Raw genomic sequence first — 57,671 nt, 5'->3', positions numbered from 1 at the left:
TAGATCCTCAGCACTGTCGCCTGCAAGAAGAAGACAGGCAGCTTATTCTAACCTGTAGCCGATTGACCTGGGCTGGTGGACAGGAGTGTGCGGCCGGTGAGGTCCGTGCCTGTATTCATCGCGAAGAAATCGCTACTGATGCAGGGACAAACAGGGTTCAGTATCGCGTTTCTCTAACTGCTTCTCATCATAAGTTGCTCAGAAGTATCAAATTAATCGTTAAAGGTCTGGCAAGAGGAACTTTGCTGACTATGCGTGAGCGGGATGAGACGAGTATTCCTGAAGATGGGATTGTATTGCATTATCCAGAGGGGTGGCGTAACATTAGTACTCCACTGGCAATCTTGAAGAGTTCCACCCATACTGAAGATACCTATCACTATTTCCGTTCACTGGATCAGCGCGTACGGCCGAAAAAATTTGTTTTCTTGCCCTCTGGTGAGCAGGTGGATGTCGAGCTTATTTATGAGAATCTAGCCTCTGAACCTGCTTATACTTTAACTGTTCCTACCTGGGAGATTGGTTCGGGTGTTATGTTGCCTGAACTTTTTCAGGAGCAGGCAGCCTATGTTGAGCAAGCCTATCACCTGGTTCCCTGGGAGCAGCGTTCAGATGTGCCAGCCTGGGCCAGGGATATCGCGCTGGTAGCCACTGTTCATTGTCAGCATTGGTCTGGCTATGTGTTTAATAACTATGCTCAGGTACTGCAGCGTTTACAATGGATGGCGCAATATATCGATCCCCGCCACATTTTGTTATATTTACCAGGTTGGGAAGGTCGTTACTACTGGCAATATGGGGATTATCATGCTGATGAACGTATGGGGGGAGAAGAAGGTTTACGCAAACTGATCGCTGGAGCACATGCGCTGGGAGCGCGTATCATGCTCATGTTTGGTATTAATTTTGCTAATGTGGCCACCGAAAACTTTGAACAATGGGGCGCACCCGCAGCCATGCTTACCGCGGGTGGCTATCCTGCCAGTGGTTCTGTGGACTGGGATGGCAGCCGCCACTATGACCATGGCTGGGGCCGCATTTTGAATCCAGGTGCACCTACCTGGCAAAATAGACTGAGCTCACAGATCAATACTTTGATCGATAACTATGCTTTTGATGGTGTGTTTCTGGATATCTCGGCTATGTGGGCGAATGATCCTCGCTATAGTTCCTATGATGGTATTCGTGAATTGGTGCGCAAAATTCAGCAGGGCCATCCTGATATACTGGTTGCTGGTGAAGGTTGGTATGATGCTATGGGAGCCATTACGCCGTTCATGCAGGCCGGGCATACTGATGGAGTGCACCACTGGCACGACCAGCCAGATGCGGCTTTCTTTAATCGTTATAATCGCCAATTCGCCCATCTTTGTCTGGGTGATCCCGGTCGAGGTAGTACCGGTGTACATGAGCTTGGCTACAATCCCATCCAGCGCACACCAGTGCGTGAAGGGCTGATTCCAACTATTAGTGTCGTTGAAGATACCTTTGCGGTCGCGCCCGAGCAGGTACGTGCTATCCTTGAAGATGCCAATGAATATGCTCGACGTTACCTGCCAACTTTACCGCACTCACTTGAAGCAAGTCCTGCCAATAAATATTAACTATACTATTAATTATTCATGGCTATAGTTTTTTAGAGTACAAAGAGACGAGCAGGCTCGCTTGCAAATACTAGCGAGCCTGCTCGTCTCTTTACTTTTGCTGCTACCAGCCGCCGTGGTGGTGATGGTGACCATGGTGGTGGTGGTGATGTTCACGACCATAGAAATCCCCGCCATAAAAGTCTCGGCGCATATAGGGGCGGCGGAAGAAAAAGGGCCTGCGATATGGGCGATAGTAGCCGTAGCCCATCCAACGTCTGGGTCTGAACAGGCTGCCCAGGGCGGCGAAAAGTATAATCACGAATAGGATCACCAGTAGAAACATTGTAGCCTCCTTGTGTGTGCTGGCTTTTATACCTTAATGCAAGTGCATATCATTCATACTCTTAGTTATATATACGGATATACGTAGAAATGTTGTAAAAATAAAATAGCCATCAGGCAATACCCAATTGGTGGGCCAGTACCACCAGTTGGGCTCGATCGCGGGCACCCAGTTTGGCAAAAATATGGTTGATATGGGTTTTGATGGTGGAGTCGCTGACCGAGAGGGCGGAAGCAATCTCGGTATTGTTATGCCCTTTGACGATCAATTTGACTACATCCAGCTCGCGTGCGGTCAGGCCACTGCTCTCCAATTGTGCTGCGGGAGTGGGAGGCGGTGGAGCAACGGGAGCTGCCAGGCCGGCCAGCAGCTGGGCGGCACTGGCCGCTTGCAGTAATATCTGTCCCCGGGCGACGGTGCGGATGGCGCCACTGACCTCTTCGGCGCTACAATCTTTGAGTAGATAGCCTGCGGCCCCGGCCCGCATACCTTCAATGACCATTTCAGGGGTATCAAAGGTGGTTAACAACAATATGCGTGGCCTGGATGAGCTGGCTTGCTTGCGAATGCGCTCGGTGGCTTCTATACCATCACAGACTGGCATACGTATGTCCATGATTACATCTGGCTCTTTTTCCTGGGCCAGTTGTATGGCCAGCATGCCGTTTTCTGCCTCACCAATGACTTCAATATCGTCTGCATCTTCCAGGATGATGCGCAATCCTTCGCGCATCAGTCGCTGATCATCCACTATGAGCACTCGGATCTGTTGTATGTTCATACTGTTCCTCTTGCTTTTTGTAGGCCGGTAACTATGAATGGGATACGCAGGGTAACTGAGAAGCCTCCCTTATCCAGTGGTCCCGCTTCGACCTCGCCGCCAAGCGCGACCGCGCGTTCGCGCATGCCCCGCAAGCCATGATGACCATACGCATGTAAGTTGTCTGTCTTATGTGCGGGCTCATCGCTGGCTTGGGCTTGTTTCCCCTGACCATCATCGCGTACCTGCAGGGTCAGGGCCGACTCGCGCCAACGTAGTGTGATCCAGATTGTTTGAGCGTGTCCATGGCGGTTGGCATTCGTGAGCATCTCGCGTAAGGCATATTGCAGCGTTTCTTGCTGGACTGTGCTTAGCGCTTCATGGGCGGGTGGCGTACCTTCTTCTGCGAATAAGCAGTGAATCCCGGTGCGCTCACCAAAGGTTGTGGCGGCACTATTCAATTTCAGCGTCAGGCTATCTTGATCAATAGTAGTCGGTACTTCTCTTAATAAGCCCACCACGCGTCGACTTTCCGCGATACTCTCGCGGATCAAGACCGCCATATCTTCCAGCTTGGCTGAGAGGCGATTGGGGTCGCGGGTGGCTAGCTGGCGGGCGGCCTGTACTTGTATGGAGAGAATTGACAGGGTATGCGAGAGGACATCATGGATGTCACGGGCGATGCGCGTGCGCTCGCGCTCGGCGGCCAGTGCTTCTGAGCGGGCCATCTCTGCTCGCAATTGCTGCTGGGTCGCTTGCAGTTTATTGATCAGGAGAAATTCTATGCGCCGTGTCCAGCTTACCCAACTGACACCAATAGCTATGGGGAGTAATATTGCGTTGGGTATCAAATCCTTTACTTGATGTGAGAGTAAGAAGTGGCTTGATCCATTGGTTAATATTAATGCAAGCATACAGCCTGACAGTAGGGGTAAGGACCATTTCAAGGGAAAGCGGTAAAAAGCTATGCTACAGGTCATATATATTCCAAAATATCCCCAGTTACCAGCAAAGGATAGGCTAAGCAGCAGGCTAAGTAGCAGGCACATCCAATAGATAGCAACGATCAGCAGAAACTGTTTGAGCGCACGTGAAATTACCAGTAGCAGGATTATGGTTAGAAAAAGGAATTCTATCGCTATCGTCTGGCTTAGCGAAGAATGTAGCCTGGTCAGAATAATTTGCACAGCCATAAATGCAGCGACGCAGTCAGCGACAATCATTAGACCTCTCATAAAGAATCTCGTCTTGATCACGGTGCGCATATTCCTCCACCCATCTATCCCATCTGCTGGCTCAAACAAGCTGAGGTTTGTTAATATCTTCACATCAAATACACTCTCCTCTTGATATATTCTTTTGCCTCTCTTCTGCTCTAATTATAGTCTGTCTGGCAGGAAAGTTCATCCACTTCAGGGTGGAGAAAATGGGCCCGCAAAGATCAAACCAATATCAACCCTGGCTCCGATGTATTAGCCCCACTATATAGCTATACTTACCCATGTAAGCACGAACTGCTGAAGAAACAAAAATCGAACTAATGAAAGCTGTTGCTAGCGATCTTCATTAATACAGTTGCTAATTGCAATAAGGAGAGCCACAATGTCAACCAATACTTTACCTCTTACTCAAGTTATTGAGAAACAGCAGAATGTTCCATCACAAAAATCTATGTTATTAAAGATGTTGCCAGGTATGTTGATTAATACTGGAGCTCCCTTTCTGATTTATAGTCTGGCTTCATCACATATGTCTACTGTAAATGCTCTGCTATTGGCCAGCGCTGTACCGCTGGTAATGACCACTGTTGAACTGATCAGAAAACGTCGCGTTGACATGATGGGAGTGTTAATTGTACTGGGTTTTGTGTTGACCGCCGCTACCGCCTACATCTTCAATAGTCCAAAGCTTTTGCTCTTGCAATCAACCGTTGTCTCTGGTCTGTTCGGTCTCATCTTTCTGATCTCATTGCTGTTCCAGAAGCCCTTGCTCTTCTATGTGATGCGTTCACTACGCTGCCATAATGATGCCCGGCTGATCGCAAACTTCAATGCCGATTGGGAGTATCCCCAGGCCCGCACTTTCTATCGCGTTCTGACCAGCTTCTGGGGATTTTTGATGGTTGCCCATGTTGCTCTGCAGGTCCTGTTCGTAATGACTCTATCAGTGGCTACTGTGGTGGCGCTCGGATCGATCTTGAATGTGGCTATTATCGGCGGTGGCGCAGCCTTCTCACTGTACTACGCTTACAAAAACCGCTCCGCGCTACAGAAAATCAAACAACAGCGTGGCCAATAATTGCACAATTAGTAACCAGGTTCGTGCGATAGAAGATCCACATTTGATGCTTAAAGGTGTAGCATCAAGTGTGGGTCTTTTCTTTTTGTGTTGTTTTTTAGATGGACGAATTGTGTTGTTTTTTAGATGGACAAAGTCTTTTAAGCTGTTGCAGCGATTTGTTTATAGCTGAAATAGAAATAGAGTATTTTATCTACGCTCTTTTCTTCCTACTACTGATACCATATATTCATCTTTGTTCGTCTAGAGGTTATAATAGAAGAAACGGAATATTAAGAAATTAAGGGTGTATATAGTGTCAGATACGATTTTGCCAGAGCAATCCAGGGTACGCCTGCTGGCGCGCCATGGATCGATAATTGTCTATCATGGGTACTTGCGTGCCTCCGGGCGTGAGATTGTACTTAAAATATGGTTGACCCAATTTATGACACCCTTGCAACTGCAGCAGGTTTATACACTCCTGCGCCAGGAAGTCAGTCTCCTGCAAACGTTAAAACATCCTCATATCCTGACCCTTTGCTGGTGCGCAAAATCTGGCAAGGTTTTGTTTTTGCGAGCAATTATGCACCCGCCGGTTCTTTACAGCAGTTTCTGGCTAAACCCTTACCACAGGCCAGGGCACTGGCTATTATTCGCCAGGTTGGCGAGGCACTTCAGGCTGCCCATAAGCAGGGTATTGTGCATGGAAATCTGATGCCCAACAATATTCTATTTCTGCAGCGCGAAGCGGAAATAGAGGCGCAAGATACTGCTATAATGGATGAGCAACCTGTCACTCCAGCGGCGACTGATCAGGTGGTGATCACCGACTTTTATCTTTCGTCGCTGGCCGCCACACAGACTTTCAATACGGTCAATGAACATCCTCAACTGCGGTTTTATATGGCCCCGGAACAATTCCAGGGTGTGCGCAATGCTTTGACCGATCAATATGCGCTGGCCGCGATCGCCTATGAACTATTCACGGGCGCGACACCCTTCGCTGGCTCTGCGCGTACTACGCTCCAGCATAAGCACGAGGACGCGTTGCCTGCTGCACCTGATAAGCTTAATCCCGCGCTCTCGCCAGCCATCGCGCAGGCTATCGTTAAAGCGCTGGCCAAGAATCCTACCGAGCGTTTTCCTTCTGTACAAGATTTCTTAGCGGCTATGGAGTCCGATCATACGGCTGCCCTGAATGCTGATCCTGATGTAGCCGTTGCTTCAACGAAAAAGATAAAAGCTGCTTTATCGCGAGCACCATTTATCAATGTCAGGCAGTCAGGAAGAGCGGCCAGACAACCGGTGAGGCGTAAACGGTTATTACTCGCCTTGTTGTTATTATTGTTGCTACTGGGTGCGAGTGTTTTCTATGTGTCAGGATTATATCTTCCTTTGCTGAATGGTGTGCTGGCCGCGAGAAGTACACCCACGCCAACGATAGCTTCCAGGTCAACCACAAGCACACAGCAGTCGCGGGCAGGGATCACGGCTACGGCCACGCAGAATAATGTCCGACAGCCAACACCTACAAATGGAGTAACTCCTGCTATTACCGCTACGTCTGCGCCACTACCAACGGCGACGGCAACAACCATCAATGTAAACTTGCAAGTCCAGCCTACGCCGACGCCCACCCCGACACCGCAGGCAGTCGCTACCCCAACGCCTACTCCCAATATTATCTCCCCTCCAGCACCTCCCGGGCAGGGTACCGTGAAGCCCGTACTTGAATGTGTGCAGCTGCAAGGGTCGAGCGGTTACCTGGCTAAGTTTGGCTATCTCAATACCAGCAATAGCAGCATAACTATCCCTCTTGGTACTGATAATATGGTTGTGCCTATGCAGTATAGTAGCTTATTGCCTACGAATTTCGCGCCGGGACGGCAATATGCCACTATACAGATTAACGTCTCCAATAACAATCCGCTGGTCTGGATGCTTGATGGCTCGACTGCGACCGCCAGCCCTTTTTCGCAGCGGTGCTAGCCTGCTATTGTTGGCTGGACGAGTTGGCCGTTTGCTAGCTGCCAGACCTTGCCGCCAATACGCTGCATAAACCAGCGATCGTGGGTAATGGTAATCACTGGTCCAGGAAAATGGATAATGGCATATTCAAACGCTTCAAGTATATCCAGGCTGATGTAGTTGGTTGGCTCATCCAGTAGTAGCACATTGGGATTCTGAGCCATTAGCCGCGCAATCTCAAGCTTGCGCTTTTGGCCCAGGCTAAGTTGCTTTACCTTTTTCTGCATATCCTCAAGCTTGAATAATCCATAGCCAATGAGCCGTGCTGTAAACTCATCTTCATAGCCTATCTGGTCATAGCGATAGGTTTCAATGACCGTCTTCTCTGGATCAAGCAATGGTTCCTGCGGCAGGTAGCCGATACGTGCGCTGGGTGCGAGTTGGACCTCACCAACATCCAGCGCTTCCTGACCCATGATCAACTTGAAAAGCGTGGTTTTGCCAGTCCCGTTGGCTCCGGTCAAGAGAATGCGGGCTTCAGCGCTGATTTCAGCGTTAACTTGTTTTAAAAGTACACGTTCTCCAAAGCGTTTGCCGATATTTGTAAGCCTGAGTACAACTTCAGATTGTATCGTCTGCTCAGGATTAAATTGTGAGTTGACGCGTAAGATTTTGGGTGGTTTAGGAATAGCATCGGCTTCAACTAATTTGAGCTGCATCTCTGCGCTACGGAGCCGACTGGCTGATGAATTTTGCTTGCTCTGCACGTGGCCGTTATAGGCAGTTTTATCGTTGTCGCGAGGTGGACCAAAGCTGGTGCGACTCGCATTCTGCCTGAGTTCCCGAATGCGTTTACGTAGCTGCTGCAGTTCCTCCTGTTGTTGTTGGTAGGTCTCTTCCCATTTGATCCGTTCAATTTTTTTAGCCTGTACATAGGCATCATAATTACCTGTATACATTTTGAGTTGATGCTGATGCTCATCAATTTCAAAGATATGATTGACGGCCCGGTTTAAGAATTGGCGATCATGGGAGACAACCAGTAAAGCGCCATGATAGTCTGCCAGATAATTTTCCAGCCATTCCACGCTGGCGAAATCCAGGTGATTCGTTGGTTCATCCAATAGCAGCACATCGGGGGAGCGCAAGAGCAGTGCGGCCAGTCCCACTCGTGCTTTCTCTCCACCAGAGAGGGTTTGCACTGACTGTGTACGGGGTAGATAATCTATGTGTAAACCGGCCAGCACGCGATCAATGCGATAGTCCAGTTCATAGCCACCTCGCTCTACAAACTGGGTCGAGACCGTATTATATTTTTCAAGCAAGTGATCCAGCTCTTCCTGCTGGCTGGCTTGCGCCATTTGCTGTTCCAACTGGTGCATGTGCACTTCCAACTGGCGCAGGTTGCCAACAGATTCCAGCAGCAGATCGTCAATAGTCTGTCCATAAAAGTCGGGTGTGCTCTGGGCCAGGAAACCATATTCAATGCCATCCGCATAGATAATGTGGCCCTGGTCGGCTTGTTCTTGTCGAGTAAGGATATGTAAAAGGGTAGATTTCCCTACCCCATTGGGGCCGACCAGGCCGATGCGCTCCAGGCGATTGATGACAAAAGAGATATCATTGAGTACGCTAATAGCGCCATATGTTTTTGTAATATTTTTGACTGTTAACAACATAAAACCGCGTCCCTCCACATGCTTTTCGTGCATGTATGCTATTAAAGGCAGAAAATGTGTAGACATAGCTACTCTTATATTCAACTAGCGATCTTGAAGGGTGAGTGTGTGGAGGCACATCGTCACGCGGTAAGCAGTGTGCAAGGTTATGCACGTTGACGCAGGGCTCTGGCTGTGTTGTTTAGGGGGTCAATGACTCATAAGGTATGCAAAAAGATGCCGAGGTAGCAAGCGGAAAAGGAGAAAGCAGTGGAAGGTGAGGTGCTACCTTGCTCATGAGCACAATAACGCAGGCAACAAACAGAACGCGAGCTTCGTCAAAACTGCAAAAAGTAAGAAGTGACGATGCATTATTGCCCGATAATTGTGATCACCAAGGGTCCATTCTCCTATTTGAAGTGTAACACGTATTTTCAATTGCCAGTATAGCGGGTCGAGCTACGCTTGTCAACAGCAAAAATAGCTTTTGATCGCACGTGGCTCCGACGTCCCTGGAACTGCTGACAAACCTGGTTCGATGGCATATACTTAAGTACCCTCACTTATAGGGGTTTGCGTCTTTCTTGATAATAATGAGACATACTCTATGTTTCTGCCAGTTTTTGTCAGTAAAGGATAATTATACGTGGATGAGAAAGATACCAACCGTTTAGAGGCATTTAGTGATGGCGTGTTTGCAGTTGCCATCACCTTGCTGGTTCTGGATATAAAATTCAATCCATTTGATGCTAAAGGTGTGCTGTGGAATGATAGTGCACTTTGGGGTGAAATCTTTAGTCAATGGCCAACGTTGCTGGCCTTTGTAACCAGTTTTTTTACGATCGGTGTTATGTGGCTGAATCACCACCGTGTCTTTAAACATATTAAACACTCAGATACCATGTTGCTCTTCCTCAATATTCTCTTGCTGATGATTATTGTTTTTATCCCGGTCCCTACCTCATTATTGGCCGAGTATGTTATCCATCCTGATTATCATGCCGCTGCTATTTTGTATAGTGCTACATTCTTAGCAATGGCGACGTGTTTTAACATAATCTGGCGTTACGCATCTTACAAGGGGCGTTTGTTGGGTACTAATGTGGATGTAGCGGGTGTCAATAAAATTAGTCGCCAATATGTCTTTGGTCCACTTGTCTATGTGGTTGCTCTAGGTATCGCCTGGTTTAATACTCCTCTGACCATCGTTTTTAGTTTGCTGCTGGCCATATTTTTCGCCTTGCCGGACATCTCATTTCGTCGGCGTGGCGGGGATCAGGATTCTATAAAAGATGAGGAGCCAGCTGAAGAGATGGTGTAATGTAAGTATCCTGCTAGCAATGAAGTGACACGCTTTGTCTTGTGCCTTTCTTATCATATATGATAGAATGAATGAAGTTCATTCAATAACGGAGTTGAGCAAGGACATGGAATCGGATAAACTATCTGATGAATCTCGTTCGAAGCGGGATGCTATTCTGGTGGCTGCACGCACGCTGTTCGCGAAAAAAGGTTATGAAGAGACTACCATTGCGGATATAGCCAGGGAAGCTAATATTGCGGTTGGCACGGTCTATCTCTATTTTCGTAACAAGCGGGATGTGTATATCGGCGTTGCCATCGATATTGAAGAGATGATCGCTGCCACTTTCCGGGACCCTGAATTGCTCAAGTTGCCTTTTGTGCAGATTCCACGGGCTATCGTGGATGGCATTTTTCGTGTGAGCCGCGAGCATATGAATTTGATCTCTTTTTTACAGGTTGATATGCAAACTTCAGAAGAGATGTCGCAGCATAAGCACACAAATGAGCACATCACTTGCTCTCTGGCTAAAATTTTTCAGGGTGCTATCGAGCGCGGAGAATTAGCCCCTTTTAATACCGAAATGTACTCGCAGATACTTAGTTTGCTGGGCGATAATATTATGTATCAGTGTTTCGCGGTCGAAAAAGGTGAGCGCGAAGAACTTTATCATACATATTTTTTAGAGGTCGTTGAGCGCCTATTTTTTGGTCCCTCTTTACGTGACGGCCAGGCTAACTACTCAAAAGATGGTTAAATTCCTCCCCTAAATTTACAACCTTTTCTGGTTCTTTGCGTATTTTTTAGTGAATGAACTTCATTCATTATCAGGACTTCATTCACCATCAAAGGAGTAGAAACATGAGTCAGGTAGATCAGCAGGAGCAGGCCCTTCCTTACGATGCTATTCCCTATGTATCCATGCCCGATGATTATCAATTGCACCTTGGACAATTGCTGGCCGATGCTTATACCAAACACGGACCAATCTTCCGCTCTTCCTTTTTTGATATGCAGGATATCGTCTACATGGTTGGACCGGAGGCGAATCGTTTTGTGCTGGTGAATAGCCGCCAGAAGTTCTCCAATTATGTGGGTTGGGGCACAATCTTTTCTGTGGTCGATATGTTCGGGCGTGGCTTACTGAGCATGGATGGAGCCGAGCACGATCAACAGCGCAAGATCATGAATCCCGCCTTTACGGTTAGCTATATGGATCGTTATCTTCCCTTGATGAACCGGGTGATTCGTGAGCAGGTTGCCACCTGGGCTGAGCGACCCGAGGTTAATATCTATGATGAGGCTCGCAAACTGACCTTTGAGGTCGCGGCTGAGGCCTTAACGAGTTTGAAACCCGGGGCGGAAGTAGACCGTTTCCGCGAGCTCTATATGTCTTTGTTGGAGGCACCTGCCACGATCACTACCCAGGAACAGTTTATACAGCATCTACAGCACACCAATGCCGAGATTGCCCAACTGCTGCATCCCAAAATTGAGGAGCGACGGCGTAATCCTGGTGATGATGTTTTTAGCTTACTGGTCAATGCCCGTGATGCCGCTGGCAATGCCATGAGTGAAGAGCAGATCATCGCGCACGTCAACATCCTCTTGATCGCTGGCCATGAAACCTCGACCAGTCTCAGTGCCTGGCTGCTTTACCTCTTGACGCAGCATCCTGAATACACTCAGCGCATCCTGCAAGAGCAAGAGCAAGTACTGGGACAGAAGGCTGATCCAGGCCTGGAAGATATCAAGCGTATGAAGGTGCTGGATAATGCGCTGGATGAGGCTGAGCGCATGTATGCTCCGGTGCCCAATGGACCTCGTGGTGTCACCGAAGATTTTGTCTTCAATGGCTATCACGTGCCTGCAGGCTCATTCCTATTCTATGGTATTATTGGCTCGCATATGTTACCGCAAATTTTCAAAGATCCCGAGAAATTTGATCCAGATCGTTTTGCGGCGCCGCGCGAAGAGCACAAAAAGAATCCTTATGCCCTGGTTGGCTTCGGTGGTGGGCCGCGAATCTGCATTGGTATCAACTTTGCCCAGGTTGAGATTAAAGCCATGGTTTCTCATATCCTGCGCAACTATAAGCTTGAGCTCATTCCCGATCAGCAAATTATCCAGGCCTATGGTGTTACCGGTCAGCCACTGCATGGCATCTATATGCGCGTGACCAAACAATAAAAAAAGTTATCGTAAGAAAAGAGAACAAGGCGATGTCGATCCCATCGACACCGCCTTGTTCTCTTTTCAGCCCAGGGCTTTTTCATGTGTGGAGTGTGTTTGCTGGGCGGCCGCGGCCGCCCAGCAAACACACTCCACACATGAAAGCATGTCCACCTTCTCGCTTACTCGTGATCTCTGGATGAACATGAAAAAGCCCTGCCAATAGTCGGTAAATAAAAAAATTATAATGTGACATCTGGCCGCAAAATTACATATAGTAACATGTACTATCCATCGCAGAACATGAATGCTGTGAATTTAGTCCTATGTATTTCTTTTTAACTTTCATAGAAAGGCTCTATCTAAAATGCATTCACCATTATTTTCAAATAGTGCCAGCATTCCACCACCACTTACGCTTGAGCAAAAGCGAAATTTTATTCAAGTCGCACGTGGAAAACAGCCAGCCGATCTTGTATTTACGCATTGCCAGCTTGTCAATGTTTTTACAAATGAAATATATGCTGCCGATGTAGCTGTGCGCTACGGACGCATTGCGGGTATTGGCCCTGTGGGTAGCTTTCAGGGCAAGCAAACTATCGATGTACAGGGACAGTATCTGGTCCCTGGTTTAGTAGAGGCACACACCCATATAGAAGATGCTCTGTTGGTGCCAGGGGAGTTTGCCCGTGCGCTGGCCCCGCATGGAACCACCACCTGCGTTAGCGATCCCCATGAGATTGCCAATGTCGCGGGTGTGCCAGGACTGCGCTGGATGCTGGCGGCGGCTGAAAATATTCCGTTGCGCATGCTGTTTACCCTTCCATCCTGTGTACCTGCCAGCCCTTATGAGAGCGCCGGGGCTGAACTGGTGGCGGAAGATCTTTTAGAACTGGCTCATGATCCGCGCATTGCATCAGTGGGCGAGGTTATGAATTATCCAGGTGTGTTGGATGGGGATGAGGTGCTTTTGGATATGATTGACCTTGGACGTCCGGGGCGGGCGACACCGCTGGGGCTGGCTGTCGATGGACATGCACCTGAACTGGTTGGGCTGGATCTGTGCGGCTATGTGGCTGCTGGCGTACAGTCGGATCACGAATCGGTGAGCGCGGAAGAGGCTTTGCAGAAGGCACGTTTGGGAATGTGGTTATGGATACGGGAGGGCTCGACACGTAATCTGGATGCTTTGCTGCCTGTGGTGTTGCAGCAGCAGCCGGAGCGGGCGGGCTTTGTCGCTGACGATCGTACTCCCGGTGATCTATTGTATGAGGGTGACCTGGATTATATTATCCGCCAGGCTGTACAGCGTGGCCTGGACCCGGTGCAGGCGATTAAAATGTCGAGCTTGCATCCAGCTTCCTACTTTGGTTTTAAAGATCGTGGCGCGATTGCTCCTGGCTACCTGGCTGACCTGCTGGTGGTCCCAGATTTATATGATTTTCGGCCGCGCCAGGTTTATGTGGGGGAGCCCTGGTGGCCGAAAATGGCCAACCTTTGTTTGATGCTCCTGCGTTGCCCGAGGATTGGCGCGAAGCGGTCGAACAGACAATTAATTTGCGCGCTTTCTCTGTGGAGCGTTTGCGTCTGCCTGGTCAGCATGGTCCCGCTCGCGTGATTGGCCTTATTCCAGATCAGATTGTGACTGACGAATACCTGCTAGATGTACGCGAAGAGGCTGGAGCGCTTTGTGCGGATGTGGAGCGCGATATCCTCAAAATTGCGGTGGTGGAGCGCTATGGACGTGGTCGGGTCGGGGTTGGCTTGCTCAATGGCTTCGGCCTGCGCAGCGGTGCGATTGCCTCCTCTGTAGCGCATGATGCGCATAATATTGTTGTCGTGGGCACCAACGATGGAGATATGGCCCTGGCGGTCCAGGAGATCGAGCGTTTACAGGGTGGTCTGGTTGTGGTTGAGCAGGGTAAAGTGCTAGATGCTCTCCCCTTGCCAATTGCTGGTATCGTTTCACCGCTTCCCGCGGCCAAAGTGGCCGCCATCATGGAACGCCTGGAGTCTTTGGTTGCCGGCCTCGGCGTAACAATTGCTCATCCATTTGGTTTCCTCTCATTTCTAGCGCTCAGTGTTGTCCCTCGACTCAAGATCACTGATCTCGGCCTCCTCGATGTGGATGCATGGAAAATTATTCCTATTCAGGATGAGGAAGCCGAAGTGTAACCCTGTCCCCTCTCGACATAAGCATACACTCACGTCCGGCCAGCAAGATGGTTTAATATCTTCTGACTGGACGTTTTTTTGTTGACATAATAGATGCTTTTATTACTGCTTACTCCAAAATAAAAATTTATTGTCAACTTTAACTGGTATTATAGTACTGTCTGAACCCGGATGATATAGAAATTTTTTTGTGTATAGATATACAATTATAACCGCCTGAGGACAGCACCGAGCCTGTTATTGAGAATTGTCTTTCGCTCAAATTTTTATATTGGCAACTGTGTATACTACGTGTGGATGTTTCTTAGAGCGCTTCAGACTCCCATACGTACATGCGCTAATACGCCCGAAGCATGTTAAATGCGTGATGCAGAACTTATGCTATGCACAAATCCAACATCACGCAAGAAATGTATTATCATCTTTCATCCATTCAGTACTTAAAAATGCAGGTATAGTAGTGAAAAATTCAATTATGTTAATATCTAACACAGCATAAAAAGTTTCCAGCCATTTTCATGTGTTGGTGCAAGAAATCATCAAACACATTTTCTGTGTTGGTGTAAAAAGTGCGCATTGCGCACTTTTTACACCAACACAGAAAAAATGAAGCGGGCGCGTCAGCGCACGTCCGCAAGGGAGCCACATGCTTAGACTCCCATAAAAATGGGAGTCTAAGCACAAAAACCAGCATCGCTTTAAATTCATATGTGGTAAATGGTAGGTTTGGTAAAGGGGTATAGTTGCTATGGAGACACGCGTACCTACAGCATATCGGATGTATCTACAATTCTCAAATGGCCCTCTCGCTCAACAAAGATATGAAATTCCTCTTTCTCTCTCTATTTCGATTGGCAGCTCGTTGAGTGATACGATCAGGATACCTACTCTTCAGCCGGGGCATGCACACATCTGGCAAGATCATGAACATTTGATGATCGGCGTGTCTAATGTGGCTAATTATCTAGCCATCAATCAAAAGCGGACACACAGAGCTGAATTGCATGATGGCGATACGATTACATTGGGCGATTTTGGGGTTATGTGCCAGCTACAGGTCGTGTATCAACCAGTTCGCAAGCCAGTGCGAGAAAATGATCCCCCTGTGGACACTGTGATTGGCAAAGGACAATTATCACGTGTAATGCTGAAGCATGCCACACATACATCACAGCCTGTTGTGGTCCCCGCCCTTGAAGAGCAGCCTCAGACATGCAATGAAGCCACCCGTTACCTATGTATGGCTGTTTATAGCGATGAAAATTTTTGCAATTATGTTAACAACAATATCCTTAATGAGGATATACGGACTTTTGGAGATACATCTGGCCTGGATGTACATGCGATTGCTCGCTGGACGCTGGCGGCCCGGCGGCGTTTTGTATTACGGGACATTGCGCTGGTTACCGCTTTTGTCTTGGGTCTATGGCTGATTGGACCTGGCCTTGCTATTTTTGGCTTGCTATCATATTTATTGCCCTTTATACTTTGCTGGTTGATCCTGATTGTTGAGCGTTGCTGGTGCTATTATGGGCCCGAGGTCGGGAAACTACGCCGTAGTAACTTTACGCCAGGTGTAGGAGGCGTGGCATTGCCAACCTCGGTGGAGTGGAACTTGAATATGGGGTTGCCACAGAAACCAGGGAATGTGGTGGTCTATAGTGGCTTCTCTCCATTTGTAGGTGCTGGCGTGAATGTAAAGAACTGGTCGTTTGTGATAGATATCACGAAAGGCAAGGATTTGTTGGGGAAGAAGGCCCATCCCAAATCTTTTACTTTGAGCGAACTTTACAATACGCTGGCTAGCGATATGAAGAAACTAAATTTGACTGGTCTGACCGTAGAGGATAAATTATATGTCGATGGCAAAGAGATTGGTGAGAGGCGAGAATTTTTGCCTAATCCGTTTGCTCATCCTGTAACATGGTTAGATGATACAATTCTGCTTAAGTATAAGGATCGGACTACCCCAGATCAAGCGGGTGCCAGTGAGCGCGCGGACGATGAGCATATTCGTTATTACCAATGCTACAAAGTAGATTTCTGGCAAGGGGATCTGGTACTTTCGTTTTTCTTAAGGTTTCATCGCATTGGCAATAATCTTCTGGTTGAAGGTAACGATTATTTGTTGCCCCCAATTGATGAACGCTATCGGGAGATTGATGAGATGCGCACACGCTTTGATCTACGCTGGCTCTTTAAGCTGCTTTTGCGCACGGCGGTTCCTTCGTCCCTGACAATGATTTTGCTGACACCCTATCGCCTGGTGGGCCATCTACTAAAAGACTGGCTGTTGGCCCGGCGACGGCGCACGCAGACAGAGATCGAGCATAAGCCTACCTTCGATTATGGTGCGACCACCAGTCTGCGTGAAATAGCCAGTTCAGCCACTTATCAGCGTCATTTCCAGCGCCTGGACCAGGAATACTACCTCAAGCTGATTGAATACCAATTATTGGTTTCCCTGACAGCGTTTATGGATGCCCATACTATCGATAGCACCCAGCTCAGGGAACGCCAGCAGGCGATTTTCAATGCCGGCATTATCTTCTCCTGAGCAATATATTACTAAATTTGGGGCCTATGTCCTTTAGGGGGAAAGCGGGGTGCAGGGGCGGCAGCCCCTGACGGAGCGCGAGGTGTCCTCGCCACCCACCTCTCCGTCCTTCCCCGGAAGGACGGAGAACCTAAATTTGTTCATTAAAATTGTGATATCGATCTTAGATATAACTAAGATCGCTTTTTTAATATCTTGTTGTCAATCTTTTGCAAAGTGTGTAAAATGAAACTATACTGTATTTTGCAGCTATATTGTTTTTAACTGGTGTCTGTTTATCCCGTATGGCGACTATTGGATGCGGTAGAGTTGGTGGGAGGAGTATATGTATGTCGCTTATGCGTGCACGAAAGCGGCTGGCACGGCAAAATCAATCTCAAATCCCCTTTCAGCCGATAGGTCGTAGTGTCAAAGCACGAATGGATAAAGTGCTGATAGATGATCGGCTTGTACCTGAATGTGTGGTGTTTCCTGCCCCTTTACAGGAAGAACTTGCGGCTCTCTGTACAGATATGAGCGAGGTCGTGGGTGGTAGTACGGTTGCCAGTGCCGGCTATCTGGGGTCAACGCTGGTGCGTTACATAACCAACATTTTTATGGCCCGTATGGTTTCGCCGGGCGTCTATGGTATGTTTGGTGAAATTTATAGCCTGACCTATATTCTGGGTTGGATGGCAAAATTAGGTTTTGATGTTGTCTTTGTGCGCCTTCTTCCCTCTTATCGCTTACAGAAAGCACCTGAGCTGATGGTGGGGTTGGCGCGTTTTATCCTATGGATCACCATTATTCTGGGCCTGCTTATCAGTTTACTCTTCTTTGTATGGACGCCGCGAATCGCCTTGCTTTTCTATCACGATACCTCCTGCCTTTTGCTTTTGCAGGAGACAAGTTTGCTTATTCCTCTCATTGCCCTCCAAACGGTCATTACCGCGGGCCTGCAGGCCTTCAAAGAAGTACTCTGGAAAATGTGTGTTGAGCGTTTAGTGCAGCCTATTCTGACGTTGCTGGTGCTGGTAGTAGTCTTTCTACTTGGGTGGAAAATGGAGGGGCTTAGCTTTTCTACCATCGCTGGCTACGCCTTTTCCGTGCTGATTGGGCAGTTTGTACTCACAAAGATTATTAAGCAGCATACTAGCCGGGTGCGTGCCCGCTATCAGGCGAGGTTATGGATGGCTTTAACGCTGCCGATGTTTTTTAATGGTCTGGTTTATGCGCTGGCCGATACCGTTAACGCGATCTTGCTTGGATTCCTGGCTATGCCCAGCCAGGCCGCCGGTTATCTGATTGCCGAGCGGGCCGCCATGTTTGTAACTATGCCAATGGCGGCCCTCTCCGTTCGCTATACCCCCTTGATTGCTGAATATTATTACCATGGTCTCCTGACGCGCATCCAGCAAATGTACATCGCCGTCACGCGCTGGTCTGTCTCATTGAGCCTGCCAATATTTCTCTGGTTTCTGGTCTTTCGACAATCAGTGTTGGAGGGATTTGGTGCAGAGTATGTTGGATATGAGAATGTGTTGATTATTGTTTGCATCGGCTTTCTGGTTTATGCTGTCCTGGGCCCGGCTTCATATATTTTTGCTATGGTCGGGCCACCACGCTTGATTATGATCAATAGCACGCTCTCTATTGGAGCCAATATCGCGCTTTCGTTTATACTGATACTCCATTATGGAGCCCTGGGAGCCGCGCTGGGAGTCTTTTTTTCGGCTATCATCACTTATGGAATGAGCTTTTGTTGGGTGAGCTGGCGCTTGAAAATGCAGCCGTTTCGCTGGGAACTATACAAGCCATTAGTTGCTGGAGGGATCGCCTCTTTGATTGGAAGCCTCTTGCTGCAATGTATCCAGTATGAAACTGCTGGCTTTCGCTGGCTTGAAATCCTCGTAGCTATGGTCCTTTTTTTTTGCATCTACTGTTACACGCTCGTCCTCTTACGCTTCTGTCCCGAAGATCTATTCGTCTTTGCGCGCCTCTTCGGCAAGTTCGGACTACGCCCGCTTACCTGATGTGCATGCATTATACACTCCACACCTCCAACCCGGCGCCGTAGGCGCCAAAGAGGAACTTAAAAAAAACCTGGAAAAGCTAAGAATAATAGAGGGTATTATCGGTAATGTGTTATGATTGCAGTAACCAATGAAAATGTAGCGTTTCCCCTGTTGCTTTTTTGCATTGTAGTGCTGCAATGTTAGCGTCCACAGCTGGAGGTTTTCATATGGCTTTTCACCCATATCGGGATACCTATCATTTATTTCCCTCTGTTCCTTTGCCGCCACTTCAATTATTGCGGCAGCGTTTCCCTCGTGAGCGCCTTGAGAACGTAGTTGAGGCGGTGGTAGAGGCTTTAGCGGGCCAGCATCTGGCTGAGCAGATCAAGCCGGGGGCTCGTATAGCGATCACGGTAGGCAGTCGAGGGATCGCGAATCGCGGACCTGGCTTTGATTGTGTGCGGGCCGTGGCCAGTACCCTGAAAGGCTACGGCGCTGAACCGTTTATTGTGCCTGCCATGGGCAGCCATGGTGGTGCCACTCCTGAAGGTCAACGTGCGATCGTAGAGAGCCTGGGGGTAACTGAGGAATACTGTGGCATCCCCATTATCTCATCTCTCGAAGTGGATCTGTTGGGTACCCTCCCTGATGGGTTGCCTGTGTATATAGATCAGGTTGCTAATGCTGCGGATGGTATTGTGGTGCTCAATCGTATCAAGCCCCATACTGATTTTACCGCTCCCATTGAAAGCGGCTTATCAAAGATGCTGGCCATTGGATTGGGCAAGCACCAGGGCGCATTGACCCTTCATTCCTGGGGCCTGGATGGCTTGCGGGTGCAGATTTCTGAGGTGGCAAAGTTTTCAGTTGCGCATGCTCCCATTTTGTGTGGGCTGGCAGTTATTGAGAATGCCTATGACGAGGTGGCTGAAGTAGTATGCCTGCCACCGGAAGGTATTGGTACTGAGCCAGAACGTTCTCCTCTTGGATCGGGCTCGTTCTTTGATGCCGCGTTTGCCGTGGAATGACCTGGATGTGCTGATAGTTGATGAAATGGGAAAAAATATCAGTGGGGCTGGTATGGACCCTAATATCATTGGACGCATGCGTTGGGGCCCACAAAAGCAGACTGCGGTCGAGGCTACCACTATTGCGGTATTGCGTCTGACCGAGGCATCACATGGTAATGCGATTGGCCTGGGGCAAGCAGATTTCACCACGGCCAGTGTGTACGAGCAACTGGATAGCCAGTCCTTTTATATTAATAGCCTTACTGCCGGTGTGATCGCGCTGAATTCTTCCAAAACTGCCGCTGATACTGGAGACCGAGCGTGAGGCGGTCGCGGCGGCTATTCGCAGTTGTGGTCGACCAGATCTTAATCAGGTGCGCCTGGCACGCATCAAAAATACTCTGAGCCTGGAATATATCCTGGCCAGCCCGGCCAGCCTGGAATTTTTACGCTCTGATTGTGATATTGAACAAATTGGGATCCAGTCAGCCTTTTTATCTGGCTGATGAGCATAATTTGTACCTTTTGAGCATATTTTGCGCGCTCACGCATAGTTCGGGCAGGCTTGCAAGGCCGACTTATTGCTCTGACTTTTGCTTGATATAAACGCGAAGCATATATAGAAAGTGAATGATGCCTTATGGATACCTCGGAATTATCTCCTACATCTGGATCATTACATACAATTCAGCCCGGCATTGTGGCGCGTGGAGAGCCATTGAGCTCAATGAGGTCGCTATTTTTGCTCCACCCTAAAGATGATGTGGCGATTGCCCGCGTTCCGCTTAGCCGCGGCGTTGTTTTGCGCCTGCCGGGTGAACCAGCCGTCTCTATAGAGGTCGCTCAGCGTGTGCTCTCGGGCCATAAAGTGGCGCTGCATGCGGTGGCTGAAGGCCAACCTGTACGTCGCTATGGATCAGTAATCGGTTTTGCCTCGCGACCAATTGCGGCCGGTGAGCATGTCCACACCCACAATCTCTCGGTTGGAGAATTGCAGCAGCAATACGAATATGGAGTAGATGTGCATCCGGTGCTTATGTGCCTGAGGGGCAGCGCCGCACTTTTATGGGATACCGCCGTCCTGATGGTAAGGTGGGGACCCGCAATTATGTGGCGATTATCAGCTCAGTTAATTGTTCCGCCTCAACGGTACGTGCGATCCAACAACGTTTTGGACCCGAAGTGATGCGTGCCTATCCCAATGTCGATGGCGTGATTGGTCTGACGCATAAGAGTGGTTGTGGGATGCGTACAGGGAGCGCCGCGGTTGAGCAACTGCAACGCGTATTGTCGGGATGGCGCTGCATCCTAATATTGGGTGCCTATCTGCTGGTTGGATTAGGTTGTGAGAGCAACCAGTTACAGGATATGATTCAGGCCATGCAGCTTGATGGGGCGCAGCAATGGAAGCAGCCATACTTTTTAACGCTGCAGGAAAATCATGGCGTGGCTCATACTGTCGCTGAAGGCGCCCGCATTGTCGGCGAGCTCTTACCACAGGTGAATGACGTGCAGCGTGAAGAAGTGCCAATTTCAGAGTTGAAGCTTGCACTCCAATGTGGTGGTAGCGATGGTTGGAGTGGTATTACCTCTAATCCCGGTCTGGGATTCTGCGTGGATGAGCTGGTGCGCCAGGGCGGGACTGCGGTGTTTGAGCGAGACCCCTGAAATTTATGGGCGGAACATATTCTCTTGCGTCGTGCCCGCAGCCGTGAGGTTGGTGAGGCCTTTGTGGAGCGCCTGCGCTGGTGGGAGCACTATACAGCTATCAATGATATGGAGATGAACAATAATCCTTCTCCAGGAAATAAGCTGGGAGGTCTGACCACCATTTATGAGAAGTCCCTGGGAGCAACCGCCAAGGGGGGCACCACACCACTCAATGCCGTTTATACCTATGCACAACCCATTACCGAACGTGGCCTGGTCGTGATGGATACACCCGGTTATGATCCTGTTTCGGTAACGGGTCAGGTTGCCGGCGGCTGCAATATCATTGTTTTTACGACCGGCCGTGGCTCGATGTTTGGCTTTAAACCTGCACCATCGATTAAAGTCTCCTCCAATACACCCCTGTATGAAAATATGCCAGATGACATGGATATTGATGCTGGCGTAGTCCTCGATGGTGTCAGTACTGAGGAAGTAGGGCGGCGTATTCTGGATGAGGTAATTGCGGTGGCCAGTGGTAAGCAAAGTAAAAGTGAGGCACAGGGACTGGGTGAAGAGGAGTTCGCGCCCTGGATACTGGGAGCCACGATGTAGCGCTTGCTCGTAGGTGCGGCCCGCCGCACCTACGTTTTGGGTGTGAAGAGCAATAAGCGCCCGCGAGGGGCGCATCTACTGCGCTTGAACTTATGCCAGTGTTGTAATTGATTGCTCGACGGAGCGCTCATTATTCCATTGGCGTGGCAGCAGGGAGCCTCGATGACTGTCGGGCCCGCATGCTTTGTCGCGTTCTGGATGGCCTGGCTTAGTTCTTCTGGCGTTGTTACTCGCACGCTCTCCGCGTGAAAAGCTCGTGCCAGGGCTATATAGTCGGGAGCTAATAGATCGGTGGCGATATAGCGGCTTTCATAGTTGCGCTGCTGATCTGTTTTTACCCTGTAAAGGTCGCGTCATTAAAAATAACTATAATGACTGGAAGCTTCTCCTGGGCTGCGGTTGCCAGCTCACTGCTATTCAAAAGGAAACCACCATCTCCGCACAACGCGATCACCGGACGTCCAGGATGTGCGACCTGCGCACCAATAGCAATTGGTAAGCCACTACCAATTGTGCAGAGCTCGGCAGGATGAATGAATGTACGTGGCTGGCGCATCGTCAGGTGCTGGGCTGCAGCATAACCCAGCATGGTCATATCCGCCACCACCACTGTATCAGCTGGCAATTGCGCCAGCGCATCTTGTACGCCTTCCAGCATATTAAAATTTATACCCTGAAAGTCTACTGTATGTAGATAGAGAGCTTCGCGTAAATCATCCAGTGCACTATATGGTGCGGTGCGCTCCTGTGGAAATTCCTTTAAAAATTTATAGAGGGCCTCTAATGCCACCCTGGCGTCGGAGATAATACCAATCTGGGTGCGATAATTGTGCCCAATCTCCGTTGGATCGATATCGATATGGATCAGGCGTTTGGGGAAAGGTAAGCGGCGGTCGGCGGTTCTTTCAGCCCCAAGCTTGCTTCCTACGACCAGTACTGCATCACGGGTCGCGATAAAGGCATCCAGCTCTAATGGGAGATTATCGTTGGTGGAAAGTACCAATGGATGTTTGGTGGGCAATACATCGTGGCTCTTACTGCCGAGGAGGACCGGGGCCTGAAGCAGTTCGGCCAGTTGGAGTAATTGTTGATTGGCATTTGCTGCCGTGACTCCGGCGCCTGCCACAATTAAAGGACGCTCAGACTCGCGTAAGATCTCTACCGCTTCTGTGAGCGCTTCGATATTGGGCAGCGGGCGCTCAAAGGGACCAGGGATTGTAATATCTACATCGGCGGCCTGGCTGAGCAGGTCGCAAGGAATCTGCACATAAGCGCCGCGTGGCCTTCCTTGCAGCATGACGCGGAAGGCATCATGAATGGCCTCGGAAATCTCTTCTACGTAGTTGACTGTGCGTGTCCAGCCTACCAGGGATTGCATGACACCCAGCTGATCTTTGATTTCATGTAATTCTCCACGGCCATGTCCCTGTGCTGCACGAGATTGCGAACTACTGATAATCAATAACGGTACAGAGTCGGCATAAGCGCTGGCCGCCGGAGTGCACACATTGGTTAAACCAGGTCCTGTGATCGTACAAACAACCCCTGGTCGTCCAGTTGCGCGTGCATAGCCTTCGGCCATAAAGCCAGCACCTTGCTCGTGGCGGGCTAGAATGTGCCGTATCCCGGATTCATTATAGATAGCATCATAGATTGGTAATGTATGAACACCGGGAATGCCGAAAATTGTATCAACATTATTTGCGCGTAATGCGGCGATGACTGCTTGTGCGCCAGTGAGATGCTGCCTGTTGGTCACGCGTGAGACTCCTCAATTATTTTTATATCAACATTTATTTAAACACAGTGATAGGACGCCTGGCCGGACGTCCCATGAATATATTAATACTCTTTTTTATTCACATGCTTTCAAGAGCCTGGTGTAAAAAGTCAATTTTTTACGAGCCAGTTACAGCTTACCACATCTTCAGTTATCAAGCACCTGCAATGGGACTGGTATCTTATTGTATAAGTTATGCGGTTCATCTTATATCCCTATGGATAAGAATTATTCCTTATTTTAGCTATCGTAGCTCGCTTGTTTTTCGATTTTAATGATTAGCGTGCGCATAGCTGCTTGCTTCAAAAAATTGCCAGTGGCGGCGGTGTGAGCAAAAATCAATTTTAATCGCTCTTTCTATGTTTCCGAGTACCCAAAAGCACCATTTTTTTAAGTTTTTGCTGTATGTTTTGCCGGAACATGGTATATACAAAGAAGAGCTATATGTGAATATGTTAAAGTGCTAATGCAGGCCCTGATTTGGGCGTATTAAAACTGAGTAGAAAGCGCTGATTGTTTATCGCGTGTCTCTTTTTGGTTTCTTTAGCCGATTGTTTTTTATAATGTGACATTAGCATGGTAACTTTTTCTAATTAAAGAGCGGCGAAGAAAGGTTTTTATTTCATTCCTATGAATTTCTCTATTAACTTAAAGCGTTTTCGTATCGGAAAGCACGAACGATACTTACTTGGTCTACTCGTGTTTGCGACATTAGTGCGCCTGCTTCTCATTTATTTTAATTGGCCCACCACTAATAGTGACGAAACAAATATGGGTTTGGTTGCTCGTCATATTGCTTATAATGGAGATTGGCCTATCTTCTTCTATGGTCAGCCATATATGGGGCCGGTAGAAGCTTATCTGGCCGCGCCATTATTTCATCTCCTGGGACCCTCGCTTTTTGCTCTACGCCTGGAACTCTTGCTCTTCTTCGTCTTATTTTTACTGGGAATGTATATTTTGACATCTTTGCTGCACACACAAAAACTGGGCCTTTTTGTGTGTCTGCTCTTTAGTTTTGGCTCCCCGGATGTAATAGCTCGTCAGTTGAAGGCTGTGGGTGAATATCCGGAGACCGAGTTTTTCGCGGTCGCTATCTGTGTAATCACTATCTGGTTAGCCCTATCAGTTTATGCAATCAGGGAAAACAAGCGCACCAGTGCGGGACGGATCTTTATCTATGGTGTTCTGGGGCTTATTATCGGCCTCTCTCTCTGGGTAGACATGTTAATCCTACCTTTTGTTTGTATGGGAATAGTTTTTTTATTGCTCTTCTGTCGACGCGAATGTTTTTCCTGGGCAGGCCTCAGCCTGGTTATTGGCACTTTAATAGGTCTGATCCCTTTGATTATCTATAACCTCAGCGTGCCATTTGACCAGAATTCGATCAATATTCTGTTACATATACATAACACGGGCACCAATGCTCATCCATCTCTCGGTCAGCAGTTTGTTGGTGCCTTTGGCGTCGGCATGCCAGGTGGACTGGGTTTAGATCCTGTTTGCTCACTGGATCAATTCCCCTATTTTGGACATGCGGCGAAATCTTGTATGTTAACCCATTTCAGTTGGAGTGCTGGCTATATTATCTTATGGTGTATTGCTACTTTTATGTCCCTCGCTACCATCCTGCAACTCTGGCAGGCGCGCCAGGGAAGCTCATTATGGCGGCCGGTATGGACATTTGAGCAGAAACGCCAGCTTATTATTGAATGTGGCCGTCTGATGGTCTTGATTTGTGCCATCGGGACCTTGTTTCTGTTTGTTACGAGTCCGGTTGCGGGCTCAACACCTGGGCCAACTTCTCGCTATTTAACATGCATGCTGATTTCAATGCCCATGATTTTGTGGCCTTTGTGGAAAGGCTTGATTGCGTCACTGATGAAATTTAAGTCGAAAGAGATACTTTTTCCTCTTATTCGGCTCACAGTGATTGGATTGATATTATTTGTCTTCGTCGCCGGTACATTTAGGGTTTTTATTGATGAGGTGCCGACTGCTCAGGCGGATTATCAGCGTCAGCAACAAGTGGTGCAGAATTTAAATAAGCTGAATCTCAAGTATATCTATTCAGAATACTGGACCTGCAACAACATTATATTTTTCAGCCAGGAAAAAATTATTTGTGGGGTTGTTACTCCGCAATTGAATGCTGGCTATAATCGTTATCCCGCTTTTTGGAAGGCTGTGCGCCAGGCATCTCGGGTAGGATATATCTTTCCCGTAGGTTCGGTTGAGGATCTGAACTTCATCAAGAGGTTGAAGATGAATGCTTTTCCCATTTTATATCAAAGCGTGCATATACCTGGATATCATGTCTACCTCCCCAAATAGCATTCACTATCAACAGAATTAGTAGATCTGTATTGCATTGAGTATGCGGGCGCATGCCCGCAAAAGAATTAGCAGACCTGTAAAGAGGGCATTCTTATCATCACTAAAGATAAGAATGCCCTCTTTATTATATTGATCGCGAAATTAGTAATTGATTTTTGTCGTTGCAAATAGATATATTTTGATGATGTAGGTCGATTGTTCATAATGAAGATAACTATAAAGTTTCCTCTGGTGCAATGTAAATTGAGAGGGCGATGTTCGTATGGAGAGGTTTCAATGCTGGTGGAGCTGGACGCACAAGAAGCAGCCAGGTTTCCGTGGTTGGGGCGTTGTCTTTTGCCTGCCCGGTAGTATGTTGATTTTATTATTGCTCTGCTGCTGTACCACTCTGGCGTTAGCACGGCCAACCCAGATTATGTATGCCGAATATAGTAGTTCGAATCCAGCGGCCAATGCTCTTTTGGCTGCTGCTCCTACCTCTGTTGCTGTGCATTTTTCGGCCCGGCTGGATATGCAGCGCAGCATGTTAGTTGTACTCGATGTCAATGGTAAGCAGGTCAGTAGCGGTTCTATGCATATAGATAGCACTGATCCCAGTACATTGATGGTGGATATGCAAGCCAATCAGTCAGAGATTTATATCGTAAACTGGCACACCGTTACTGAGGAGGGAAACTATCACGATGGTGGTAGTTTTCGTTTTTTTGTGCATATCAGCCCCCTACTCAAAAATGTTCTTGCGCAAGCTACTGCCGGAGCGTTTGCACAGCCTTCATCTCCGGCAAAGCAAGTTACAGGAGCCCATGCGGGAGCGGCTGCTGCGCCGCAGCCTGACAAGATCAGTGTCCCGCTATGGATCGCTGGTGTGATCGGGCTCTGCGGCTTAGCAGTCGGTGCTGGTGTCATGTGGTCGTTTTCACAGCAGGCGGAGCAACGGCGAGCGATTGCGTTGATTGTGCCAATTGATGATGAATGATGCACTATTTGTTAAGGTATCTAAAGTCCTCGCCGCATCAAGATTCGACTATCCTCTTGCGTGCCTGATGGATCAGTATGTCCGATCTCTTCAAAGCCGAGCTGCTGCCAGAAATGTTGTGCCTGTTGGTTGCGTTCCAGAATCGCTAACCGAATAGCCTGCGCACCCTGGTTGGAGGCCCATTCAGAAAAGATATGATAGATTCTTTCTCCTAATCTATGATTGCGTTCTTGTGGATCGAGTAGTAAAAGGTTGATATACCATTCGTATTCGGTAGGGTAGTTGCGAATGGCGTCTAAGATACCAACCAATTGTTCTGTTGGCGTAAAAATACCAATCAGTAGCTTATCATTATATGTTTTTCCCTCTGGAAGTTCGGTAAAGATATGTTGAGCTGTATCTGGTCCTGGTTTGCTGCCTGTCACGAACTCCACATAATCGGCGCAACGCTCATAGAGGTCCTGTACCCTGGCATTCTCTGCCAGTGTTAAATAGCGGATCACATAATCGGTGATCAGGGGAAGTGTTTCTTTTCTCATTTTGACAGTTACCTCTGCTCTTTTATATCTCATGCTGCCTACTGTTACGTTCCCTTCCTGTCATCCACATATAGTATTTCCTACTCCGACAGTATAGGCGGCTTAAGAGGTATAATATGCCTGAATGGTTACGTTATTTTTGTTTACTACTTCTACGTATACATATTATAAAGTGCATTCTTACCAGATCCCAGATGATCAATTAGTGTAGTGCGTGTTTGTGCCTTTGCGGGCGTGCGCAGACGCGCCCGATCTGGTTTTTATATGATGTTGTAGAAAAGGCGCAGAGCGCCTTTTCTACAACATCATATAAAAACGATTTTTAGGGTGTCGCAAACATAGCATATATGTAGGATGAGCCTGCGATCTGGGCTTATTAAAGCACTCCCAAGATGTATGTGTAAGATGAGGCTGTGGTCTGGGCTTATTGAAGCACTCCCAATATATCTTGTGCGTAGGGTGAGGCTGCGGTCTGGGCTTGTTAAAGCACTCCCAAGATGTTATGTGTAAAATGAGGCTGCGGTCTGGGCTTATTGAAGCACTCCCAATATATTGTTGTGTAGGATGAGGCTGCGGCCGCAGCCGCAGCCTCATCCTACACAACGAAACCCGGGCGAGCGCCGCAGGCGCGAGACAACCAGGCACACAATGCCCAATAATCAGTATGAAACAGAAAAAATTGATATTTTCCTGTTTCATACGTCTTTTTTAATATAGCCTTAATATAGCCTCATCTCATTACGCTCTTCTTTGGAGAGAGGAAAAAAAGGAGTATCCACATGACAAATATGCCTGCTAAAAATCCTCAACCAGAGCCAAACGTTTCAAGAGCGATTCAATGTACGAATTGTCAGAAGACCTTTGTAATCGGTCTTGCCGATGGTGGCAAGGATATTCATTTCTTAAATATGATTAGCTGGGATTGCCCTTCATGTAAGAAGCACAATCTTACACCTTTCCTCACGACCATAGCCTCTTAATGCAAAAAGTTTGTTAGTTGTTATACCTATGCTGAGAGCATGGCTTTATTGAATTCCTATGCTCTCAGCATTTTTTTTGGCTTCCCTATATAGCTGATGGGCTGTTATGATACAGCCAGATAGTAAAGAAAGGGAAGCCAAGCATATGAAGATACTTATTTTGGGTGGTACCGTCTTTTTGGGACGTGCCCTGGTGGATAGTGCTCTGGGAGCTGGTCATGAGGTAACACTGTTCAATCGCGGGACTCATAGCGAAGTCCAGTATCCTGGGGTAGAGCAATTACATGGTGATCGGACCCAGGATCTCACACCTTTACATGGGCGAGAGTGGGATGCGGTGATTGACACCAGTGGCTATCATCCCGATGTTGTGCGTGCATCTGCACGCTTGCTGGCTAAAGCTGTGAAGCATTATACGTTTATCTCCAGTAAATCAGCATATGCTGATTTTTCGCAGCCAGGTGTGAACGAATCGTCTCCTGTGGCCACGCTGACCGCTGAACAACTGGCCTCCACTGAGCAGATGCAGCCACCATATGGCGAGTTTTATGGACCTTTGAAGGCGCTTTGTGAGCAGGCGGTCGAGGAGGAGATGCCTGGCCGTGTCCTCAATTTGCGACCAGGCCTGATCGTAGGTCCATATGATGGTAGCGATCGCTTTACTTATTGGCCTGTACGTGTGGCTCGGGGAGGGGAAGTATTGGCACCCGGACGCCCTGATAAAATAGTGCAGTTTATTGATGTGCGCGATTTCGCTGCCTGGATTGTGAGTATGGTAGAAGCTGGCCAGACAGGCGTCTATAACGTTAATCGACCCGGTCAGCTGACTATGCAGCAGGTCCTGGAGGAGTGCAAGTCTGTCAGTGGCAGTAATGCAACCTTTACCTGGGTCAATGATGCTTTTCTGAATGCGCATGAGGTTGGTGCATGGATGGAGCTACCACTCTGGATTCCAGATAGTGATGCCGAGATGGCGGGCTTTTTGAGGGCCAGCGTTGCGCGGGCTCTGGAGGCTGGCTTAACCTTTCGGCCACTCGCTACCACGATTGAGGATACATTGGCCTGGGATCGAACGCGCGGGGCTGGTCCGCGCCGGGCTGGCATGGCCCCTGATCGTGAGACACAGTTGCTGGCGCTCTGGCATCAGCAGCCCTCGGCCTGAGTATGAACAATTTTGTGTATGCTGGAGTGGCAGCTTGCTTTACAGCAGCCATTCCAGCCCACATCACCAGGCTTTGGTTTAACTTAAATGTGAATGAAGGCTACCACCACAAAGGCAATAGCGGTAATCACATGCCAGAGACGAATATTTTTTTGTAGCGCCTTCTTGCGTAAAGCTGATTGATAGCGTAATCCAAACAGTACCAGGAAGGCCAGGATAATCCAGGCTACTATACCAGTTTTCATACGCATGCTGAGTTCTGTGAAGGGAAGAAAGTAGTATGCGGCATGGATAGTAGCCGCTGTTAAGACTATCCAGCCCCACAAAACATGTGATTTACGGAAAAAGAGGAAGCATTGGCGCAGTAAGCCTTGAAATGGCCTGATATTTTTCTTCTTTATCAGAATATAAAGTTGTCTGGATACCCATAGAGCCAACGAGGCCATTAATATGATTACTGCAATTTTTCCCGTGAGATTACTAATTTTTCCCAACCATCTACCGGAACCTTCATCTTTTGCTAATAATAAAGAAGCTATAGCAGCGCTATATATAAGCATAATTATGTATACCTCTCAGCATTTATTCCTTGATATTTTATCACCTCCCATATACTACATCCCTTGCATGAAAAAAAAATGAGAATAAAATCCTGTTCCTGTAAGAATATGACTTACTCTCATGATCTCCGCGATCTTCACACCTGCGTTTGAGCGCCCTTGGTGCTCAAGAAGTTTTCTTGTATGGTGCAAAAAGTGCGCCTGGCGCACTTTTTGCACCATACAAGAAAACAAATTCGGGCGCGTCAGCGCACGTCCACGCAAGAGTGGCACACTTCCCATGATGAGAGTAAGACACATTCTGTGTGTGTCTTACTCTCATGATTTCCGAGATCTTCACGCTTGAGTTTGAGCGCCAAAGGCGCTTAAGAAGTCTTCTTATGTGGTGTAAAAAAGTGCGCCCCAGCGCACTTTTTTACACCACATAAGGAAAAAGCTCGGGCGCGCCAGCGCACGTCCGCACAGGAGCGCGATGCTTCCCATGAGGATGGGGAGTAAGACACGTTCTTAAAATTGGTACCAGGGAACCTGAAAAGTGCTTGATGCACAGCTTCTTCTTTTTTTGATGATATTGTCTGCTTATTTAGTGCCTGATGTTATAATCTGAACTATTTTAGTATGTCCTGTTATCGTCTTTCATTGACATATTCTATTCTATGTGCTACATTTTTTCGTGTCGATTAATAGTCATAAGATGAGTTAAAGCTTGAAAAATCTATAGTACTTTTTAGTGTCTATATCTGATTACACATTTCAAGCAAGTCACAACTTCCTCGCCGTTAACCTCCACAAGTGCGTCATTGTAGGGCTGTGATTGCAATAGAGCGTTTTGCCTCTATGCATAAAGAGTATCTTCAGTCGAAAACCCGGCCATACACCAGGAATGGAAATACTTTGTCCAAAGAAGGAGAAAATGACATGGCAGGCAACAAATGTGTTGTATACGTGGAGCCAGGAAAAGTTGAGATCAAGAATATAGAGTATCCGAAACTAGAACTGGAGGCACAACATCGCAAATGCAATCATGGCGCCATCTTGCGTGTTATCGCTACTAATATTTGCGGTAGCGATCAGCACATGGTACGCGGACGTACTACTGCGCCAAAAGGTCAGACGCTGGGCCATGAAATCACTGGTGAGGTGATCGAGATTGGACGGGATGTCGAGTTCATTAAAACTGGTGATCTCGTCTCAGTTCCCTTCAATATTGCCTGTGGGCGTTGCCGAATGTGTAAGGCGGGTAACACTGGTGTCTGTTTGAATGTCAATCCTGCTCGCCCGGGGGCTGCTTATGGTTATGTAGATATGGGCGGCTGGGTTGGTGGCCAGGCTGAATATGTGATGGTTCCCTATGCTGACTGGAACCTGTTGAAGTTCCCTGATAAAGATCAGGCGATGGCGAAGATAAAAGATCTGACCATGCTTTCAGATATCTTTCCCACTGGCTATCATGGAGCATTTACCGCTGGAGTCACCACTGGTTCAACGGTATATGTGGCTGGTGCTGGCCCGGTTGGACTGGCCTGCGCGGCTTCCTGTCAGCTCTTAGGTGCCGCGGTCGTTATTGTTGGCGATATGAATCCCGATCGGCTGGCTCAGGCAAAGAGCTTTGGTTGTGAGACTGTGGATCTGCGTAAAAAAGCTGAGCTTCCAGATATGATTGCGCAGATTGTCGGTGAGCCTGTGGTCGATGCGGCAGTGGATTGCGTCGGTTTTGAAGCACGTGGACATGGACAAGGTGCCTCAGAGGCTCCTGCGACTGTGCTGAATGATGTGATGAGCATTACCCGTGCGGCCGGTCGCGTCGGCATTCCAGGTTTGTATGTGACGGGTGATCCTGGTGGTGTCGATGAAAGTGCCAGGAAGGGGCGTTTAGGCGTAGATATGGGTCTGGGATGGGCCAAATCTCTTTCATTCACGACAGGTCAGACCCCGGTGATGCGTTATCATCGGCAATTGATGATGGCCATTTTGAATGATAAGGTCCAGATTGCTAAAGCTGTGAATGCAACGGTTATTCCATTGAAGGATGCCCCCAAAGGGTATAAGGACTTTGATAAAGGGGCTGCTAAGAAGTTCATCTTAGATCCTCATGGATTGATCAAATAGCCAGCGTAGCTTGCGTGCGGGTGCTGAGGCACCCGCACTTTTTTTATTGTGATTTGTATACATTTATATATCTATAATGTGATTCACCTTTTTCATTTTTATATATTGTTGCAGTAAGGGTACGTCCGCGTCCTTACTACAACAATATATAAAAATTTTTGAGCGCTGCACGCGCGCTCCGTGCTGATATTTTATTTTTAATCAATATGGGGGGATGTATCCGAAAGAAAACGCGGCTGGACGGGTGTACTCCTATTCTAGCTTGCTGTAGGATTTGTATACTTTATAAATAGTCGCATTATTCTAATAGTTACGACTTTGCTTCTACGTGATTCGTGTTAGAAGGAAGGAGGGTACTGTCATGAAGAAGCAAATAGTTGAAATAAGTATGGTGGGAATGGTTGCGTTTCTGCTTGCCGTACTATTGATGGCAAATCCATTCACTACCACCCCCGCCCGTGCGGCCATTAATCCAACTGTGACAGCGGGTAAAGTCATTGATATTGATCTAACACAGCAGAAGATGACTGCCCTTGAAGGCGGTGAGGCAGTTTATTCTTCGCTCGTAATGACGGGGCGAGCAGGATTAGCGACCCCAACTGGCACCTATCATGTCTTCGCGAAAGAGAGTCCAACCACCTTCACTTCTCCATGGCCAGAAGGTTCGCCCAATTACTATGATCCAACCTATATCAATTATGCTCTGGAATGGAAAGCAGGAGGCTTCTATCTACACGATGCCTGGTGGCATACAGTGTATGGTCCCGGAACAAACGGATGGCATAATGATCCAACATATGGCTGGCAGGATGGGTCCCATGGTTGTATCTCCATGCCTTATGCGGCTGCCAAATGGCTCTATAATTGGGCTCCAATCGGAACCACGGTCCAGATCCATTATTAATTGCCGCGCTGCTTGTACGGCAAAAAGGCTCTCTGTGAGGGTTTGAACCGCACAGGCAGCGCGCGCCTGGGGGCGCGTCAGCGCTCCCAGGCCAGGTGTTGTCTTCTAGTGTGTGTGTAGCGTTACCAGGCCAGCGGGAGGGACCGTCAGGGCATGCAAGCCTGCGCTTAAGGTGAGTTCTCTTTGCTCGACACTATTGCCCCGGCAATCATAGATGTGTAGCTGGCGTGGTCCACTATCTTCCGTGACATCCAGCACGAGGCGCTGACCCAGGGTGCCATTGATAATGATCAGTTCTGGTGGCAGCGAAGCTGGAATGGGTAACACGTTATCCAGATAGGATACGATCAGGTGCTTTTGTTTGGTGGCAGCGCTGACGGTTGGATAGAGCACTTCTGGATGTGAAGGCATCAATGTGCCGTCCAGTAAGACGTCGCGTTGCTGGCGCCAGAATGTCAGCCAATAGCGCACAACTTCTAAATGAGCCGCTGGTATTTTATCGAGCAGCACCGAGATCTGTGGGACCGAGAAGAGGACGTTGATCAGTTGTAAGGCGACGACCTCGGCTGGCTCATCTGGATGCCACATCAACATGTCCGCATGGGCTGCGGTCTCACCGCACAGCAGGCGTATGTCCAGCGTACGAACACGATTAGTGATAAACTCATAAGGGCAATCGCCTGCACGGAACATGTTGCCGTATTTGCGCATGAGTGGCCCGACGTAGGATTGGCGGAACTCGATCAAGATATCTGGTTTTAAGGCTTTGAGGCGCGCCATGACATCTGTCAGCAGGCGATCAACGGCCTTATCGATGGATTGCTCATCACGCCCGTCTTCGCCCGCTGTAATTGGCCTGACAGCAACTGACGCCGGGGCTGCTGGATTTTGAGGGAAACGCGGTTCCGCTCGAAAAGCATCCACGAAGTCCAGTTTAAAACCATCTAGATCCCATTCAAGCAAGGCTTTTTCATAGAGCTGGATCAAATATTCGCGCACCTCTGGATAGCGTGGGTCCAGTACTCCAGCCCCTAGTCGCTCGATGGTATAGAGCAGACGGTTTTCAAAGCGTGACCAGACCTTGCTCTCTTTGCCCCACAAATGGAACTGAATACCATAAAATATACTTCATGCCTGACGCGTGTACGTTGGCCACATGCGCTTTCATGTCGGGAATCTTCTCTGTCGCGACTTCCCAATCGCCGCAATAAGCATAGCCGCGCTCATTATTGATGGTTTGCCAGCCATCATCCACAATGACCGCTTCACAACCGAGCTCTTTCGCAATGCGGCACTGGGCCTCCACCGCAGCTGGCTCTAAGTGTTGATGGAAGCTATACCAGGTCGAATACATTGGCAGCCGTGCGTGTTCAGGGGCAGGCAACGGTTCATACCCGGACTGTTGGGCCCACCACTGCTGCACCTCATGCAAGGCCCTATAGTAAGGGAGCGCACGCATATCCAGGCGCAACGTCGCCTCATAGTGAGATAATTCTGGTGAAGATTCCACAAAGAGATCCAGCGAGCAGTGTAGCTCTCCCGTCTCTTCGCTCACCCCGGTTTTAATCTCAACGGCCTCTAGCGCATCTGAGAAGGCAAACGTGAGCCGGTTTTCTCCTTGATAATTATAGAGGCTAATGACTGGCATCTGCGATGTCACTTTGGCGATATTTCCTCGGCTCCAGTCAGGCGCTATGCTTTTGTTGCGATCACTGCCAGAGTACCAGATGCTATAAATATCATGCATCGGCAGTGACCAGCTGATGTGGATGCGGGGAACGGGACTGGCCTGCCGACTATTGGCCGTAATGTGTAATGAAATGCGTGTCAGTCCAGCTTCTATCTCGGTCGCTGTATGTGTTGCTGTAAAGTTGTCACCAGTGCCTGAAATAGAAATTGTTGGTGTTGTAGTACGAATAGTTGTCATAACATTAAAACTCCATTGTTAGCAGTTCACATTGCCATAACCGAGAGTCTACCATATAAATAGCGCTTTATCCATCAGATATATTCAGGCAAAGATATTGCAGGGCTTTTTCATGTTCGTCTAGAGATCACGAGCAAGCGAGAAGATGGACATGCTTTCAGGGGTAGTATGTATTTGGTTCGATGAGTATACTGTATAGAGGAATCGTGACAATTAGCAATGCTGGATAGCCTGTTATATTGCTATATCTAAGAAATGACGCAAACCGATTAAGTTAGCTGCACTGAACAAAGGAGCATCTGTAACGTGGATAGTGTTGAGTTCGTCGACTATATTGAACCCTACATTGAAGCATCTGTAGATTACATTGTGCAGTATATGCAACAGGAGGGGCTGTATACAGGTCATCGCAATGATGCGTTCTGGAATATGTTGTTTGAAGAGATTAGACACTTTCTGATACGTACATATGATACTTATGAGGTTGAAGAGCTGCCTGAAGCCGAGGCTACCATGTGCTGGGCCTTTGGCTATCATGATGATGATATAGCTGGCTGGAGCTGGATCCGTGGCGAAGAGAAACATGCTCGTTATGAAGAAGGGCCAATCATTCGTGCGTTGATCAATTCTCGTATAAGTGTGCCTTTATTCTACGAGAGATATCCCAAAAATCATTGGATTGAGATCTGGTATGGACCAGGCACTATCAAATTGATCAGAAATGAAGGTGAGCGCAAATTGCTCACCATGCCCGGCTTCATGGAGGCTCGTATCGAGCTGATGCAGCGCCGGCTCAACGAATACTATAGCAAAGACCACCAGGAAGAACGAGAAATTGAGGCAGAGGATGCTGAAGGTATCGTGGTAAAAATGCGCCAGAAGCTACATGCCGAGCTACCCGGTGGCCAGAAAGTCTATTACTACACCTGCCAGATTGAGCAGCCGCGTGGTTTAATCCAGTTCAGTAGTGAAAAGTTTCCCTCCCAATCCCTCGATGAACTTATTTTGATGCTCTGCTATGATGTGGCGGGTTTTGAGCGCTTCTTCACCCGCAATCGTTTTGAGGAATTGATTGGCCCTCATGGCAGTAAAAATGCTATCGCTGGCTGGCAGGTTGTCTCGCAAGCACAACAGGTAGCACTGGAACGTATTAAGTCGCAAGATGGTGAGCGCCAGGCTTGATTAAATCTCCACTCTAGCCTTTGGACTGACGAATGCATGGTTAGCATCCGTCAGCTGGGGTGGTATGTTAATACGCAGGTTGTTTGATTTGTGAGCGTTGTTCGCGCATCAGCCAGACATAGCCATCTTCCAGGCCTGGCTCTGTCTGCGTGGCGCTCACCCCTTCTATCCGGTTGATGGAGGCTTCATCGCCAACCACCCGATATTGTATGCCCCGCTCAGTATGTATGGTTGAGACAACAATGAGATCGCCCTGCGGCTTTTGACCCTGAGTGGTAAGGAGCCAGACCTTGCCGGTCGTCTGCCGTATTAGCTCAGCCGTCGTGCCGTGAAAAATAACTTCACCGGTCCGCATGACCGCCAATTTATGACATGTCTGAGCTATATCCTCAACGATATGGGTTGAGAGCAACACAGTGCGATTTTCCCCCAGATCGCTGAGCAGATTGCGAAAGCGAATCCTCTCCTCTGGGTCCAGGCCAGCGGTTGGCTCATCCACGATCAAGAGCTGAGGATTATTGAGTAGCGCCTGCGCGATGCCAACGCGGCGTTTCATTCCTCCTGAGTAGGTTTTCAATTTTCTATGGGCCACATCGCTCAGTGAGACCATTTCGAGCAGCTCCGCGACTCGGGCTTTGCGCTGCTGGCGATCGTTCAAGTCCTTCAAAATGCCAACATAATCCAGAAATTCACGCGCGCTTAGATCTGGATACATCCCTAAATCCTGGGGCAAATAACCCAGCGTCCGTTTAATTGCTGTACGGCCTTTTTCTGTTGTGCCATCATATTGGCCTACCTGGATGCTACCGGAAGAAGGATAGAGGATGCCTGCTAGTATGCGCATCAAGGTGGTTTTGCCAGCTCCATTAGGCCCTAACAGGCCAAACATGCCATGTTCAATGGTTAGATCCAGACCCTTTAAGGCTTGTATATTGCCACGATAGGTTTTTGTCAGGCCTTCGAGAATTATTTCCATGCTAGAGCTCCTTGCAGGTGATACTATTATTTATTGCTGTGCTTTTTGCCAGCGCAAAACTTGCCAGAGTACACAGAGAACCAGGATAGCCATACCAACCAGGAGTGAGAGACTTTCCCAGCCTTGAGCTGGGGTGGCATGTAGATTTGTGTTATGCAGCCCAAAGATACCTGTGATCATAAATCTGCCCTCGGGAGTTAGTATGGTGTCCGATATAGTTGGAATTCCGTTGGTGGGGCTTAAGAAGTTGCCCCAGAACCAGTAGCCGACGAAACAAAACTGGTAGAGTGGTACCCACATAATGGAGGGGCAGGCCAGCGAGAAGGCACTGATGAATAGAATGCCCGGCAGGATAATGATGCTGAATACTGGCAGGGCCAATAGGATGCTTTGTATATTTCCTGTGCGATAAAGGATAAAGCCAGTGCCAAGTAGAAAAAAGAAAAGCATCGGCAGTAATGTCGCACTGATACTCCCTAGATACTTTCCTACTAAACGAGCGCTGAGCGCCCCTGGCATGGCTGTAAATAACTCGTCTACCTTTGTACGCCTGTCTCTAGGCAGGCGGTCAGCTATCATACAGCCAAAGGCGGCTGGTAAAAGAAAATTAATCAGAGCGGCCAGTTCAGCCATGGTCTGAGTGATGGGTAATTGCAGGTAGCTATCAGTAAAGAAATTTGTATTTGGCCAGCGAGCATAGAGGGCAATTTCTAATAAGCCTACTAATAACATCGTTATCCACAATGAACGTCGCCGTACTTGCATTAAAAATTCATAGCGAAATGTCCCACCGAATACATTAATCTGAGTGCTCATTCTTCAACGCTTCCTTTCAGCATTCGTTCGCTATTACGTAAGAGTAGCCAGCCCAGCACGAACAAGATGATGGCGGTTGCGGTTAGTTCAATGCGCGTAACCAGAAAGTATTTGTTGTATTGTTCCCACGTGGCATCTGTTTGTGGAAAACCCAGTAAAGTAGCTGGGAAAAGAAGGAATGGACGCAGCCAATCTGTCAAAGCAATGAAGTCTTTGAAGATGATTTCAGCAATCCAGATGCCGCCCAGGAGTGCTACCCCGGCTGTACGACTCTGTAAGAGGAGCGCGAAGCAACTACCAACGGCCAGGCACCAGAGCAAGGGGGCCAGCCAGATCAATTGGATGAGTAGCAATCTGACCAGTGGTGACCAGTTTTGCATAAAGCTGGGCAGGTATATCAGGTGCAGGCCGTTCATGCTGTTAATATAGATGAGCGCCAAGCTTACTGATAGAACGAGGAGACAGCTAAAGCGTAAAACAGCCGTATGATGATATTTATGTGGCACCGTCAGCTGCAGCTCTAAGGCCGCATCCTGGGCGATCACTGTTCCAATGATGGCACCCATGGCGATTGGTAACATCATCTCAACACCGGCCAGTAAAGTGCGCGCCGGATTTACCTGCCTGGAATTGAGCAGAAAGGCGAGCAGCACAAAACCAAGCAATAGCATCAATGGGGTGAGGATGGACCGTTTTCCCAATAGTTTTATCTCATAATAGAGCCGATCTAACAACATAGCTCCCTCCATTTTGTATTTGGTCAGCATTAGATTGATACCAGGCGTGGTTGGCGTGGCGCATACATTACCGCAACGATTAACAAGCAGAGTGCCCCGACAAAGAGCCATGGATTGATTGGGCCGTTAATGGCAAGTGATAAGCCAATACCTGGCATCCCCTTATCCATATGAAAGACCAGCATCTTTAAAGCCTCTACGATCAGGGTAATCAACAATGAGATCCAGGAGCTTATCAGTAGCGAAATTGAAAATGCTATGGATGCAAACAGGATCACTGGTCCAAGCCAGGAATGGATGATCTCCCAAAATCCTCCTCCATGCAGCATGGCCATAATTCCTGAAGCGATGAATGATAGCAGTAGATGGTAGCCAACTACCCAGAGGAACCTGAAAAACATCATGCTACGTATCGAGGTGGCTGTCGAAAGTGTCAACTCCAGGCCCGGATCGTTTTCTCCACCATAGAGAAATGCTGTGCCCGCGCCTGAAGAAATACAGGTAAAGAGGGTCAGATATAATGTAGCATCTTTAATACTGGCGTGGTTAAATAACAACGTTTTGAGACTCAATATGGTCCCTAAGATGATGATAAGGAGACCTCCAATCCAGATACTGCTGTGAAGTAATCTACTTTGCTTTTGAAAAATCACGCCGTAGTGCGCGCAGGTATTTCTTATCTCTTTAAGTGCTGTATGCCCGGCCAGTCTTCTTCTCGTTACTGTTTCAATCATCGGTGTTGGATCCGGGATAGGAGTCAGGGCCTGTTCACTTTCTTGCCTGTTCAGCGCATAGTTTGCCGCCTCACGTACCGTCCCATCAGGATCGTGCCTGGCCAGGCGTAGCAGGGCATTTAATAAGTCTGGTGTTTTTCTATTGAGCTCCCCCAGGGCCAGCACTGCCATCTCACGTACCTCCCATTCGCTGTCATTTAGTGCATGGAGTAGATATTCCAGCGCCGTGCTTTGTGTCATATGACCAAGCACTCTTAGTGCCGCGACCCGTACCAGCCTATGTTCATCCTCCAGGGCAGATTGGAGTAACGCTAATGTCTCCAGATCATCTTGTCCGTCCAGGGATCGTACGGTGGCCGCACGTATCTCCCAGGCTGGATCAGTAAGTCCTTTCTGAAGTTCTGCCAGGGATTGACCGGGCTGTAGATAGGGTTGCCGCTGCTCAAGGCGGTTCAATACGCTAGCAAGAAGGGTGTCTGGAGCTTGTTTTTGATCATGCCAGGTATTTTCTATTTCTTTTGCTGCATTGCACTTTTGGGGTTCCATCGTGTCTCCTTTCGTCCTTCCTGCTCTGGCGCTGCCTCGATGAGCTTACGGAGCTGGCGTATCCCACGTGAGATGGAGGATTTCACTGTTCCGATTGGTTGATCGAGTAAGTCTGCGATCTCTTGATAGCTGAGATGTTCAAAATAATAGCAGGTAATAGTGATGCGATATCTTTCTGGTAGTTGTGCTAGCAGGCATGCTAATTCTTGCTGCTGCTCTATATGTTCAAAGAGCATTTCAGGTTGCTCTTCCATACGATCTTCGATCTCCAGTGCTGCGCCTTCCGCCTCCATATCCAGTGGCACAACGTGCAGCCGTGAGCCTCGTAGCGAATGTGTATAGACATTTAAGGTTACACGATAGAGCCAGGCTTGCAATTTTAATGTACGTATACGCTCGGGGGGATAGTTTTCCAGTGTTACATAAGCGCTTATGAATGCTTCCTGTACAATATCTTCTGCATTTTGCTGACTACCGGACAGGCGATATGCAAAGGTATAGAGACGATGTTGATAGCTCAGTACCATCTGCTGAAAGTGGAGATGCAGGTCGGTAGCGAGCAATATTAATAGATCTTTTTCGTGTTGGCTCATAGCGTGTTTTATAATTTGCTCCACGTAATCAGAAATACGGGCGCTGCTGATAGAGTTTGGTATTCCTGATCGAATAGCATCCCTTCTAATCAGAATTTGTCTTTCCAACTTATAAATACCAAAAGCCGTCTTCGTAGTTGCAATCTAATGCAAGAGTTTTTATAATTGGGACTAGTACTTTGTTGAGCGGCTATATAGTCATCGTTAAATTTTAGATACTGTGCTCGTTTCTATGTTGTAAGTGGAATGTAAGTCTTTCAATAGATTGCATCCAATGAGATGCAAATATGCTGAAAAGTTTCTGTAGACCTTGGCGAAGAATGTGCTTCTTTAGAAGTATATGGGATGGGCAAGTATTCTGAAGTCGCCCTATGTTCTTGGATTTGTCTTTAACTATGAGGAGAGTATATGCAGTGTCGTGTATGTGGAGCGCCCCTCCCACCTGGTGCTAATGCTTGCCCTACCTGTGGTTCAGCTGTACCGATTTCGAATGTCAATGCACCTGGGCAGTTGCCACCAACTGCTTACCCAGGACCTACCCCTCCTACTACTTATGGAAATGCGCCGATGCCTCCGCCCCCAAATTATAATAATAATCCTAATCCCTATCAGCAGAGGCCGTCATCGCCCTACAATCAAGCGGGTCAGGGGGCTCATCGCCCTATAATCAGTTCAAACCAGCGGGCTCATCGCCTTACAATCAAGCGAGTCAGGGGGGGCATCGCCCTATAATCAGCCCGGGCAGCAATATCCACCATCATCCTTTAATCAGCCTGGAGGATATTCTGGCGGTCCATCATATGCGGCGGCTCCAGGCCCTGGTGCGCCTTATGCTCCACCCGCTAAGAAGAAGAAATCGCGCGCAGGTTTGATTATTACTATTTTGGCATTGGTACTGATAATTGCCTGTGTAGGTTCCGTGGTATTTGTAAATAAATATATTAATGGCAATACCACCGACACCAATACGAATACCCCGACGGTCACAACTCCATCGGGAAATCCAATTGACCCTCAGGCTTCGGCAATTATTATCCATCCCCAGACGGCAGGTGCCATTGATAAGACAACCCTGGAGCCAAAGGCGGGCACAATCAAAACAACCTTTAAAGTCAATGATCCCATTTATGTCACTTTTAACCTTGACCCTAATAAGTATGATGTGACAAAAGAGAAATCCTGGGTGAATGTGCGCTTCTATAAGGGTAAGCAGAGTATTTTGAAGGACGATCCGTTGGCTGTAGATAAAGAAGAAACCGTCGGCTACTTTGGTGCACAATATTATCTGGCTACCCCGGATGGAGCAGCTGAGATCTATTGGTGCCATACATCGACATGCAGTGATGGAAAGTTGGCCCAGGTGGTGCATTTTACGGTGACTAACTAATAAGTAGCACACCTATATAAAAATGAGGACGGGGTGTCCTGGTGGTAAATCTTGCCCTGTCCTTATTTTTCTCCCCATATGGTCGTGAGATGCCAGTGCGCACGGAAATTAGTGTCGAGCATCTCTCTAAAGGCTCTCTGGCAGATTTCCCAAAAATCCTCTTTTGTACTTGTAATATTCTGCCACTTTAGTATGAATGGCTCATAGAGCGCGCACAATGTCCTGTAGTTTTCATACATTCTTTTGTTCGCACTTGCTCTGGCCGAAAAATCCAGTCTATACGGTTTTAGTTGAATAGATTTAAATCTATGTTGTTGCAAAAGTTGCTGGATGAGCTGGGAATTATGGAATGCCCCTTTCCCATTAGAGCATACCTGTTGGCCGGCGTTGGCAAATGCGGTCGAGATGACCATGTTCAGGTTATGCAAGGCTGGCATATTGCATTCAATGGTTTCGCTGACAATCAGCCGTAAGGTTCCTCCGCTATGCAGCAAGCTATGGCTATTGAGGATAATTGCGGTGTAGTATGATGGAATAAGCGATCCAAGAATCAAGTTTAGATTGATCAGATCGAAAGACTCTGCCGGGAAGTTTAACTCGTTAAGGATATCCATGGCATAAAAATGGACATTGGCTAATCTGCGTACCCTGGCATGCGCTCGGGCATAGTCGATCGCCGCCTCATTTATATCGACGCCAGATACCTCTATCTGTGGATAACCCTGGGCCACATCCAGCGCCCAGCTGCCTGGACCACAGGAAATATCTAGTATGGTGTAGGTTTCTATCAGGTCAGCGGGCTCTCGTTCCGTAAATAATCCACCCATAGCCTCTGTTAATAAACGACTTAAATCGAATAAGTGCGCTATCTGGGCTGCATTACCAGGATCGGCCTGGTGCGATGCGTGATTGTGTTCTTCACAGGATTCATGTGCTACCATGGATATCTCCGTTTGTGGTGTTGGTGATTGACGTAGGATGTACATGTGCTACATGGGTGACATGGACGTTGGCCTCAAGCATAGCTCCCACAGAGCAGTAACGTTTTTCTACCAGTTCCAATGCTCGTTTGACCACATCTGCATTGATATTCGGCCCACTAAAATGGTGCTCTACTGTAATGGTGTGAAAAATTTGTGGTGGCTGCGGCGTTTTTTCTCCCGTTACCTGTATAGTATATTCAGTAATAGTTTGTTTCATTTTATGTAATATGGGCATGATTGCCATACCCGCACAGCCTGCCAGGGCGGCCAGCAGCAACTCGGTGGGGCAAGGCCCCTGGCTCTCTTCTGGACTGATATCCGCCGTATCTAATAGCATACTGTGCCCGGAGCCCGTTTTGATCGCAAAGCTGAGTCCACTACCTGACTTTGCCTGTACATTCATAGTTGTATTCATGGATTTCTTACTCCCTTTGAATAAGATTACGCATCATTGAGCGTTTGGTTGTTGCCATAGCCGAGTTTCCTTATACTAGAGTTTATGGTGGTTAGAGTGGTATGGCATCTCACATGAAAAGTGGATCTTCGCGTATACGTATACGTCATTTATAATTGTGGTTGAGCTATCAGTTAGAAAGGATGCTAATACATTTATGATGCAGATTGAGCCAATTATATTAACGGGCAAACTGGTACATTTAGAGCCATTACAATTGAGTCACGCTGAAGATTTGTTGCGGGCGGCCCGGTCACCTGAAACCTGGACCTATATGCCTGCCGATCCTTCTCTCTCTGCCGCGCAGATGGAGCAATGGATTGCTGAGGCATTGAGTCTGCAACGGGCTGGTGAGTGTTTGCCATTTGCCATTATTGATCGGCGCGATGGCCATGCGATTGGATCAACGCGCTATTTGAATATTATGCTTAAGGATTATGGTTTGGAGATTGGCTGGACCTGGATCGCTCCGGAAGTGAGGCGTACCGGTGTGAATACCGAGTGTAAATATTTATTGTTGCGCCATGCTTTTGAGGAGCTACAGGCTATTCGTGTGCAGTTGAAGACTGATAGCCGCAATCTGCGCTCACAGCGTGCCATAGAACGAATTGGGGGCGTCAAAGAAGGGGTGTTGCGTAATCATATGATTATGCCCGATGGCTATTATCGCCATTCGGTCTACTATAGCATTATCAATACTGAATGGGCCCAGGTTAAAGCTGGGCTGGAAGAAAAAATGCAATAGAATTATTGCATTTTTTCTTCTGTCCAACAGGCTACTATATATATTTATCTTGCATACATGCACTACGCGCCTGAAAATCATTCAATTGTGTGCAGAAAATGAGATTTGCTCATTTTCTGCACACAATTGAATGTAAGTGGTATTAATTGAGTTATTTTTATAATAAGTGACGACAGATGTGCAGAGCACGTCTGTTGTCACTTATTATTTATCTGTTGATGAGTCGCAGATGCAATATGCAGCTGGCATATGAACTACGCCCTAAAGGTAAGGCAATGCCTTGATTCATCAGGGCGGCGCCAGAATATTCCTGTGTTTCATTATCGGTCTGGCCTAGAGATTGTACACTGTAGCGAGCGGTTGGCTGTAAGCCCTGTAGACGTAAGCGGGGCGCGACCTCCCAGAAGGGATTGGTGCGCCTGAAGGCGAAGACTACCGCTTCAGAGGCGTCAGTGGTGAGGCTTTCTACGGCAGCCCAGTTACCTTCGGTGGCCGTGGGTGAGATCAGCCAGCTTTGTTCGCCATCCTGTACAATGGGACGAATTTGTTTGTAGACCGCAATCCAACGTTTGGCCTCTGCCAGGTCCTCTTTACTCCAGTGCATTAAGTGCCCGCCGATGCCCAGCATACCCATCATTGCGACATGGAAGCGATAGGAGAGCGGGATCTCATTCCAGACGCGATCGCTGGGGGTGTCGGTGACCCAGTCACCCATGACACGGCCGGGTAGGATGTGAGAGATGCCTTCCTGGATGAAGAGACGGGCATCTGGATGCGTATTGTCGCTGGACCATACCTGGTCTGTACGTTCCAGGATACCCAGGTCGGCGCGGCTACCACCGCTGGAACAGGATTCGATGCTGAGGTTGGGATGACGTGCCCGGAGGGTATCCATGATAGTATAAACGCCCTCAACATGCCGTACCCATACTTCTCGTCCGTTATTGCCAGCTGCGACATATTCGGGCCAGCCAGGCTCTGAGATAGGCCTGTTCATATCCCATTTGATGAAGCTGACGTTATGATCACCAATCAATTTATCCAGTACCGTAATCAAGTATTCCTGTACATCCTGGCGTCCAACATTGAGGACAAGTTGGTTGCGCGCCTCACTGCGGGGCCGGTTGGGGAAATGATAGATCCAGTCTGGATGTGCTCGGTATAGATCGCTATCGGGATTGACCATCTCTGGTTCGACCCAGATACCAAATTGCATCCCTAGCTCATTGACACGGTTGACCAATGGTTGCAGGCCATTAGGAAATTTCTGTGGATCGATGCGCCAATCGCCGAGTCCAGCATGATCGTGGTTGCGCGCTGGAAACCAGCCATCATCTACTACAAAGAGCTCGACTCCCAGTTCTGCTGCCCGTTCAGCCAGTTTACTCTGTCCTTCTTCAGTGACATCAAAGAAGGTTGCTTCCCAGGAATTATAGAGTACGGGCCGTGGTTGGCTGGCCTGGGGCTGGGGCAGTACATGCTCACGGATATAACGATGCAGGCGGTGGCGGCTCCCATTGATACCATCCTGGGCAAAACCAGCCACAAAATCTGGTGTCTCAAAGCTTTGTTGTCCAGCCAGCGTCCAGGCAAAATCATGGTCATGGATACCACCAGCGATTGCGGTCTCCCCAGTGATGCGTGTACTGACACGTAAGTTCCAGCTACCGCTCCAGGCGATGGTGCCAAAGTATACCTCGCTCAGTTGCTCCGTGGCTTGAGTATCAATGGCAAACCAGGGATAGGCATTGGAGCCGGTCACGCCTTTGCGCGACTCGATCTGTACCGTACCTGCTACCACTGGTTGCCGTTGAATGCGTGTCTCTCCTCCCCAGTGACCAGCCAGGGTGGTAAGGTGCCGAGGCGTAAACTGCGCTGGCAGATGCCAGACGGCCGAGAATGCCCTTTCCAGCAGAATTGCCTCATCGCCCTTATTATGGAAGCTGGCAGAGCGAATGATCAGATCGTTTTTGCTATCGACGCGATAAGAAAGTATAACATCTAACGGATAAACGGCGTCCCGTAAGCGCAGGCGCAGTTCTGGCAATCCCTGGCGCTCACCAATCTCCGCGCCCTCAAAGCGCAGATCGATATCGCGTGTGCCATCGGCAAATACAGCCTGGGCTGCGAACTCACCATAGCGTAACCCGCCCAGGGCGGGATATTCCTCGCGCGCCAATGTCAGGGTTACATCTTGAGAACTCCGTTCCGCTGGCAGTTGAACGGACGGAAGATCGTTAAACGATGGCAGGCGTGCGCCCCAATATAATTGCAGGAGTAATCCCTCTTCAGTAACTCCCAGTGCGTAGCTGCTATGCTCGGTCACCAATAGCCAGCTCTTATTTCCGGCTTGTTGATGAATCCCAGTTGCAATCTCCCCGGTAATCTTATCGGTTTGCATATTGATCTTTATCCTTCTTTTACCGTTTATATAGTATAAGTGTAATCGCTTTGGTATAAGTTAGCGTTTCTATTAAATCCTGTCAATGCCTGGCCTGTATCAATCCGGTCCCCCGCTTTTATTTTCCTTATTATCTTCAAGCAGCAAAATAGGAGAAAAATTCCAAAGGGTGAATTCTACAATTCTTTATGCTATACTTTCACTAGTCTCTCTTATGGAGTAACAAGCTATAATAGAGCTTAAAATGAAAGTCTGATTTGAGGAAGTGGTGGATTGGAGGGCGAGAAAAAGATGCTCGATTTAAATGATCCAGTTGTTAAGCTATTTTTTACTGATGGTGGTAATGGAACCTGGAGATGTAAAAATGGCGTCATACTCCTTGGGGCTAATCTGACCTTCTATCGTTGTAATGGTGGCCCGGCTATATTTGGTATTCCTCTCACAAATGAAATACGCTTGCCGCAATATCCGAATACGGCTATTGTGCCATGTGAACGGGCGATTATTGCGTTTGACCCTGAGCGTAAAATTGATGCTCCTCCTATCAATAGTCCATGCTATCTACTCCATATCGAGTCGGGAGTCGGTCAGCAACTCTTACTCCAACGTTCAAATGCGCTGATCCAAAGCCTTTCAACTAAATTGACTCAGATCCATTCCCTGTCTCAGATCTAAATTCCCCACTGAGGAGAGCCAGCCCGGTTCTCCTCTCCCGTTTACTTCGCCTCCAGTGCATATCCTCTCCCATCTCTCTTCTATAAGCATTAAATGCGTGCATTTATATATATGAGTTTATGAATAATGTTACCATTATAAACAAAACTACCTTTTCTATAAGTGTACAATGTGCTAGAAGTGTGATATAGTGTTTTACTTATTGGACCATTTCTTTATAAGGCTGAGATCTAAAGATCATTATTGATGAACCTATGTGAATAGCTATTGTAAAGCGGCTATTCTTACCTTGTATTTACTCTCTTTTTTTGCTACTGACGTGATGTGATGTGGGGAGGAGGTGGTTGACTATATTGAGGATGCTTTGATTGGATTGTGAGTGATTTGGCTTCTTGTATTAGAAGAAAGGAGTAATACAATCGTATGACTCAGATAACACAGACACGCATGCATATCGGCCCCATCCAGATTGGCATCATTGTGTGTGCGCTGGCTACAGCGTTGATTCACCTTTATGCGGCAGTTCAGCCAGGCGAAGATTTACGTACCTGGTTTATCCTCAATTGTATAGGCTACCTTGTTCTACTGGCTGCATTGTTTCTGCCTCAATTGCTTGCTTATCATCGATTGATCAATTATGTCTTGATTGCCTATACAGCGATCACAATTATTATGTGGTTTCTGATTGGCTTGCCATCTGAACCTATTGGCTATGTGACCAAAATCATTGAAGTGGCCTTGATTGCATTTCTGGTGGCCGAGGACCTGCAGGGGCGCCGGCATTCCTCAACCTTTTCTGCCTGATGTAGTCGTGCCAGCCTTTCGTTTTCCTACTCTACTATTGTTAGTTACGGGATTATCCCATTTTTAAGGTGCAGGGATGCATCACCCCCTCCTTATTCCCCTACGCTTATATAATCGTTCCTTCTTGCTTATCCCTTCTCCTCTGAAGCCTTGTGTGGCTGGTGCATCCGTGCTTGCGGTTGTGCCAGCCATTTTTGTATCTGGTCTGAGCCAATAAGATAGGTGGAAAGCCTAGCGAATGTACATATAGTGATAGATGTGTTGAACAACAGATAGAACATATAAGGGCTGGTAGGGTAAGTTGTGCTGGCTAGATAGAATGGTTTAGATATCATCCCTGGTTTCACGAAAGCGATTGTTGGTGTAGCGAGTTACTACTTTGCGCCAGAAGGCCTGTGCTGACTCGTTTTCTACATCTTGTCGTACGCGCCAGCGGCCTGGAAACATATCAAAAATATGATGCGCCACCACCTGTCCCAATCCTTGATGGCGGTATTTGCGTAAAATAAAGAACTCGATCATACTATAGGTCGCAGGCTCTTCTATTTTTTGTACCAACACAAAACCAGCTAATTTATGTTCTACGCGGATCAAAAATGGGAAGCGGTTGGCATCGGTCCAATAGTGGTCTAAATAGGGATAGTCGAAGAGTCCGTTATCACCAATACTTTTGGCTGTAAACTCGCTATAATCATGCTGGCAAAGCTCTAGCAGGTTCCTGACAATAAATTTCTCTTCGTTCGAGGCAATATTAATTTCAACCTTCATACTACAAATGCCTTTTCGTATGTAGTAGTGTGCGGTGGAGAGGCGGCCGTGGCTGCCTCTCCACCGCACACTACAAACGAGAAATATTAAAGAGAATGTTGCCTCAGGCCTTTTTGGCCTGGCGCATGATCTCTTTGAGCTGCTCGTAGTGCATCTCGCCATGTACTAGCCCGAGTGCGTAGCTACCAATGGCGTTCATAGGACCAAGAAATGGGACGCGAACAGTCGTGGTTGTGAGGTCAGGCTTGTCCGGCCATGCTTCCAGATAGGCATTTGTGATGCGCTGACTTTCGTGTAAGCGGGCCTGTAGCTGCTCTACCGTCGTAATGCTTTCCCAGGGCGTCTCGGTGTGCAGGCGTTGCTCGATGGCAAAGCCACGTGTGAGCAGCGCGGCTGAAGCGGCTCCCTCTTCCAGAGACGCCGTCAGGTGAGCGATAACGTGTCCCAGGGTCCAACCATGTTCGCCTTCTCCTGCCTGAGGATCTTCGGGGACCAGGGTGACATCGGCATCGCTGACATTAGCGATGATGGCCTGTATTGTGCTGAAGAGCTCGTTGGTTTCAGCGCGCAGATCAGCATAGGTGAGCGATTTCGTAAGGTCGTTATATGAAGCTTTTCCTGCGCGTAAAGCCCCAAAGTCAATTTGTAACATATATAAACTCCATCTGTTAAAAGTTGTATTGCTGGCGAGAAGAATTTCTGACCGCTAACAAATACTCTCTTATATATGCACAAAACCAGTTGTATTGCCAATAGAGTATTAAACTTTATTTGTTGGGTGTCGGTGTTGGCGTGGGGGCTCGCAGCGGTAGATTGAAGCCCCAGTTGAGTAGTTGCGGTGCATCTTCAAAACGGTCGGTTTTCTCCTTACCCTGGAGCAGTACACCAATCAGTGTGTGTTTGGAGTTTTTGGCGGCGAATACCAGGCAAGAGCCGGCCTCAACGGTAAAGCCAGTTTTAACCCCGATGGTTCCTGGATAGGATTGTAGCAGATCATTGGTGGTGTCCCAGCTGTAGGGTCCGTGATCGGTGGTGGCGGGCAACTGGTAGTGCTGAATCTGGACAATCTGGGCAAAGATCGGGTTGCGCAGGGCGTAGCGGGTGAGCTGGGCCAGGTCGGCGGCCGTCGTATATTCATTGGGATCAGGCTTTTTATCGGCTCCTATATAATAAGTGAGCCCATCCGGATTGATATAGTGGGTATTGTTCATATGCAGTTTATGCGCATAGCTATTCATGATTTTTACAAAATTGGCAGGACTACCGCTGATGGTATCCGCAATCGCAATCGCGGCATCATCGCCAGAAGGTAGTAGCAGGCCATAGAGCAGATCGATCATGTGTACCTTATCGCCGGCTTTGAGATTGGCTGAACTTCCCAGATTAGCGCTTACCTCTTTAACCGCATCGTCTTTGACTGTCACTATCTGGTCGGGTTGGCTATTCTCTAGCGCGATCACCGCCGTCATGATCTTTGTGGTACTGGCCATCGGTAATCTCTCATTGCCACGGATATTGGCCAGCACATTGTTGGTGTCGGCGTCCAGTAGATAGACGACCGGTGATTTCACGGCTGGAGGCGTCAGGCCGTTGGCGCTTAAAATCGGCTGTGGCGTCGGCGTTGGCGTTGGATTGAAGGTACTGATAATTTTGGGTCCGAGTGGCGTGAAAATCATCAGTGGTATGGTCAGTATAATTTCAAGCGCAAGGACAAATAAGACGGTTGCAACGACAAGTCGCTTCATGGCGAAGTACTAACCTCGTGTTTCTAATCAGTATATGCAGGTAAATAAAATTTAGTAGAATATACTTCTATATACTCAGTTATGTGCCCGATTTGGGTATTCAACCTTACATCATGAAGCGCAGTGGTGTCAGGATGTGTTCACTCAACTTGGTGTACCACGGTCGGTGATGCCATCGATCAGCGGTAAGTTCAATTACATCCGCTGTATCACAAGCAAAAAGTCGCTCCATTTGCTGGGCGAATTCTGAACTATAGATCTCCACATTAATCTCATAATTGCCAATGGAGCTCAAGCGGTCCAGATTGGCGGTTCCGATGGTAGACCACTGACCGTCGATGGTGCAGGTTTTAGCGTGTAGCATGGCATGCCGGTAACCCAAAATATGGATACCTGCGTCCAGGCACTCGCTAAAATAGCTGTGCGAGATCCAGTCAGCTACCACGTGATTGGAGGTCCATGGAACCAGAATCCGTACATCGACACCGCGCTGCGATGCCGCCTTTAATGAATCTAGCAGGCTGCCATCGGGCACAAAATAGGCATTGGAGAGATAGATTGAGTGCTCGGCGCGATTGATCGCTTCGATATACATATCGCGAATTGGAAAGGTCAGGCGCAGCGCATCATTGCCGTGTAGATTGATCAGTGGATCAAAGCGGCGCTGGTACTGGCGTTTGATTGGTTCATTTTTAGGGCCGAAGCGGTTCCAAAAATCAGTAAATGAGCGGGCAATCTCAGCCGAGGCTGGCCCTTGAATTCGCAGGTGCGTATCCCGCCAGGAACTCGCGTACAGGCTACCAATGTTGTAGCCACCAATAAAACTTGTCTTCCCATCCACGATCAACAATTTGCGATGATCTAAGGCATAGCGTCGCGGATCAAGCATGTGGCGATATAAGCCGAAAGCCCGATATTCCATCAAGTGGATTGCAGGATCAAAGGAGGTTTTAAAATCGCGTGGCACCACCAGGTTTCCGATACGATCAAAGATTACATAGACCTCCACCCCTTCAGCCGCCTTGTGTGCCAGGTGTGTCTTGAAATCCCAGCCCGCCTCGTCGTCCTTCCAGATATAGGACTCGATATAAATACTCTCCTGGGCACTATCGATCGCTTCTAGCATGGCCTTATAGAGATCTTCTCCATAGCCATATATTTGGAGGCGATTCGCCCCTACTTGAACCTCTTTGAGCTCTATTGATGGGAAGCTGCGTTGTTTTTTGTTGCGATCGCGGATAGCTGAGATCACCAGCAGAATAGTTGCTGTGATGATCTGGGCCGAAAAAATACTGATAATAATATTGCGGATGAGAATGGTTGCCGAGAAATTTTTCTGCCAGAATTTTAGAAATTGCAGGTTCTGCTGTATTTTTTTTAGTGGGACATTATGACCTGGTTTTGTGAATTTCATCCCGCGTTTTTGAATATTCATCCGTGTAATTCAATCTACCATAGATTTATAGCGACAATAAAAATTGGGTCTTTTGTTTTTATTATAGCATGGAGTGATGCAGTGGGCGTAAAAATAGAGGATAATAAGGCAAAATAGCTAACCCATGGCAAAGGCTCAACCGATTAAGCAATAGATTGAATTGGCCAGACCAGCACGTCTAAGCGCTGAGAATAATAGAGCAGGGGAGCCGTGTCTGGCAGTTGGATGTTGTGTGAGCGCGCCATTGTGTTGCGCGTTGCCTCCATTTCAGCTGGTTGTAACGGCCAGTTAAGGTGATGGATATCTGCCCTGTAGAGCCGGGAGCCTACATTGGTGTAGAGACAATAACGGTCTGTGAGCCAGGATTCGATTGAGGCGCGCTGTGCATAGGCTATGTCTCCGGTGGGTCGGTAGCGGGCGACGAAATCGGCGTGTGGAGCGCCTTTGTGGGTGCGCTGGCTGCTATAATAGATGGTATCCTCCACGCGCTTGCATTCCATCAAAGCATTAAGACCTTATCCGAAAACCAGTGATACAATACAGACAAAAAACGATGAGGTGAACAACGATGGTACGAACACGACCGTGGGAAGTCAGCGATGAACTGTGGGAACGCGTACGCCCCCTGATCCCAGAACGGCCGCCGCATCCCAAAGGCGGAAGGCCTGCAGCCGATGATCGCAAGATGTTTGCCGCCATCGTCTATGTGTTGCGAACCGGCATTCAATGGAACGCCCTGCCTCGTGAGTTGGGAGCATCCAGCACCGTCTATGACCGCTTCCGCGAGTGGGAAGCCCAAGGCGTCTTTGAGCGCTTGTGGCAGGCTGGCCTGCAACACTATGACGACTTGGTCGGCATCAGCTGGGACTGGCAGAGCGCCGACAGCTCGACCGTGAAAGCCCCTTTCGCCAGAGCCGCCGTCGGCCCCGCTCCCACCGATCGCGGCAAACAGGGAACCAAACGGAGCATTCTGTGTGATCGCCGTGGCTTGCCCCTGGCGCTGTGCATTGATGGGGCCAACCGCCATGATAGCAAGCTGCTTTTCTCCACCCTGGATGCTCTCGTCGCTGAACAACCAGAACCCACCGTGGAGCATCCTCAAAACCTGTGCTTGGATGCGGCGTATGATCATGAGGCAATCTATGGTGAGCTCTATGAACGAGGCTATGAACCACACGTGCGGCTCAACCGGAAGTACCACACGTGGTATCAGCCTCCCCAGGAAGAAGCCAACAGCCTGGAACCAGGAAAAACGCCGCGTCGATGGGTGGTCGAGCGCTTTTTCTCCTGGCTCAATCGGTGGCGCCGCTTGCTGGTCCGCTGGGAAAAGCTTGGTCAAACGTATCAAGCGTTCTTGCAGCTGGCTTGCGGACTCATTTGTTTTCAGTATGCTTCTCATCATTAGGTTTTCGGATAAGATCTAAAGTAAGGGAGATGAAAAATTGAGCGCGCCAGGGCGACCGCGATTGGATTAGCCGCCTCCAGACTGAAGAAGTAGACGCCGGGCTGCCCATCGCGTGATACATATGTGCGCACATTTAGCTCTGGAAAATTCGATAACGATGGTACCGCAAAGAGTCCTCGCGGTCTGACACCACTCATCCGAAAAGGAACCACCCCCACCCAGGCTTCCCCCTCAAAGGTATCAACTTTAAAGCCGTCAGGAAGCAGCGCCTGTAAGGTCGCAGGCGCTAGCGGCCAGTGTGCGAAGAGGAGCTCATGCCAGCTTTGTTTCATAATCCATGGCCCCTGAGGTAGTGGATAATTCCGATGCTGGATGGCTTGTAGAATTTCTTCTGTGCGCATTTAGCACTCCTCTCCAGTTCCTGTTGCATTCACGTCTCTTGCCTGACGTGAATGCAACAGGCTGTATAAGCCTTATTAGCGAATTTGTGGCTGGTAAGGGCCACTGATGCGCTCGAAGCGCGGGCGATAGCGGGTCTCGTGGTAATCGGCTGGATCAACGCGACGGGCTGGAATATCTTTGCCAGGAATATCTGTGACGACATAGCTACCATCGCGATGGGCGGCCATCACATTGTACATGCCCTCACTGACTTTACTCATGATCAGATTAGCAAAATGGATGGCTATATCTTTATCGTATACTTCTGGCTCTCCACTACGTAAGAAATAGGTCAGATCGATGGGCAGGAAGCGCACTCCTGAGATGCGTGAGCTCAGTTGCTCTCCCAGGAATTCTGCCACGTTGGCTTTTTTCTTATGTCCGTATGCATCGGCCTCGCCAACGGTGGGAACTGGAACGCCCATGTTGGCACCTTCGGACATGACGACGAATGAATATCCTTCAGGATTTTGACGATCTTTCATGACCAGGTCCGCCAGGCGGTCGATGTCGATGGGGACTTCCGGGATGATCAGGCGATCGGCCCAGGTCACTGCGGCGGTTTCGAGCGCGGTAAAGCCTGCATCACGTCCGAACATACGGAACAGGACGGTTTGCCGATGTGAGCCTGCGGTGGAGCGAATACGGTTAATAAACTCTCCGGCGCGGCTGATGGCCGTCTGGAATCCAATACAGTAATCTGTTCCGGGCACATCATTATCCATTGTCTTTGGGATAGCCCAGACAGGGATGCCGGCTGCGGCCAATTTAGAGCCATAGCTCAGGGTATCATCGCCACCAATCGCGACCAGGCCGTCAAGTCCCAGGAATTCCAGGTTAGCGATAACTTCTTTGGTTAGATCAATGCGATCTTCTGGCTTGTGGCCTTCGCCATAGGATTTCAGGTGGGCTGGCAGTTCACTGACACGGGTATTAGCGGGATTGGTACGTGATGATTGGAGGATCGTACCACCCTGGCGATCGATGCTGCGGGTATTGAGGCGCGTTAACGGCATCAAATAGCCGTCCTTCCAGGTGCTGGGATCATCTTCCTGAAAGATAAGAGCCTCTTGCCCGCGAGCACGATCCAGGAAGGAGATGCCTTCCCAACCGGCGCGCAATCCCATTACGCGAATACCCATTGTCTCCGCGCGGTACACCAATGCTTTAATTGCTACATTGAGCCCTGGCACGTCGCCGCCACCGGTTAGCACGCCGAGCGAGCGAATGGGGCTTGATACATGTCCTGGCATGGGAAACCTCTTTTCAACTGAGACTTACTCTCTATTACTTGATACCCTCGGCCGACTGGCGGCCTGAGGGTATTTTCCATTCTCTTTATTGGTGGGAAGGGTTTCCCAACCACAAAGATGTATAGGAAAAATTATATCACTGTTGTCGATCAGAAACCTTATATCTGCATGGAACTATATCACTATTCATTTTAGCATCTATGTGTACTCTTCACACATTTGATGGTGCTTTGAAAGGCTCTGGTCTTACTTCACTTATATGACTGTTATATAGGTCCTTTGCAGGTATACAGTATCAATCTTTTCTCTGCTTTCTATGGTACTCCCCATGTCAAAGCCAGTTTGAATCAATGCGATATCAACAATACATATCGATTATGCATCGATATGTATTGTTGATATCGCATTTCAGCCATGCAGGGCTTTTTACTTTTTCTCTTTGGCGCCTGCGGCGCCGGGTTGGGAGTAAGGAGTGTGTGGTGGGCGGCTGCGGCCGCCCACCACACACTCCTTACACCTGAAAGATGGTGTCTTTCATCGCTTGCTCTTCATCTTCCTGTTTGCAGATGGGAGGCGGCTGCGGCCGCCCACCACACACTCCTTACACCTGAAAGATGGTGTCTTTCATCGCTTGCTCTTCATCTTCCTGTTTGCAGATGGGAGGCGGTCGCAACCGCCCACCATACACCCCCCCACACCTGAAAGATGGTGTCTTTCATCGCTTGCTCTTCATCTTCCTGTTTGCAGGTGGGAGGCGGTCGCAACCGCCCACCATACACCCCCCCCACCTGAAACATATATTTTGTAGTGTGGGCGGCCACAACCGCCCACCATACACCCCCCCATACCTGAAACATATATTTTGTAGTATGATGTAGAAAATGCGCTTTGCGCATTTTCTACATCATACTACAAAACCTGTGCGGGCGCGCCAGCGCACGCCCGCACAGGAACTATTTGCTGCCATAAAAAGAAAACGAACTCCGTTTTCTTTTATCTTTAAGCCTGGGGTTCGGCAAGCATATAGCCAACACCCACTTTGGTTAAAATATAGCGGGGTTTGGAGGGATCAGGCTCTAGCTTGCGACGTAAGCGATTGACATTCACCTGCAGCATATGACTCTCACCGATATATTCTGAGCCCCAAACGTGTTCGAGTAGTTGATCCTGGGTAATAATGTGGTTTAGATTCTGGGCCAGATAAGCGAGGATACGATATTCTATGGGTGTCAGTGGGAGTTCCTGGTCATTAACTCTGGCCAGGTGCTGGGTAAAATCGATAGATAGCTCAGCAATTTTTACGCTGCTCATCGCCTGTTCGTTGGTCATAAAACTGGCGCGGCGTAGGACCGCGCGGGAGCGTGCCAGCAGCTCCTCGATATTAAATGGCTTGGTGAGATAGTCATCGGCCCCCAGATCCAGGCCGCGTATCTTATCCTGGTCATTACCACGCGCGGTAACGATAATAATGGGTACGGTCGAGATATCCCGGATACGCTGGCAGGCAGTAAAACCATCCATTCTGGGCATCATCACATCCAGGAGCACAAGATCTGGCTTCTTTGTTTCTGCTAATTCCAGTGCCTGCTTGCCATCGGAGGCCATCAGAGTTTCGTAGCCTTCAAATTGAAGATTTCTTGACATCAAGCGTAAGAGCTGTGGATCATCATCAGCGATGAGTATGGTCGTCTTTTTTGCAGGCATACCAGCGATCTCCCTTTTTATTCATCAAGCGGCTGGGAGCAGAATATGGAATGTACTCCCTTTGCCAGGTTCACTTTCGGCCCAGATTGTACCATGGTGCAATTCTATTATACGCTTGCTGATAGTTAATCCAAGTCCCAGGCCATTCACTTCGCGTGTGAGCCGGGTATCGACGCGGTGGAAACCATTAAAGATTTCTTTTAACTGGTCGGGCTCGATCCCTATGCCGTGATCCTGAATCCAGATTTCGATCATCTGTTGATTATGGAGAGCTGGATTGTCGGTCTTCTGCAGGCACGTAATCAATTGGTATTCAGCTGGTTGTTGTGGAACTGAGGGTATCTCTTCATTTACAAGCATGCGCACCCCTATTTCGATGGCTCCTCCATAAGGCGAATAGAGCAATGCATTTTCGATTAGATTTTTGAGTACCTCTTTGAGGCGCTGACGGTCAGCGCAAATCGTTACGGTCTCGATTTTTGACTCTTCGCTGTCGCACGACATAGTAAATTGGAAGCTGGGTAGGCTTCTCTCGGGATGGA

General features: G+C 48.4%; 53 protein-coding genes and 1 pseudogene (2 of these 54 running past the window's edge). 28 read left to right on the top strand and 26 right to left on the bottom strand.

All coding sequences use genetic code 11. From position 1 onward, the window contains the following. On the top strand, positions 1-1,604 hold the 3' portion of the coding sequence (locus EL645_RS31485) for an alpha-amylase family protein (protein WP_126556415.1). The gene continues 97 nt to the left of window position 1, outside the view; 1,604 of the gene's 1,701 nt are visible here — the last part of the coding sequence; its start codon lies beyond the left edge, outside the window; it ends in the stop codon at positions 1,602-1,604. A gap of 61 nt (positions 1,605-1,665) precedes the next feature. Beyond that, on the top strand, positions 1,666-1,911 hold the full coding sequence (locus EL645_RS31480; protein WP_126556413.1) for a hypothetical protein: 246 nt from the start codon (positions 1,666-1,668) through the stop codon (positions 1,909-1,911). Positions 1,912-2,041: 130 nt separating this feature from the next. Here EL645_RS31480 and EL645_RS31475 read toward each other — a convergent pair whose 3' ends face one another. Together EL645_RS31475 and EL645_RS31470 are read right to left on the bottom strand one after the other, a co-directional pair. Further along, entirely contained in the window at positions 2,042-2,710 is a 669-nt protein-coding gene (locus tag EL645_RS31475; protein WP_126556411.1) for a response regulator transcription factor, read from the bottom strand. Next, positions 2,707-4,017 (bottom strand): sensor histidine kinase, encoded by a 1,311-nt coding sequence (locus tag EL645_RS31470; protein WP_126556410.1) that lies wholly within the window; start codon positions 4,015-4,017, stop codon positions 2,707-2,709. The genes EL645_RS31475 and EL645_RS31470 overlap by 4 nt, the downstream gene beginning before the upstream one ends. 274 nt (positions 4,018-4,291) lie before the next feature. Between EL645_RS31470 and EL645_RS31465 the strand changes: the two genes are divergently transcribed. After that, the gene (locus EL645_RS31465) at positions 4,292-4,987 is read left to right on the top strand and encodes a VC0807 family protein (protein ID WP_126556408.1); all 696 of its coding nucleotides are present in this window, start codon (positions 4,292-4,294) and stop codon (positions 4,985-4,987) included. Positions 4,988-5,398: 411 nt separating this feature from the next. Next, positions 5,399-6,958, top strand: a complete 1,560-nt coding sequence (locus EL645_RS31460; RefSeq protein WP_126556407.1) for a serine/threonine-protein kinase — start codon at positions 5,399-5,401, stop codon at positions 6,956-6,958. On the opposite strand, the gene abc-f is transcribed toward EL645_RS31460, so the two are convergent. Then, a complete protein-coding gene (gene abc-f, locus EL645_RS31455) occupies positions 6,955-8,616 on the bottom strand; it encodes a ribosomal protection-like ABC-F family protein (protein ID WP_126556405.1) in 1,662 nt (553 codons plus the stop codon). The two genes, EL645_RS31460 and abc-f, sit on opposite strands and share 4 nt — an antisense overlap. Positions 8,617-9,241: 625 nt before the next feature. On the opposite strand from abc-f, the gene EL645_RS31450 reads away from it, so the two are divergent. The 11 genes and pseudogenes from EL645_RS31450 to EL645_RS43320 all read left to right on the top strand — a co-directional run bounded on the left by EL645_RS31450 (position 9,242) and on the right by EL645_RS43320 (position 22,071). Further along, positions 9,242-9,916 carry a TMEM175 family protein gene (locus EL645_RS31450; protein ID WP_126556403.1) on the top strand — a complete coding sequence of 225 codons (675 nt, stop codon included), beginning with the start codon at positions 9,242-9,244 and terminating at the stop codon, positions 9,914-9,916. Positions 9,917-10,022: 106 nt separating this feature from the next. Beyond that, positions 10,023-10,655 (top strand): TetR/AcrR family transcriptional regulator, encoded by a 633-nt coding sequence (locus tag EL645_RS31445; RefSeq protein WP_161977853.1) that lies wholly within the window; start codon positions 10,023-10,025, stop codon positions 10,653-10,655. A 104-nt stretch (positions 10,656-10,759) separates the two neighbouring features. Then, the gene (locus EL645_RS31440) at positions 10,760-12,088 is read left to right on the top strand and encodes a cytochrome P450 (RefSeq protein ID WP_161977852.1); all 1,329 of its coding nucleotides are present in this window, start codon (positions 10,760-10,762) and stop codon (positions 12,086-12,088) included. 349 nt (positions 12,089-12,437) lie between these two features. Beyond that, complete coding sequence (locus tag EL645_RS31435) at positions 12,438-13,688, top strand: amidohydrolase family protein (protein WP_126556397.1); 1,251 nt, start codon at positions 12,438-12,440, stop codon at positions 13,686-13,688. After that, the gene (locus EL645_RS31430; RefSeq protein WP_161977851.1) at positions 13,652-14,245 is read left to right on the top strand and encodes an adenine deaminase C-terminal domain-containing protein; all 594 of its coding nucleotides are present in this window, start codon (positions 13,652-13,654) and stop codon (positions 14,243-14,245) included. The genes EL645_RS31435 and EL645_RS31430 overlap by 37 nt, the downstream gene beginning before the upstream one ends. 748 nt (positions 14,246-14,993) lie before the next feature. Further along, positions 14,994-16,802, top strand: coding sequence for an AbeC-like domain-containing protein (locus EL645_RS31425; RefSeq protein WP_126556392.1), 1,809 nt, complete (start codon positions 14,994-14,996; stop codon positions 16,800-16,802). A gap of 329 nt (positions 16,803-17,131) precedes the next feature. Further along, entirely contained in the window at positions 17,132-18,814 is a 1,683-nt protein-coding gene (locus EL645_RS31420; RefSeq protein WP_161977850.1) for an oligosaccharide flippase family protein, read from the top strand. A 209-nt stretch (positions 18,815-19,023) separates the two neighbouring features. After that, positions 19,024-19,824, top strand: a complete 801-nt coding sequence (locus EL645_RS31415) for a lactate racemase domain-containing protein (RefSeq protein WP_161977849.1) — start codon at positions 19,024-19,026, stop codon at positions 19,822-19,824. Continuing rightward, positions 19,802-20,131, top strand: a complete 330-nt coding sequence (locus EL645_RS31410; RefSeq protein WP_126556385.1) for a hypothetical protein — start codon at positions 19,802-19,804, stop codon at positions 20,129-20,131. The genes EL645_RS31415 and EL645_RS31410 overlap by 23 nt, the downstream gene beginning before the upstream one ends. A 315-nt stretch (positions 20,132-20,446) precedes the next feature. After that, positions 20,447-20,992 carry a UxaA family hydrolase gene (locus EL645_RS41660; RefSeq protein ID WP_218032153.1) on the top strand — a complete coding sequence of 182 codons (546 nt, stop codon included), beginning with the start codon at positions 20,447-20,449 and terminating at the stop codon, positions 20,990-20,992. After that, positions 20,899-22,071, top strand: a pseudogene (locus tag EL645_RS43320) (UxaA family hydrolase). Before EL645_RS41660 ends, EL645_RS43320 begins: the two are co-directional and overlap by 94 nt. Before the next feature lie 29 nt (positions 22,072-22,100). Here EL645_RS43320 and EL645_RS44685 read toward each other — a convergent pair. Together EL645_RS44685 and EL645_RS31400 are read right to left on the bottom strand one after the other, a co-directional pair. Then, the gene (locus EL645_RS44685; protein WP_281276485.1) at positions 22,101-22,370 is read right to left on the bottom strand and encodes a thiamine pyrophosphate-dependent enzyme; all 270 of its coding nucleotides are present in this window, start codon (positions 22,368-22,370) and stop codon (positions 22,101-22,103) included. A 35-nt stretch (positions 22,371-22,405) separates the two neighbouring features. Continuing rightward, positions 22,406-23,830, bottom strand: a complete 1,425-nt coding sequence (locus tag EL645_RS31400) for a thiamine pyrophosphate-binding protein (RefSeq protein ID WP_281276440.1) — start codon at positions 23,828-23,830, stop codon at positions 22,406-22,408. Between the two features lie 651 nt (positions 23,831-24,481). Between EL645_RS31400 and EL645_RS31395 the strand changes: the two genes are divergently transcribed. Together EL645_RS31395 and EL645_RS31390 are read left to right on the top strand one after the other, a co-directional pair. Beyond that, positions 24,482-26,185, top strand: a complete 1,704-nt coding sequence (locus EL645_RS31395) for an ArnT family glycosyltransferase (RefSeq protein ID WP_136625324.1) — start codon at positions 24,482-24,484, stop codon at positions 26,183-26,185. Between the two features lie 265 nt (positions 26,186-26,450). Then, on the top strand, positions 26,451-27,164 hold the full coding sequence (locus EL645_RS31390; protein ID WP_126556381.1) for a copper resistance protein CopC: 714 nt from the start codon (positions 26,451-26,453) through the stop codon (positions 27,162-27,164). Between the two features lie 20 nt (positions 27,165-27,184). Here the strand turns inward: EL645_RS31390 and EL645_RS31385 are convergent, their stop codons facing one another. Further along, positions 27,185-27,703 (bottom strand): GNAT family N-acetyltransferase, encoded by a 519-nt coding sequence (locus EL645_RS31385; protein WP_161977848.1) that lies wholly within the window; start codon positions 27,701-27,703, stop codon positions 27,185-27,187. 779 nt (positions 27,704-28,482) lie between these two features. Here EL645_RS31385 and EL645_RS31380 point away from each other — a divergent pair. Together EL645_RS31380 and EL645_RS31375 are read left to right on the top strand one after the other, a co-directional pair. Continuing rightward, positions 28,483-28,683, top strand: a complete 201-nt coding sequence (locus EL645_RS31380; protein ID WP_126556376.1) for a hypothetical protein — start codon at positions 28,483-28,485, stop codon at positions 28,681-28,683. Positions 28,684-28,828: 145 nt separating this feature from the next. After that, the gene (locus EL645_RS31375) at positions 28,829-29,845 is read left to right on the top strand and encodes an NAD-dependent epimerase/dehydratase family protein (RefSeq protein WP_126556373.1); all 1,017 of its coding nucleotides are present in this window, start codon (positions 28,829-28,831) and stop codon (positions 29,843-29,845) included. 83 nt (positions 29,846-29,928) lie between these two features. Here the strand turns inward: EL645_RS31375 and EL645_RS39705 are convergent, their stop codons facing one another. Then, positions 29,929-30,096: a hypothetical protein gene (locus EL645_RS39705; RefSeq protein WP_161977847.1), complete on the bottom strand. Its 168-nt coding sequence runs from the start codon at positions 30,094-30,096 to the stop codon at positions 29,929-29,931. Between the two features lie 1,227 nt (positions 30,097-31,323). Here EL645_RS39705 and fdhA point away from each other — a divergent pair. Together fdhA and EL645_RS31360 are read left to right on the top strand one after the other, a co-directional pair. After that, a complete protein-coding gene (gene fdhA, locus EL645_RS31365) occupies positions 31,324-32,514 on the top strand; it encodes a formaldehyde dehydrogenase, glutathione-independent (RefSeq protein WP_126556368.1) in 1,191 nt (396 codons plus the stop codon). 361 nt (positions 32,515-32,875) lie between these two features. Continuing rightward, positions 32,876-33,418, top strand: a complete 543-nt coding sequence (locus EL645_RS31360; RefSeq protein WP_126556366.1) for a L,D-transpeptidase — start codon at positions 32,876-32,878, stop codon at positions 33,416-33,418. 105 nt (positions 33,419-33,523) lie between these two features. On the opposite strand, the gene EL645_RS31355 is transcribed toward EL645_RS31360, so the two are convergent. Next, positions 33,524-34,519: an alpha-amylase family protein gene (locus EL645_RS31355; RefSeq protein ID WP_126556363.1), complete on the bottom strand. Its 996-nt coding sequence runs from the start codon at positions 34,517-34,519 to the stop codon at positions 33,524-33,526. After that, positions 34,482-35,345, bottom strand: coding sequence for an alpha-galactosidase (locus EL645_RS31350; RefSeq protein ID WP_126556360.1), 864 nt, complete (start codon positions 35,343-35,345; stop codon positions 34,482-34,484). The genes EL645_RS31355 and EL645_RS31350 overlap by 38 nt, the downstream gene beginning before the upstream one ends. A gap of 306 nt (positions 35,346-35,651) precedes the next feature. Here EL645_RS31350 and EL645_RS31345 point away from each other — a divergent pair, with 306 nt between their 5' ends. Then, the gene (locus EL645_RS31345; protein WP_126556357.1) at positions 35,652-36,527 is read left to right on the top strand and encodes a hypothetical protein; all 876 of its coding nucleotides are present in this window, start codon (positions 35,652-35,654) and stop codon (positions 36,525-36,527) included. 67 nt (positions 36,528-36,594) lie between these two features. On the opposite strand, the gene EL645_RS31340 is transcribed toward EL645_RS31345, so the two are convergent. Genes EL645_RS31340 through EL645_RS31320 form a run of 5 tightly spaced genes read right to left on the bottom strand, consistent with a single transcriptional unit; the run spans position 36,595 to position 40,929 of the window. After that, complete coding sequence (locus EL645_RS31340) at positions 36,595-37,503, bottom strand: ABC transporter ATP-binding protein (RefSeq protein ID WP_126556353.1); 909 nt, start codon at positions 37,501-37,503, stop codon at positions 36,595-36,597. A 30-nt stretch (positions 37,504-37,533) separates the two neighbouring features. Then, a complete protein-coding gene (locus EL645_RS31335; protein WP_126556350.1) occupies positions 37,534-38,319 on the bottom strand; it encodes a hypothetical protein in 786 nt (261 codons plus the stop codon). Beyond that, positions 38,316-39,056 carry a hypothetical protein gene (locus tag EL645_RS31330; protein ID WP_126556347.1) on the bottom strand — a complete coding sequence of 247 codons (741 nt, stop codon included), beginning with the start codon at positions 39,054-39,056 and terminating at the stop codon, positions 38,316-38,318. Before EL645_RS31330 ends, EL645_RS31335 begins: the two co-directional genes overlap by 4 nt. Positions 39,057-39,085: 29 nt before the next feature. Further along, positions 39,086-40,336, bottom strand: a complete 1,251-nt coding sequence (locus EL645_RS31325) for a HEAT repeat domain-containing protein (RefSeq protein ID WP_126556344.1) — start codon at positions 40,334-40,336, stop codon at positions 39,086-39,088. Continuing rightward, positions 40,300-40,929: an RNA polymerase sigma factor gene (locus EL645_RS31320; RefSeq protein ID WP_126556341.1), complete on the bottom strand. Its 630-nt coding sequence runs from the start codon at positions 40,927-40,929 to the stop codon at positions 40,300-40,302. Before EL645_RS31320 ends, EL645_RS31325 begins: the two co-directional genes overlap by 37 nt. Positions 40,930-41,337: 408 nt before the next feature. On the opposite strand from EL645_RS31320, the gene EL645_RS31315 reads away from it, so the two are divergent. Further along, the gene (locus tag EL645_RS31315; RefSeq protein WP_126556338.1) at positions 41,338-41,661 is read left to right on the top strand and encodes a zinc-ribbon domain-containing protein; all 324 of its coding nucleotides are present in this window, start codon (positions 41,338-41,340) and stop codon (positions 41,659-41,661) included. A gap of 136 nt (positions 41,662-41,797) precedes the next feature. Beyond that, positions 41,798-42,316 (top strand): hypothetical protein, encoded by a 519-nt coding sequence (locus tag EL645_RS31310; RefSeq protein ID WP_126556335.1) that lies wholly within the window; start codon positions 41,798-41,800, stop codon positions 42,314-42,316. 62 nt (positions 42,317-42,378) lie between these two features. On the opposite strand, the gene EL645_RS31305 is transcribed toward EL645_RS31310, so the two are convergent. Both EL645_RS31305 and EL645_RS31300 read right to left on the bottom strand, forming a co-directional pair. Then, complete coding sequence (locus EL645_RS31305; protein ID WP_161977846.1) at positions 42,379-43,257, bottom strand: class I SAM-dependent methyltransferase; 879 nt, start codon at positions 43,255-43,257, stop codon at positions 42,379-42,381. Further along, positions 43,244-43,714 carry an OsmC family protein gene (locus EL645_RS31300; protein WP_126556330.1) on the bottom strand — a complete coding sequence of 157 codons (471 nt, stop codon included), beginning with the start codon at positions 43,712-43,714 and terminating at the stop codon, positions 43,244-43,246. The genes EL645_RS31305 and EL645_RS31300 overlap by 14 nt, the downstream gene beginning before the upstream one ends. A gap of 196 nt (positions 43,715-43,910) precedes the next feature. Between EL645_RS31300 and EL645_RS31295 the strand changes: the two genes are divergently transcribed. After that, on the top strand, positions 43,911-44,498 hold the full coding sequence (locus EL645_RS31295) for a GNAT family N-acetyltransferase (protein ID WP_126556327.1): 588 nt from the start codon (positions 43,911-43,913) through the stop codon (positions 44,496-44,498). A gap of 208 nt (positions 44,499-44,706) precedes the next feature. Here EL645_RS31295 and EL645_RS31290 read toward each other — a convergent pair whose 3' ends face one another. After that, positions 44,707-46,899 carry an alpha-galactosidase gene (locus EL645_RS31290; RefSeq protein ID WP_126556324.1) on the bottom strand — a complete coding sequence of 731 codons (2,193 nt, stop codon included), beginning with the start codon at positions 46,897-46,899 and terminating at the stop codon, positions 44,707-44,709. Between the two features lie 291 nt (positions 46,900-47,190). On the opposite strand from EL645_RS31290, the gene EL645_RS31285 reads away from it, so the two are divergent. Together EL645_RS31285 and EL645_RS31280 are read left to right on the top strand one after the other, a co-directional pair. Beyond that, a complete protein-coding gene (locus EL645_RS31285; protein WP_126556321.1) occupies positions 47,191-47,574 on the top strand; it encodes a hypothetical protein in 384 nt (127 codons plus the stop codon). Between the two features lie 423 nt (positions 47,575-47,997). Further along, positions 47,998-48,378, top strand: a complete 381-nt coding sequence (locus EL645_RS31280) for a hypothetical protein (RefSeq protein ID WP_126556318.1) — start codon at positions 47,998-48,000, stop codon at positions 48,376-48,378. 324 nt (positions 48,379-48,702) lie between these two features. Here the strand turns inward: EL645_RS31280 and EL645_RS31275 are convergent, their stop codons facing one another. The 5 genes from EL645_RS31275 to EL645_RS31255 form a co-directional block, all read right to left on the bottom strand. Beyond that, on the bottom strand, positions 48,703-49,146 hold the full coding sequence (locus EL645_RS31275) for a GNAT family N-acetyltransferase (protein ID WP_126556314.1): 444 nt from the start codon (positions 49,144-49,146) through the stop codon (positions 48,703-48,705). A 103-nt stretch (positions 49,147-49,249) separates the two neighbouring features. Continuing rightward, positions 49,250-49,798: a DinB family protein gene (locus EL645_RS31270; protein WP_126556311.1), complete on the bottom strand. Its 549-nt coding sequence runs from the start codon at positions 49,796-49,798 to the stop codon at positions 49,250-49,252. A 115-nt stretch (positions 49,799-49,913) separates the two neighbouring features. Further along, positions 49,914-50,891, bottom strand: a complete 978-nt coding sequence (locus EL645_RS31265; protein ID WP_126556308.1) for a D-alanyl-D-alanine carboxypeptidase family protein — start codon at positions 50,889-50,891, stop codon at positions 49,914-49,916. Between the two features lie 106 nt (positions 50,892-50,997). Then, positions 50,998-52,305, bottom strand: coding sequence for a phospholipase D-like domain-containing protein (locus EL645_RS31260; RefSeq protein WP_161977845.1), 1,308 nt, complete (start codon positions 52,303-52,305; stop codon positions 50,998-51,000). A 164-nt stretch (positions 52,306-52,469) separates the two neighbouring features. Then, positions 52,470-52,826 carry a DUF2071 domain-containing protein gene (locus EL645_RS31255; protein ID WP_136625323.1) on the bottom strand — a complete coding sequence of 119 codons (357 nt, stop codon included), beginning with the start codon at positions 52,824-52,826 and terminating at the stop codon, positions 52,470-52,472. A 68-nt stretch (positions 52,827-52,894) separates the two neighbouring features. Between EL645_RS31255 and EL645_RS31250 the strand changes: the two genes are divergently transcribed. Next, positions 52,895-53,731: an IS5 family transposase gene (locus EL645_RS31250; RefSeq protein WP_126548740.1), complete on the top strand. Its 837-nt coding sequence runs from the start codon at positions 52,895-52,897 to the stop codon at positions 53,729-53,731. Here EL645_RS31250 and EL645_RS31245 read toward each other — a convergent pair. The 4 genes from EL645_RS31245 to EL645_RS31225 all read right to left on the bottom strand — a co-directional run. Next, positions 53,728-54,132 carry a YqjF family protein gene (locus EL645_RS31245; RefSeq protein ID WP_126556299.1) on the bottom strand — a complete coding sequence of 135 codons (405 nt, stop codon included), beginning with the start codon at positions 54,130-54,132 and terminating at the stop codon, positions 53,728-53,730. The two genes, EL645_RS31250 and EL645_RS31245, sit on opposite strands and share 4 nt — an antisense overlap. A 75-nt stretch (positions 54,133-54,207) precedes the next feature. Further along, positions 54,208-55,425, bottom strand: coding sequence for a 6-phosphofructokinase (locus tag EL645_RS31240; protein WP_126556296.1), 1,218 nt, complete (start codon positions 55,423-55,425; stop codon positions 54,208-54,210). Positions 55,426-56,424: 999 nt separating this feature from the next. Continuing rightward, positions 56,425-57,129, bottom strand: coding sequence for a response regulator transcription factor (locus EL645_RS31230; RefSeq protein WP_126556290.1), 705 nt, complete (start codon positions 57,127-57,129; stop codon positions 56,425-56,427). 24 nt (positions 57,130-57,153) lie between these two features. Then, a protein-coding gene (locus EL645_RS31225) for a sensor histidine kinase (protein ID WP_161977843.1) crosses the window boundary here: on the bottom strand, positions 57,154-57,671 show its 3' portion. Its footprint extends 331 nt past the window's final position; the window shows 518 of its 849 coding nt (coding positions 332-849); its start codon lies off the right edge, out of view — the gene reads right to left on this strand; the stop codon is at positions 57,154-57,156.

The sequence above is a fragment of the Dictyobacter kobayashii genome (assembly GCF_003967555.1).
In the GTDB taxonomy this organism is placed as follows: Bacteria; Chloroflexota; Ktedonobacteria; order Ktedonobacterales; family Ktedonobacteraceae; genus Dictyobacter; species Dictyobacter kobayashii.
Note: the sequence above shows the minus strand (reverse complement) of the source record. Positions and strands in the feature narration are given on the sequence as shown.

Excerpts from the sequence above, each read along its gene's own strand:
- EL645_RS31465 (WP_126556408.1), top strand. The coding sequence starts at position 4,292 with ATGTCAACCAATACTTTACCTCTTACTCAAGTTATTGAGAAACAGCAG.
- EL645_RS39705 (WP_161977847.1), bottom strand. The coding sequence starts at position 30,096 with ATGCGTATGAAAACTGGTATAGTAGCCTGGATTATCCTGGCCTTCCTG.
- EL645_RS31415 (WP_161977849.1), top strand. The coding sequence starts at position 19,024 with ATGGCTTTTCACCCATATCGGGATACCTATCATTTATTTCCCTCTGTT.
- EL645_RS31375 (WP_126556373.1), top strand. The coding sequence starts at position 28,829 with ATGAAGATACTTATTTTGGGTGGTACCGTCTTTTTGGGACGTGCCCTG.
- EL645_RS31255 (WP_136625323.1), bottom strand. The coding sequence starts at position 52,826 with ATGGAATGCAAGCGCGTGGAGGATACCATCTATTATAGCAGCCAGCGC.
- EL645_RS31460 (WP_126556407.1), top strand. The coding sequence starts at position 5,399 with ATGGTTGACCCAATTTATGACACCCTTGCAACTGCAGCAGGTTTATAC.
- EL645_RS31445 (WP_161977853.1), top strand. The coding sequence starts at position 10,023 with ATGGAATCGGATAAACTATCTGATGAATCTCGTTCGAAGCGGGATGCT.
- EL645_RS31290 (WP_126556324.1), bottom strand. The coding sequence starts at position 46,899 with ATGCAAACCGATAAGATTACCGGGGAGATTGCAACTGGGATTCATCAA.
- EL645_RS31385 (WP_161977848.1), bottom strand. The coding sequence starts at position 27,703 with ATGAGAAAAGAAACACTTCCCCTGATCACCGATTATGTGATCCGCTAT.
- EL645_RS31390 (WP_126556381.1), top strand. The coding sequence starts at position 26,451 with ATGGAGAGGTTTCAATGCTGGTGGAGCTGGACGCACAAGAAGCAGCCA.
- EL645_RS31295 (WP_126556327.1), top strand. The coding sequence starts at position 43,911 with ATGATGCAGATTGAGCCAATTATATTAACGGGCAAACTGGTACATTTA.
- EL645_RS31245 (WP_126556299.1), bottom strand. The coding sequence starts at position 54,132 with ATGCGCACAGAAGAAATTCTACAAGCCATCCAGCATCGGAATTATCCA.
- EL645_RS31250 (WP_126548740.1), top strand. The coding sequence starts at position 52,895 with ATGGTACGAACACGACCGTGGGAAGTCAGCGATGAACTGTGGGAACGC.
- EL645_RS31265 (WP_126556308.1), bottom strand. The coding sequence starts at position 50,891 with ATGAAGCGACTTGTCGTTGCAACCGTCTTATTTGTCCTTGCGCTTGAA.
- EL645_RS41660 (WP_218032153.1), top strand. The coding sequence starts at position 20,447 with ATGGATACCTCGGAATTATCTCCTACATCTGGATCATTACATACAATT.
- EL645_RS31380 (WP_126556376.1), top strand. The coding sequence starts at position 28,483 with ATGACAAATATGCCTGCTAAAAATCCTCAACCAGAGCCAAACGTTTCA.
- EL645_RS31395 (WP_136625324.1), top strand. The coding sequence starts at position 24,482 with ATGAATTTCTCTATTAACTTAAAGCGTTTTCGTATCGGAAAGCACGAA.
- EL645_RS31260 (WP_161977845.1), bottom strand. The coding sequence starts at position 52,305 with ATGAAATTCACAAAACCAGGTCATAATGTCCCACTAAAAAAAATACAG.
- EL645_RS31305 (WP_161977846.1), bottom strand. The coding sequence starts at position 43,257 with ATGGTAGCACATGAATCCTGTGAAGAACACAATCACGCATCGCACCAG.
- EL645_RS31350 (WP_126556360.1), bottom strand. The coding sequence starts at position 35,345 with ATGACAACTATTCGTACTACAACACCAACAATTTCTATTTCAGGCACT.
- EL645_RS31280 (WP_126556318.1), top strand. The coding sequence starts at position 47,998 with ATGACTCAGATAACACAGACACGCATGCATATCGGCCCCATCCAGATT.
- EL645_RS31315 (WP_126556338.1), top strand. The coding sequence starts at position 41,338 with ATGCAGTGTCGTGTATGTGGAGCGCCCCTCCCACCTGGTGCTAATGCT.
- EL645_RS31300 (WP_126556330.1), bottom strand. The coding sequence starts at position 43,714 with ATGAATACAACTATGAATGTACAGGCAAAGTCAGGTAGTGGACTCAGC.
- EL645_RS31270 (WP_126556311.1), bottom strand. The coding sequence starts at position 49,798 with ATGTTACAAATTGACTTTGGGGCTTTACGCGCAGGAAAAGCTTCATAT.
- EL645_RS31440 (WP_161977852.1), top strand. The coding sequence starts at position 10,760 with ATGAGTCAGGTAGATCAGCAGGAGCAGGCCCTTCCTTACGATGCTATT.
- EL645_RS31340 (WP_126556353.1), bottom strand. The coding sequence starts at position 37,503 with ATGGAAATAATTCTCGAAGGCCTGACAAAAACCTATCGTGGCAATATA.
- EL645_RS31285 (WP_126556321.1), top strand. The coding sequence starts at position 47,191 with ATGCTCGATTTAAATGATCCAGTTGTTAAGCTATTTTTTACTGATGGT.
- fdhA (WP_126556368.1), top strand. The coding sequence starts at position 31,324 with ATGGCAGGCAACAAATGTGTTGTATACGTGGAGCCAGGAAAAGTTGAG.
- EL645_RS31335 (WP_126556350.1), bottom strand. The coding sequence starts at position 38,319 with ATGAGCACTCAGATTAATGTATTCGGTGGGACATTTCGCTATGAATTT.
- EL645_RS31410 (WP_126556385.1), top strand. The coding sequence starts at position 19,802 with ATGCCGCGTTTGCCGTGGAATGACCTGGATGTGCTGATAGTTGATGAA.
- EL645_RS31230 (WP_126556290.1), bottom strand. The coding sequence starts at position 57,129 with ATGCCTGCAAAAAAGACGACCATACTCATCGCTGATGATGATCCACAG.
- EL645_RS31325 (WP_126556344.1), bottom strand. The coding sequence starts at position 40,336 with ATGGAACCCCAAAAGTGCAATGCAGCAAAAGAAATAGAAAATACCTGG.
- EL645_RS31475 (WP_126556411.1), bottom strand. The coding sequence starts at position 2,710 with ATGAACATACAACAGATCCGAGTGCTCATAGTGGATGATCAGCGACTG.
- EL645_RS31330 (WP_126556347.1), bottom strand. The coding sequence starts at position 39,056 with ATGTTGTTAGATCGGCTCTATTATGAGATAAAACTATTGGGAAAACGG.
- EL645_RS31420 (WP_161977850.1), top strand. The coding sequence starts at position 17,132 with ATGTCGCTTATGCGTGCACGAAAGCGGCTGGCACGGCAAAATCAATCT.
- EL645_RS31320 (WP_126556341.1), bottom strand. The coding sequence starts at position 40,929 with ATGAGCCAACACGAAAAAGATCTATTAATATTGCTCGCTACCGACCTG.
- EL645_RS31240 (WP_126556296.1), bottom strand. The coding sequence starts at position 55,425 with ATGCCAGGACATGTATCAAGCCCCATTCGCTCGCTCGGCGTGCTAACC.
- EL645_RS31275 (WP_126556314.1), bottom strand. The coding sequence starts at position 49,146 with ATGAAGGTTGAAATTAATATTGCCTCGAACGAAGAGAAATTTATTGTC.
- EL645_RS31435 (WP_126556397.1), top strand. The coding sequence starts at position 12,438 with ATGCATTCACCATTATTTTCAAATAGTGCCAGCATTCCACCACCACTT.
- EL645_RS31360 (WP_126556366.1), top strand. The coding sequence starts at position 32,876 with ATGAAGAAGCAAATAGTTGAAATAAGTATGGTGGGAATGGTTGCGTTT.
- EL645_RS31425 (WP_126556392.1), top strand. The coding sequence starts at position 14,994 with ATGGAGACACGCGTACCTACAGCATATCGGATGTATCTACAATTCTCA.
- abc-f (WP_126556405.1), bottom strand. The coding sequence starts at position 8,616 with ATGTTGTTAACAGTCAAAAATATTACAAAAACATATGGCGCTATTAGC.